Below are 56325 nucleotides of genomic sequence, written 5' to 3' on the forward strand. Positions count from 1 at the left end.
CTGCGATGTTGTCCAGGGGGCTTATCCCGAGGACCACTTCCGGGGCCGGATCGTTCTGGTTGGAATTACAGCCATGGGACTGGTGGACAGCGTCACAACCCCCTATGCCGAAACCCGGATGGGTATGTCGGGTGTAGAGGTTCAGGCCAATATCGTCAACAACCTGCTTCTTGGCAACGAGATCCGTGTGGTTTCCCTGGCGGCAAGCTGGTTGATCGGCGTTCCGGTCGCCCTGTTGCTTTATGGCCTTTTTTTCCGAATGACGGAAGGGAGCTGCCTCCTTCTTCTGATCGCCGCCGTGATGATTTATTCCCTGCTCACCCTCCTCGCTTTTTTCGTCTGGCATGTCTGGAACCCGCCGGCTGCAACCATGCTCAGTTTTCTGGTTCTCCTGACTCTGGCCTATCTCCTCAAACTCCATGCAGCGGCGGAAAGTCTCGGTGCGACCTATGCGGCCATCCGGCCGCACCTGAGAAATGCGGGGGGTAAGGATGAGCCGGGTTACGGCAGAGAGGGGATTGCGGGGCTTCTCACCCCCAGGGGAATTCAGCGGCAGGCCCTTTCCCTTCATGGAATCGCGCATCAACTGATCTTTGAAAAGGAGCTGTCCGATCGGATTCTGTTAAGCGACATCTTCGGCGTGGCGGTTTTCGACCCCGATGGAAGGCTGATGCTGGCCAATGGCGATATCCATCGGCTCTGTGCGGAAAATGAAATCTTTCTGAACGCCAGGGATCGTTTTCTGTCCGATCTGGCCGGCCATGTCCTGGAAAAGGAGGCGAGCGAACCGGCCTTCGAGCAATGGCTTCAGATGGGGGCCATTACGGTCTTTCTCGACAGGCCGGAAAGGCGATATCTCAAGGTGGACGTTTCACTGCTGCCCGTTGCGGAGAAGGCGTACTCCCTGTTCCTTCTCACCGACATCACGCAGGTCAAGGAAGTGGAGCTTCTGAAAGGTCAAATCGTATCAATCGTCTCCCACGAGTTGAGGACTCCCATGGCCAATATCCAGGGCTTCAGCGAACTGCTGGCGGGCAGTCTGGAGGGGGATCTCAAACAGTATGCCGGCATTGTCCTGGAGGAATCGGAGCGGCTGACCAAATTTGTCAACACCTTCCTCGACATCAATCGGCTGGAGGAGGGGCGGGAGCGGATGGAAAAAACCCCCGTTTCCGTTCCGGACCTCGTCCGGAAGGCTCGAGTCAAGATGCAGCCCGCGTCGAAGGGCAAGGGCATCGAGCTCCTTGCCGAGGTTCCTGCCGATATGGCTCCCGTTCTTCTGGACCGGGATGTCACCGAGCAGGTCCTTTTGAATCTGATCGAGAACGCCCTCAAGTACAGTCCGCCGAACCGGCCTGTGATTCTTCGGGTTGCGGAAGGGCCGGACTCCGTCATCATCGAAGTGGCTGATAAGGGGTACGGGATCCGGGACGAGGACCGGGACCGGATCTTCGATAAATTCTACCGGGCGAACGTCGCAGGTGCTGAAACTGTGAAAGGATCGGGACTGGGGCTGGCTTTTGTGAAGCGGGCCGTTGAAGCTCAGGGGGGGCGGGTGATCGTCCGGAGCGTCTTTGGAAAGGGATCCACCTTTTCACTTGTCTTTCCCAGAGCGGTGCGGCCGGAGATGTAGGTCCATCGGAATCTCGAAGCCTGCGCTTCAGACCAGGACTTTGCGGACAGCCCGCGCCAGGTCCCCGAGGGACAGCGGCTTCATGAGGAATTGGCGGATGCCGATCTCCTGCGCCCTGACTTCGGAAATCAGGTCGCTGTACCCGGTGCAGAGAATGATGGGTATATCGCTGCGAATCTTCAACAGCTCCTCGGCCAGTTTGTCTCCCCTCATGTTGGGCATGGTCATGTCCGTGATGACAATATCAAAGGAATCGGGCTGAGCGCGAAAAAGCTCCAGCGCTTCCGCGCTGCTCTGTCTGGCGGTCACATGAAACCCGAGGGCCGTGAGCATGGATTTTGTCACGTCGAGAATGGCCGCTTCGTCATCAACGAACAGGACGCGTTCGCTGCCCTTGGGGATCGGCTCCGAGTCTCCGTTGTCTCCGGGTTCTTCCGGTTCAATCAGGGGCAGATAAACACTGATGGTTGTGCCCTCTCCCGGTACGCTGGCGACATGGATCCTGCCGCCGTGATCCCGGACAATGCCGTAAACAACGGATAACCCCAGGCCGGTTCCTTCTCCGGGGCCCTTGGTGGTGAAAAAGGGATCAAAAATCCGGTCAAGAATCGCCGAATCGATCCCGTGTCCCGTATCCCTGACCCGTAATCTGGCGTACTCGCCTGTAGCGAGATGGATGGACGGATGCCGCTTGCCGGGAGGGATTTTTTCCTGAGCGAGTTCAATGTCCAGGATGCCGCCCCGTTCCCTCATGGCATGAAAGGCATTGGTCGCCAGATTCATCAGGATCTGGTGCACCTGGGTCGCATCGGCGAGAATCATGAGGGACTGGTCGGAAATCCGCTGATTGATCTGAATCGTGGACGGGATCGTGGCCCGAAGCATCTTGAGCCCCTCCTTGATGACCGGTGCCAGGAGGATGGGCTTTTTCTCCTGATCCTGAGGGCGGCTGAAAATGAGGATTTGTTTGATCATGTCCTTGGCGCGATTGCTGACCTGGAGGGCCCGGTCAAGATAAAACTGGCGCTTTTCCGGGCTGGGGGTCAGTTTGGTGAGCTCCATGTACCCGATCATGGCGCTCAGGATATTATTGAAATCGTGGGCAATGCCTCCCGCCAGTGTCCCGATGGCTTCCAGTTTCTGGACCTGCTTGAGCATTTCGTTAGCCCGCTTCAAATCCTCCGTCCGCTCCTGAACCAGTTCCTCCATATGGTGGTGGGAGTCCCGCAGCGTTTTTTCGGCCTGTATCCGCCGCGTGACATCCTCGATCAGGATAAGAATGTTGCTGAACTCTCCGCAGGAGGGCAATCTTTTTACGGACAGGATGCGTTCTTTGCCATCCTCTGTTTCCGGCTGCTCGATCAGGATCTGATCCGGAGAGTGGGAACCGAGGAGCGACTCTATCTGGGTTCTCGCCTCTCCTTCAAAGAGGGTGGGAAGCGGAACAAAGAGGATCTGATCCTGTGTCTGGTCCAGGATCTTCATGGCCGGAGCATTGACATAAACAATCTGGCCGGAGCAGATCTCAATGATCCCTTCCGCAATGCTGTCAAGCATTGTCTGCAGGTATCGGTTCTTGGCAATCAGTTCCTTGGTCAACTGCCTCGCATTGGTGCATTCCAATCCGATCCGGCCGGTTTTCCCCGGGCGGGAACCGCTGGTCTGCACATCTTCAAGGAGGGCTAAAATATGGGATTCCGTCTCCTTGAAAGAACCCTTGGCGATCAGGGCATCGGCGCCTATGCTAGAAGGATCCAGATCCAATTCATGGGCTGCCGCTGACATGATGGCCAGAAAGACGCTTTTCAGGGAATCCATCCGGCGGATTTTCTGGCACAACTCATCACCGTTGATGTTCGGAAGAAAGTAATCACAGAGAATGATGTCGGGGGTATAATGTTCCAGAGCCCTGAAGGCTGACAGAGCGTCCATGGCCGTGACGACCTCATGTCCGGCATCGGTCAACTTTTTTTCCAAAAACATGCTGAGATGGCTATTGTCGTCAATGATGAAAATTTTTTTCCCCATGGTACCATCCTTAAAATGTCAGGCGAGTAATGCGCTCACAGAGCGACATAAAAACTGGTATAAAGGCAAGTCAACGACCCCGGTTTGCACTCGATTCAAGTCCAAAGAAGGAGGCCGTTACCGGCCTGAGCCAGAAAAAATCAACTTTAATGAGGAAACGGAGTATGGCATATGCCTTTTCATCATTCAAGGTTAAAAAAGAGACCAGAAAAAAATGATGCCTCTCCCCTGCAAGGTCCTCAGGCTGCAGAGGAGGGAGGCCGGAGAAAGGACCTCTCCGGTCGGCAGGTTTGGCCGTATCCGGGGCGTCATGTTCCGGCGGCAGGCAGCGGAGAACGAAACATGCGGGTAAGGCCGCAGGTCCCGGCTCGTGAACCAATAAATCATCTATCTATATAAAATAACTTGTGAATTATAAATTTAAGTTTTGTTGAGATGGAAATTCGTCTATAGTGATTATCAGAGATGATTCAAAAAGACAAAACGAACGGAAAGGTTTCCGTCGATTCGGGAGTCATGTTATGCCGTCGGAACAGCAGAGCCGGAAGATCATTTCCGGGATCTCATCGAAGACCGCTGGCGACGAAGGGGGTCGGACTTCATCAGATCTTCCCGGCCTTCATCAATCTTTCGTCCGGGGTTTTCTGCACACACCCATCGGTGCTGTTCCCGTCGTGGAAGCCGATCTTTCCCGCCGGGATCTGCTCGGCAGCCTCAAGGTCCGCTTTGGAATCGGCTGGAGGAACTACTCTCTTGATCCGGGCCTCTACGCCCTGGGCAGACCGGACGAAGCGTCCCCGGTGGTGGTTTCGGCAAACGATAAAGCGAGCTTTGACCGTCTGCGGGAGGCCCTTTCCGGCAGGTCCGCCTGGATTCTCGTTCTCGACACGCAAGGGGTAAATGTCTGGTGTGCCGCCGCGAAAGGGGATTTCGGGACGGAGGAGCTGGTCCTTCGCCTGCAGTCCAGCGGGCTGGGACAGGTGGTGAAGCATCGGCGGCTGATCCTGCCGCAGCTTGCAGCCTCGGGAGTGGCCGCCCACGAGGTTCGAAGCCGGACCGGCTTTACCGTTTCCTATGGCCCGGTGGAGGCCTGCGACCTTCCCGCATACCTGGATGCCGGGATGAAGGCGACGGAGGCCATGCGGAGAAAGACCTTTCCCCTCCGGGATCGGATCGCCCTTATTCCCATGGAATGGATTTCCAGCCTGAAGCTTTTGATTCCGCTCTGTCTTTTTTTCCTGCTTGCCGCCGGGATAGACGCAGAATACGGATGGAAGACGGCTCTTGCCTTCGATTCAGGACTCTTCATGGTCTATGCCCTGCTGGGGGCATTTTTTTCCGGGACGACGGTCACTCCGGCGCTTTTCCCGTGGCTGCCGGGCCGGACGTTTGCCGCCAAGGGGCTGTGCCCCGCCTGGATCATCGTCCTGTTTCTGCTCAACGCCCGGCTGACCTCCCCCCTATCTCTGCCGAGGGTTCTGGAGTCTTTTTCCGTCCTCTTTCTTGTGCCCGCCGTTTCCTCCTTCCTGGCCATGCGATTTACCGGTTCTACGCTCATTACCTCCCTGTCCGGGGTGCGCAGGGAAATGCGCCTGGCTCTTCCCCTGCAGATCGCCGGAGGGCTGGCGGGTCTGGCGCTCTGGATTGCCGCGAAGACGCTCCGGATTCTTTGGTGAGGAATGTCAAGCAGCCGACAGGAGTGTTGAAAAAGCACGATGGAAACGCTGCTCTGCTTGGAACATGTTGTAACTCTGCAGCTGGACGGGGAAAAGTGCATCGGCTGCGGCATGTGTCTGGAGGCCTGTCCCCGCCGGGTCCTGCTCTGGGCGACAGATGAGGAGCACCCCATGCAGATGCTCATCAAAGTGGTCATCAGTGTGTCCGTTATTGTCCTGGCGACTGCCCTTGCCAGGAGGTTTCCTCTGCTGGCGGGCCTGATCGGCGTCATGCCGTTGACCGGTGCCCTTGTTCTGGTCTGGGTCTATCTTGAGAACGGGGGCGATCCACAGATCATGCAGAGCTTTGCCAAGGGGGCATTCTGGGGCATCCTGCCGACCCTGCTGTTCTTTTTTGTGGCCTTTCTGTGTTTGAAAAAAGGGTGTTCACTGCCGGAGGTCCTAGCCGCGGGTTTTGCCGCCTGGACCGCAGCTGCCTTCCTGCACCAGTGGCTGCTGAAATAAGAGCAGCGGCTTCAGGAACATCGTGTAAGGATCGCCCTGGCAGTCCCCTTGGAATCTTTCTGGAAGAAAGGAGATCGCGTGATGAAGAGAAAAACGAAGGATCGAGGCTGGAGCCCTTACCTCGCCGGGGCCCTTCTGGGGCTCCTGGCCGTCGTCTCCGTATGGGCGACGACCGCTCTGCTGGGGAAGAGCACCTATCTGGGAGCCTCAACGACATTCGTCCGTGCCGCCGGCCTTTTGGAGCGGACGGTTGCCGGAGAGCACGTGGCGGCGAACGAGTACTTCAAGAAGGAAAAGGTGCGCGTCGATTGGCAATTCATGCTGGTTTGCGGCATTTTCCTGGGAGCGCTGGTCTCGTCCCTCTCCGACAGGAGCTTTAAACTGGAAGGTGTTCCCCCCGTGTGGAAAAAGCGCTTCGGGCCGTCCGTCGGGAAAAGGGCGGCCGGAGCCTTCCTCGGAGGCATTGTCGCCATGGTAGGCGCCCGGATGGCGGACGGCTGCCCCAGCGGCCATGGCCTCAGCGGCATGATGCAGCTGTCGGGAAGTGCCTTTGTGGCGCTGGCGATGTTTTTCTGCGTGGGTGTCATTGTTGCGGCCATTTTCTATGGAAGGAGGGCGTCATGAGCACGGAACAGATACTGGGCCTGATGACGGGTGTGGCCTTCGGGTTTCTTCTGCAGAAAGGTCGCGTGCTGCGATTCGAGAAGCAGCTCGGCGCCCTGATGCTCAGGGACATGACCATCTTCAAATTCATGCTTTCGTCGATCCTCGTCGGCATGGTGGGGATTAACCTGCTATCCGACGCAGGAATCATCACCTTGAGCCATAAAGCCATGAATGTCGGCGCCGTGGTGGTGGGCGGCGCCCTGTTCGGAGCCGGCTGGGCCATCATGGGCTTCTGCCCTGGCACATCCGTCGGCGCACTGGGGGAAGGACGCTGGCATGCCCTGTTTGCCGCCTTGGGCATGGTGGCCGGGGCGGCTCTCTATGCAGAGCTCTATCCTTTTTTCAAATCCACCGTTCTGGCGTGGAAAAACTTCGGCAAGATCGGCCTGCCGGAAGTGACGGGCCTTTCGCCATGGGTCATCATCGCCCTGTTCTGGGCGGCCACGATTTCCCTGTTCGCCTGGTTCGAAAAGAAAGGGCTGTGAAGGGCAACGGCGAGACAACGCGACGGAGATGTCGTATCGGCCGGGTTTGTTTGTAAGGAAAAGTACGGGGAAGCTCACGGTAATCGTTGGCCGGGAAGAGAGGGCCCTCTGAGAGGAAAACGCGTCTGATCCGGCGGGGAAACCCCTGTCGGTCTTCAAGGAAAGTGCTGACGGGCTGAGGCTCTATGAACATCAAGCTGAGAAGGGCTTATGAAGCCCCGCAGGAAGAAGACGGATTGCGGATTCTTGTGGACCGGCTCTGGCCACGCGGCGTGTCCAGGAGTTCGGCTGGGATCGATCTGTGGCTCAGGGAAATCGCCCCCAGTGACGCTCTCCGGAAATGGTTCGGCCATGATCCGGAAAAATGGGCCGGGTTCCGCGACCGCTATGCCGGGGAACTCGACCATAAGCCCGAAGTCGTTGAAGAACTTCGGAAGAATGCCTGCCATGGCACGATCACGCTCGTGTATGGCGCCAAGGACACGGAGCACAACAATGCCGTTGTCCTGAAAGAATATCTGGAATCGGATCGGAACCAGCCCTGAACGCTGTCAGGCTCCAGGGAAAACAAGGAGGCGGCAATGACACATCGGATCGATGAACTGATCGTCAAGATCAAGGAACTTGAAGAGGAAATGGAGATTGAGTTCCAGAGGAAACGGGAAGATCTCCTGACCAGCATCGACAGGAAGCGCTTCCGCCTCAGTGAAGAGGTGGCCCTCCAGCAGCGCCGTTTCAGACAGGGCGTGGTCCGTTTCCTGATCGAAGCGCGGCTGCTCAACATCCTGACGGCTCCGTTGATCTACTCCGGCTTTCTCGTTTTCGTGCTGCTGGACCTGCTGATTTTTGTGTACCAGGGCATCTGCTTTCCCGTGTACGGCATTCCCAAAGCGAAACGATCCGATTATCTCGTCTTTGACCGTGTGGATCTTCCCTATCTCAACGCCATTGAGAAGTTCAACTGCTTCTACTGCTCCTATGCCAACGGCCTGGCTGCCTATTTCCGGGAGGTTGCCGCCCGCACGGAGCAGTACTGGTGTCCCATCAAACATGCCCGCCGGATTATGGCCGCTCACGACCGCTATCCCCGATTTTTCGAGTACGGCGATGGCGAAAGCTACCGCAAGGGGCTGGAGCGGCTGCGCAAGGAATACGAGAAGCAGGGAATTTAAACGGACTGTGCCGATGCCCGGCAGGGCGGCATCATCCGAAACCCCTGCATCCTCTATCTTTCCCGTTCCTTATCCCCTGGACGGGAACAGGGCGTGGTGCGCGTCCCGAAAGCCGTCCTTGCCGGTGGCCAGCATCAGGGTGAGGGGCATGACCTTCCGGGCAAGAACGAGCATGTCGTTCACAAGCCGGCGGATGTCCCACTGGGCGTGAGCGTCGGCCCGCAGGCGGGCCATGTGGTAGAGCTCCCGGGCATTGACCTTGAGGAGGACCCGGCGGCGGTGTGCATTGGTGAGGATGTAGGCGGCGGCTTCCGGAGCCGTTGAGGCGATCCGCTGATAGACCGCTTCCGTCCGGGCAATGACTTCCCGGAAGGTTGGTTCCATGCCGGTTTCCACAATGGCGTCGGGAATCGTGACCCCGAGATCGGGATGGTAGTCCTGAACGGTAAGGGTGGCCATCCGGTGCCGTTTGAGCTGGGCGAAGCAGCTTGCCGAGAGGGTCAGCTCAAAGGTCAGGTCCGCATATTCAAACTCCCTCAGAACCGCATCATGCTCCGATAGGAAGCGGAGGGCCTCCTCCAGAAGGGCCGTTTTTTCGGTGGGGCTCATCCGGTGCACCAGGGTCCGGCATCGGTGGAGGGACAGGGACAACGAGGAATGAAGCAGCGCCGCCAGGATACGTTCATCGGCGTCCGGCGCGGCCTCGATCAGGCGGACGCCGCCCATTTGCCGGCCTTCTTCCCCGCCTTCACCAACCTGCGGATCTTCCCCGTCGGCATATCGGGCCGACAGGGCTCCGCCTGCCCTGCGCAGAGCCGGCCGGGTGTCCCGGTCAAAGGGGGTGGGGTCGGCGTAGCGGATGAGGGACGGCGCAACTTCAAAGGTCCTCTCGTAAAGCTGCCGGCTGATGGCCCGGCACTCCGTTAAGGGATGGGCGGCCAGCCGCCGCAGCATGAGTTCAAGATTCCGGGTGTTGAGGGTCATCCCCAGCTGAGCCTCCGTTGCCAGGGAAACGATGTAGCGGGCGTCCTCCTTGGCCCATCCCTCCAGGATGGCCCGGTTCGCGGGGAGGGCGGCCATTTCCGGATGCTTTTCCAGGACGTAAGGCAAAAGCTTTTCATACAGGGCGTGATAGAGGGCGTTCTGCTCCCCGATCATTTCCCGGAAGGCCTCTTCCAGCCCCGCCTGCCGGACCTCATCGGGAATCACGAAATCGTCAGCCAGCAGGATGTAGCGCTGGGATTTCTCTGTGTAGGAACAGAGGCGGCATTTTTCGATTTCCTCCGCCGCCAGCCGGGAAATACCCAGGATATCGATGTTGAAAACGGCGTGTTCGGCAATGGAGCTGTGTCCCAGACCGAAGACGATGGTCTGGTTGGACTGCCTGGCCTTTTCGACCGTCTCCCGGGCAACGGCCCGCAGCTCATCAACAGGCCGGGGATCGCGGCTTATGCGGGCATAGGCGGCGGAAAGGGTTTCAGGGGTCAGATTGCGCAGATCAGGCCGGGCAGCCTGCAGCTGCCGGATCGTTTCGTAATCCAGGTTATAGCCGGCCAGAAGAATCTTCATCATGAAAAGGCTCCTAATTAGAAAAAACCCGGGCAGGATATCCATGTGCGCGGATTTAATCAAGGGGGGATTACGATCATTCCTCTCGAAGAATGGTCGGGAGGTTCTGCGCGATTTCCCATGTTCAAACGGCCGGTCTTGACGGCTGAATCCAGGGAAAACGGTTTGCGAATGATTCCGGCGCCGTCCCGCCCGTCGATCAAGCGCGGACCCTTCGGTGGGACCGGGCCGGCGGGATCGCTGCGCCGTCAGAGAATGCCGCGGAGCAGTTCGCTCATCTCAGGACAACGCAGATAGCCATAGATCTTGTGATAATTCTTTTTGCCGTCCGGTCCCTGGTAGTTGTTCAATATCAGGTCGTCTTCAACCCTGACGCCCCGGTCGTTGGCCTCATAATCATTCCGGAGGCGGGCATCAAAGGCGACAGGATCTCTCGGGTCAGACAAATTCACCCACCGCTTCACGACGCTGGGGGTGCGGAGAATGTTCCATTCTTTGGCGATTCTCGCTGCAACCGTGGGAAGCCCGAGAGGGGAGCCGATCGTGACGAAATTATCGACTCGATACGTCATATCGGTGTCTCCAAGCTCTCTGAGGGCATCATACGCAATGATGGATCCCATCGAGTGCGCAATGAGGGTGATTCGCCGGTTCTTGCTGCCGTCGATGGCATCTTTCACCAATCCCCTCAGCTCGGTGCGGTTTTCATGGCTGCTGTAATACAGGCCAAGGTCCGTCAGCTTCCTGTTCAGCACGGCCTCGGTAACCAGGCCGAACCCGAACCACTCCTTGGCCTTCTGGATCATGTCGCCCGGAACATCAGAGACATATCCTCTGAGTTGGTCCATAAAGCCGTCCCGGTATTTCTTGATCGGTTGGTCTGAAGGGGTCGCGACATAGGGTTCGGGATCGGGGCTTACCGGATCGGGGTAATTAAGATGCGCCCAATGGACCGGGATATAGTCGATGGTCTGGATGTCGAGGGAGCAGTTTCTTTTTAATCCTTCCCGGATCGCCGCGATCCAATCCTGGGCGTGTTTCTCCCGGGGCGGCTTGTTTGCGAGTCCATGAACACCGATAATGACATAAGACATGATCAGTCTCCTTTCTCATTTTTTTGGAGGATGACGTGCCCTCGGGGCAAAGCAATGATCCAGGAAAAAATCTTGTCTGAATGGCACGGTGAAGTCAAGAAGAAATGGTTCATTAAGCAATATCATATTCAGAAGTTGACTCATCTTTCGCTGTGAGGATCCCTGACCTGGATGAAGAAGATCAACCGGCTGGAAGATTTTTCTTGACAATAGAACGGTCGTTCTATAATAGTGAGTCATGAAAGAAAAACGAACCGTTCAGAGCGTGAAACAACAGATTGCCGCGTTCTTCCGCGAGAGCAGGCGGATGCCGACCTATGAGGAGATGGTGGCGCTCCTCGGCGTAAAGTCGAAAAGCGTTGTGCATTTCTGGGTGGGCAAACTCATCGAGGCGGAGATCCTGGAGCGGGATTCAAAGGGGCGTCTTGCCTGGAAGCAGCGGCCCTTTTCCATCCCCCTGGTCGGAGAGGTCGCCGCCGGTTTTCCCTCTCCGGAAGAAGAGGAGCTGAGGGATATCCTCTCCCTGGATGAATACCTGGTGTCCAGGCCCGAAGCAAGTTTTCTGCTGCAGGTATCCGGCGATTCCATGATCGGGGAGGGGATTATGCCGGGGGACCTCGTGATTGTGGAAAAGGGCCGGGAGCCGAAAAACGGCGACGTGGTGATTGCCGAAGTGGACGACGAGTGGACCATGAAAACCTTTCGAAAAGAAAAGGGCGAGGTCTATCTTGAGGCGGCCAATCCGAACTACCCGCTCATCCGGCCTCGGCAGGAACTGAAGCTGGCCGGGGTGGTCACGGCCGTCGTCCGGAAATACCATACCTAGGGCGGGACTGAGATAACAGACAGAAAACCTGATTTTTCATGTGACAGGAGGGTAGAGATGAGAACAATGACCGCAGGAAACGCCGGATATTTGAGCGGAAGAAATGCCGTGGCCCGGTGCCCCTTTGACCTTGGAAGGCAGCTCCGCCGCTTTCAGCGCTATGTCGAGACTTCCGATTGGGACGAGCAGCTGATCCGATTTGCAGCCCGCTATGACAGGGCCCTCGTATACGTCGTGGCCGGATTGGCTCTTGCCGCCGCTTTCTCCCTGTCACAATCCCTTTGATGTTTCCAGTTTCAGCGGCCGATGCCGCGATACTGAAAACCGGCACAACGCCGAGGCGGATGCACGGCGTTGCGTCGGATGCGGCACGAAATCCAGTCGCCGCTTCTCTTTCCTTCCCGCCTTCGTGAGGCCCCCGTTCTCCATAAGATATCCGGGAATTTAAATAATGGCCCCGGAAAGCCTTTAATGATAGAATGGCCGATCTTTGCCGCACTCAGGAGCTTTGGTCCGGTTCATGTCTCTCGTTATGATTCGAAAATCCTCGTACCGGTACGAAACGTTGCAGCCTTTGGTATTCGCCATGCTGGATCGTTTCGGAGGACGGAACCTCTCCGCCCGGAGCCGGGTGCTGATCAAGCCCAATCTGATGACCTACGCCGCCCCTGAACAGGCCCTCTTGACGCATCCTCTGGTCATCAAGGCCGTTGCGCAATACGTCCTGGAGCGGGGCGCCCGCCCCCTCATCGCCGACAGTCCGGCGCTGGGTTCCTTCGGCAGGATTCTTCAGGAAAGCGGCATTTCGGAAGCCCTGGCCCCGCTGAACGTGGAATGCCGCCCCTTTCAGGAATCCCTGAAAATCGACATCGGCCCGCCCTTCGGATTCATCGACATCGCCAGGGAAGCGATCGAGTCGGATTTTATCATCAATCTCCCCAAGCTTAAAACCCACCGCCAGATGATCCTCACGCTGGGCGTCAAGAATCTCTTTGGGTGCATCGTAGGATACCGCAAACCGGAATGGCACATGAGGACAGGGGTCAATCATCCCCTCTTCGCCCGGCTGCTGGTCCAGATTTACCAGCGGATTTCTCCTGCCGTTACAATCCTCGACGGGATTCTGGCCCTGGAGGGGGAAGGGCCTGGAAAACGGGGAGTTCCGAAGGAGATCGGCCTGCTGATCGGAAGTGACAATGCCCTGGCCATCGACAGAACGGTTTGCCGAATCCTGGAACTGGAGCCGGAGGCAATCCCCGTCCTGAAAACCGCCGGTGAAAGGGGGCTTCTGGAAGAGCCGCTTTCCATCGACGGCCAGCTGGAGCCTGTCAGGTCTTTTGAGCTACCCCGGTCCGTGCCGTCTCTGCTCTACGGCCCCCGGATCCTGCAGCGCTTTCTCAGGCTCTACTTCCTTCCCAGGCCCGTTGCCGAACTGGATCGCTGCCGGCATTGCGGGGCCTGCTGGGACATCTGCCCGGCGAAAGCCATCAACGGAAGCGTTCGGCCCCTGAAATTCATCTACGACCAATGCATCCGCTGCTTCTGCTGCATCGAAGTCTGTCCCCACGGCGCTCTCCACACGGTGGACCCCATGCCGGCCCGCCTGGTTCGAATGCTTCTGGCCCGCCGGTGACGGCCGGGAGGAGGACAGTTCAGAGATAAGAAATTATGGTGTTATCTTTATGATTTTATATTAGATCTTGACAAGGCTGCATGGCATGATTATATCTGCGGGGTTGAAGGAATGGAGTTGAAATGCTGTCCGGACCTAAAAAATATTGCAGGTCTTTCCTGCAAAAAATCGGGTTGATTCCCGGAGTTCAAGGAGTTTCCGTTATGAGTGAAAACAAGTCGTTACACCGGTTCGAGGGGGCCTCGAAATATATTCTCGACGAGGAGCTTTCCAAAATCGTCAATGTCTCCATTGCCATTGAAATGCCGCTGCTGCTGAAGGGTGAGCCTGGTACGGGAAAGACCATGCTGGCCCATGCGATCGCAGAAAGCCTCAACATGCCGCTCATTGTCCTGAACGTCAAATCCAGCATGAAGCTGCTGGAGGCTCTCTATCAGTATGACACCCTGACGCGTCTCAATGACAGCCGTTTCGGTGATTCTAAACGGGATGTGAGCGATATCGAAGAGTACATCAAGATGGGCAAGATCGGCCAGGCCTTTGTGGCCGATGAGCGCACGGTTCTGCTCATCGATGAAATCGATAAGGCGGATACGGATTTTCAGGACGACATGCTCGACGTGCTGGACCAGATGCAGTTCGACATCATCGAAATCGACAAGACGATCAAGGCGAAGCATCGGCCGGTCATCATCATCACGTCCAACGCCAAGAAGGACCTGTCGGACCCCTTCCTGGGGCGCTGCAACTTCCATCACATCGCTTTCCCCGATCCCGATGTCATGAGGCAGATTGTGGATGTCCATTTCCCCAGCATCAATGACGACATGGCGGAGGCCTGCATCGCCACCTTTTACCGGCTGCGGGAATTCCGAGGCATCGAGAAGAAGCCGGCCACGCGGGAACTGATCAACTGGATTCGCGCCCTCAAAGCGGATCCGGACTTCAAGGTCGGCAAGCTGCGAAGGGGGGATTCGCCCTACCTCGGCATCCTGTTCAAGAAGAGCGCGGATTTGAATCTTGCCGCCCAACAGATGTCACGCCTGAGAATGTAAGGGGGGATTTTCTTGTTTACGCAATTTTTTTACACCCTGCGCGAGAAGGGGATCCCGGTATCCCCGACTTCCTTCCTCCGGCTGCAGAAGGCGTTGGGATTGGGGATGGTGACCTCCCTCGAGGATTTTTACACGGTGGCCCGCTCTATCCTGGTCAAGAGTGAGCGCTATTTTGATCTCTATGATCAGATCTTCGCCTATCATTTCAAAGGGGTGGCCCTGGAGGAGCCCGATATCGAGGAAATATCGGACGTTGTTCGGGCCATGCTGGAGGACTGGCTGAATAAGGATCCCGGGGCGTTGGCCCGGGAGCTGGGCATCGACGAGCAGGAGATGCAGAAAATGACCCCGGAAGAGCTGGTGCAGTATTTCCTCGATCGCCTCAAGGACCAGACAGAGGAGCACCACGGGGGACACAAGTGGATCGGCACCGGGGGGACCTCACCCGTCGGCCATTCAGGTTACCATCCGGGAGGAATGCGCGTTGGCGGCCGTTCCCGGAACAAATCGGCCATCAAGGTGGCCATGGACAGGCGTTATAAGTCCTATTCCCTGGAAGGCCCTCTGACCCAGCGCCAGATGGGCGAGGCCCTGAAGCGTCTGAGGCGCATGGTTCCCGAGGGGCCGAAAGACATCGTCAATGTGGACAAGACCATCTATGAAACGATGCGCAATGCCGGCGAGGTCGAGATTGTCTTTGACCGCCGGATGACGGACCGCCTCAAGGTGATCCTGATGATCGACAACGGCGGCTGGTCCATGGATCCCTATATTCAAGTGGTGCAGACCCTGTTCAGTTACGCCCGCACCCAGTTCAAGGATCTGAAGATCTACTATTTCCACAATACCGTCTACGATCATGTCTGGCAGGATCCGGAGCGCCGCCACAAGGCGGAGGCCATCGAGGATTTTCTCCGCAAGGAGCCGGATACGCGCCTGATCATGGTGGGAGACGCCAGCATGGCACCGTCGGAATTGATGCATCAGAATGGGGGGATTTACTATTTCCATCGGTCCTCTATTGCCAGCATCGAGCGGCTGAAAATGATGGCTCGGACCTTCCGCCATGCCGTCTGGCTGAATCCCCAGCCGGAGTGGGAATGGCGCCATACCTGGACCATCGGGATTGTCCAGGATGTCTTTCCCATGTTCGAGTTGACCCTGGACGGTCTGGAGAAGGCAGTCCGTCACCTGGTGTCACGCAATTAACAGTCCAGGGTTTTCTGTTTCTTATTGCAGCGGCGGCCGGCTTTTCCGCCTCCGCCGCTGAATTCGGCCCTTCCTTGCCTTTCTGTCATGCCTAACAGGGGTTTCCCCCCGCTGTCTACTTGACGATTCTGAAGATGTCTTTAAATTTTTCGGAGGCGGCTGTCCGTAAAAGCTCGAAGAGGACCGCCTCCGTGCAGGTGAGTCTGCCGCCGGCATCCCCCATCATCTTCAAACCGATCTCACGGTTCCGGGCTGTCCGCGAGGAGACGGCGTCGGCGACGATGTACACTTCGTAGCCCGCTGCGAGAAGATCCCGGGCGGTCTGGTAAACGCAGATATGTGTTTCAATTCCCGTCATCAGGACCTGTCGGCGTCCCGTTTTCTCCAGGGTTTCCCGGAAGCCGGGATTCTGGAAGCAGCTGAAGCTTTCCTTGGCGATCGGGGTCATGCCTTGGAACAGGCCGGCGATTTCAGGGATCGTCGGTCCCAGTTTGGCCGGAATCTGTTCGGTGACGATCAGGGGGATGTCAAAGGTCTGTATCCCCTGGATGATTTTCCGAACGTTTTCAAACAGGGATCCCCGGTCGTCCATGGCCTGTGCCAGATTGCCCTGGAAATCAATGACGAGCAGAATGGTCTGATCGATAGTCAGCATGCTGAAAACCCTCCTTTATCCTTAAAAGCGCTGGGCGCTGTTGCGTTATAGTGGGCCATCGGTTCCGTTTAACCGTTCCCGGTCATTGCGGATCGCGGCAAGCTGCCGATGGATTTCGATAAGGGCCTTGTCCTGGGCGGCGAGATGATCGAGAATCGCCCGCAATTCCTCTTCCTCTTTCACATTGAGATCACGGATGTTGCAGAAGGGAGGATGCCGATGCTCATAGGGTTCGGGAAAACGCGGAGAACTCATAAATCGCACCTCTTGATTGATCCGGTGAGGATGTTCTTTCGGGTGCGATTATAGAAAGGGCCGGACAAAGTATCAAGACGGAATATCCCGACGGTTTGTTTGGAGAGGCTCATGGCATTCCTTTTGACAATTCTGCAAAGATGTTATAGCAAGTCGTCCCATGGAAAGATATAAGCAAGAACTCCTGAAGAAAATCGGCCTTACCGAAGAAGATCTGCAGAAGTCCTCCAAGCTTGTCAATCCTTCGGAGGAGCAGATCATCGACGGATTGGAAAGGCTGCTTGAAGAGCTTATCAAAGAGGAAGAACAGGAAAAGGGCGATTGAGCGCCCCCTGCCGTTTCGATGGGCTCCGATTTCATGCGCCGCGGCGTCTTCTCCTACACAGATGCCTGACTGCGGCCTTTCGTGTCGAAGTAGTGAGATCGGGCAGAGACGAACCCTCAGAATAGCCCTCTCTCATCCGGACCGCATCGACCGGGTACAGGAGCTGTAAAAGACCCTCCGGGAAGGTTTCTCGAAATATTCTTCCGCTATTTGTTGATTTAACAGAACATTTCTATTGACTTTTAGCAGAATGGCCTTTAAATGCTGATTTAGCGAGTGCGTGTGCGGTGTAAGTGTTGTGGGCAGTGACGAACGACATTGATGAGGAGGGGTAGAGATGAATAAAGGCGATCTGGTTGAAGCGGTAGCGAAAGTTGTCGGGAAAAAGAAACTGGCGAGGGAAGCCGTGGGATGTGTTCTCGAATCAATGACCGAAGCACTTAAAAAGGGCGAATCTGTAACACTCATCGGTTTCGGCACGTTCAAGGTTGCGAAAAGGGCAGCCCGAACCGGAAGAAATCCGCAGACAGGAAAACCGATCAAAATCAAGGCGAAAAAGGTCCCAAAGTTTACGGCCGGCAAGATGCTCAAGACTGCCGTGGCAAAAAAATAACGACATCCGTTCTTTAAAGAAAGGGCTTCCCGTGTTTCACTGAACATGAGAAGCCCTTTTTTTTGCGCGAGTTTTAAGCGCAGTGAATCAGCGAAGGGCAAAGCAACCATTTCCGCTTGTTTGCCGAACCGGAATGAGGCGCAGGCCGAATGGGGGTACAGAGCGAAGCGGAATATAAAGACATCTAATCACGAAAAATTATCTGTATGATGTCTATTGATAATTTCCTGTAGCCAAGCGAGGGACAGTCTCGGCCGCCGTGCAATCTTGCCATCAGATATCGTCGGGCACATGCCGTGGGTGTCTGCCCGAAGCGCAATCAAAACAGGATTCTTAACGGGCTAATTCTCAAGGAAGTGAGCCGATTCCTCAAGAAGGAACGCCGCCCCTGTTTTTCGATGAAGAATATCCTGTGAAGCGAGCCCGCCCCTCTACTCCGAGCCGTCAGAAGAAATGTCTGACATCAATCGTCGGCATTGGGCATGAGCTTATCCGGCGGACTCTGCAGACCGCGGATATCGCGGGACATCACATGGGTATATATCTCCGTTGTCTTGACATCCGCGTGGCCGAGGAGTTCCTGAATGACGCGGATCGTGACCCCGTTTTCCAGCATGTGCGTGGCAAAACTGTGACGCAGCGTGTGACATCCCACTCTTTTGGTTCATCCGGCTAATGAGTACCTCTGGGTATGCAGGTGATAGAGTCGGAGTTTGAAGTATTCCATATCCCTGAATCCATAGGCCTGCCTCTTTAAGGTTTTAAGCTTGTTGTTTGTGCCCTCAAGGGCGGCATTTGCAATGTGATGCTTGAAATAATTGAGAGATATTGTCAATAGTTGTGGTCCCTCGGTCTTAAATGACGTTCACCCGGTCAGCATCAAAAAGCTTCAGCGGTTATTGAGACACCAAACGCAGACTACAACAGGGATATACCTCAAGAAGATTGATGATCTGGCCGTTGGATTAAGGCTTTTGGAAAAGAGGGACGCACCTCGGGACACCCAAATAAAAAAGCAGTTATCTAATTAGATAACTGCATGTATTTATTGGTAGTCCCACGGGGAGTTGAACCCCGGCTTCCGGCGTGAGAGGCCAGCGTCCTAACCACTAGACGATGGGACCATGAGGGCAGTTTCTATGCAACAACACAGAAAAAGTCAAGGCAAAAGATTTCAGGACAAGCGGTGATTCCGGATGTACGACACCGCTCGCCGGATGCGTGAAGACACACGCTCTTTTCCAAGGGTCAGCATGATGTCATCGAGGCCTGGGCTGGCCGTTTTCCCGGTCAGGGCGATGCGGAGCGGCTGGGCGATTGTCTTGAGCTTGATGGACCTCGCTTCGGCCAGGTTGCGGAGAAAGGCCTCAATCCCTTCCTTGGAATAATCCGAGAGCGTTGTCAGCTCATCCGCAATGGCTCCCAGATGGTCGGCGATTTCCGGGGTGAGGAATTTTGCCGCCGCATCGGCGTCGATGGGCGGCTCATCGGTGAAATAAAAGAGGCTGGATTCCACCATTTCGGGAAGGGTCTTCGCCCGGGCCTTCAGATCACGGACAATGTGCAATCCATAATCGGAATCGGTCACGTCAAGACCTGATTTTTTCCAGAAAGGCTGAAGAACATCCAGGAGTTTCTCTTCCGGATAGGATTTGATGTAGTGCTGATTCAGCCAGAGAAGCTTGTCGGGATTGAAAACGGCGGCGGATTTGCCGATGCTTCCCAGGTCGAACAGTTCGATGAGTTCATCCAGGGCAAAGATTTCCTGATCTCCGTGAGACCACCCGAGACGAACAAGATAATTGACCAGGGCCTCCGGCAGATATCCCAGCTCCTTGTAAGCCATGACGGATGTTGCCCCGTGCCGCTTGCTGAGGCGGGTCTTGTCGGCGCCGAGGATCATCGGCACATGGCCGAACTGGGGGATCTCGTAATCCAGGGCTTCGTAAAGGAGAATCTGCCGCGGGGTATTGTTGACATGGTCGTCGCCCCGGATCACATGGGTGATGTTCATCTGGGCATCGTCGACCACAACGGCGAAATTGTAGGTCGGGTAGCCGTCGCTGCGCTGAATGATCAGATCATCCAGCTCTTCATTGTTAAAGGAAATCTTCCCCTTAATGAGGTCCTCGACGATTGTCGTTCCTGTCTGGGGGCAGCGGAACCGGACAACGGCTCCATCGGAGGGGGGAAGTTTTCTATCCCGGCAGGTTCCGTCATATTTCGGCTTCCTGCCTTCCGCAAGGGCCCGCCTCCGCTTCTCCTCCAGTTCCTCGGGTGTGCAGACGCAGTAGTAGGCCTTGTCCTCGTCAATCAGCTTCCGGATCATTTCCCTGTGGATGGTGACCCGTTCGGCCTGGAAATAGGGTCCTTCATCCCAGTTCAGCCCGAGCCACTCCATGGCATCCAGGATCGCACGGGTTGATTCCTCTGTGGAGCGCTGCTGGTCCGTGTCTTCGATTCGCAGCACGAACTTCCCCTGCGAATGCCTGGCGTAAAGCCAGCTGAACAGGGCCGTGCGCGCCCCTCCGATGTGAAGGTAACCTGTCGGCGAAGGGGCGAACCGGGTCCGAACCTGTTTATTTTTCTGCATTATATTCGTTTCCTCAGGGAATTGTAGTGTGACCTTTATAGGACCAGCGTTCATGGTTTGTCAAGGCGGTTTTCGAGCAAATTGTACTTGACAAGGATGGATATTTATAATCTAATCCTCACCTTTATATAAGAGATTCACAGGGTTACAGGTGGCATCTCCGGTTAAAAGCCTTACGATTTAATGAGTTATGGTGCATCTTGAAAATTAATGTTCTGATGGTGCCGGAAGCGGGCCTCGACCTCCATTTCGATTTTACGGAGGGCTGGTTCCGGAATTTTCTGGCGGATGGCGAGTCAGACATCCTCAGCATCCCCCAGGCAGCCGTCTCCTGTCATGTTTCCCGGGCTGGGGAGGCGGTGTTTGTCGAGGGGAAGATCAATGCCGTTGTAGAGACCCTTTGCTGCCGCTGCCTGGAGACCGTCCGGTTGCCCGTGGACTTTGATTTCCGTTACACGTTGATGCCGGTCAGAGAGAGCATGAAGGATGACGTGGAACTGCAGGCGGAGGATCTGGAATTCGGCTTTTATCAGGGAGAGGTCGTTGATCTGTCGCCTTTGATCTATGAACAGATCATGCTTCAGATTCCCATGAAGGTTCTTTGCCGTGAAACCTGCAGGGGATTGTGTCCCCAGTGCGGCGCGAATCTCAATGCAGGAACCTGCGGCTGCCGGGCGGCTCCGGGGGATGACCGATTCGCCGTTTTAAAAAATCTCAAGATTCCCGGGAAGTAACCTGAAGAAATATACCAACGGAAAGAGCTGTTTCCAAAGAGTTCACCCTTAAACGGGCCTGCGGGGCGGGATGGGTGAAGAGAGCGGTCGTAATCATTAAACACTATCAATTTTCATGACATATAAAAGGAAAGAGGGATTACCATGGCAAATCCGGTAAAGAGACATTCCAGAACAAGAAGAAATATGAGAAGGGCGCATGATTTTCTGAGCCCCGTTCAGGCTTCGGCCTGTCCCCAGTGCGGCAAATTCAAGCTGCCTCACCATGTCTGTCCCTACTGCGGGACCTACAAGGGTCGGGCTGTCATCAAAGTGGAAGACCTTGGCTGATCCGTTTTTCCGGTTGAAGCGGGGCGACTGCCAGGTGCGGTTTTGCTTCTTGAAAAACTTCAGCCGTCATGAAAAAAAACGTCTTTTAACCTGAAGCGGCGGGAACATCATCCCGGGGGATGCCGCGGAAAAGCGACTTGATTTCAGGAGCGAAAGTGCGGGGAGGAACAACAGGTGACGCTGGAAGAAAAAGTTCTAGAAATTATTGTCGAACAGCTGGAAGTGACAAGGGAGGAGTGCGTCCCTGAGGCATTCTTTATTGATGATCTCGGGGCTGATTCTCTTGATTTGGCGGAATTGCTGCTGGAGATGGAAGACACCTTCGATGTGGAGATTTCCACCGAAGAGCTCAAGAAGATCCGTAAGATCCAGGATGTAATCGATTTTCTCAAGGCGAGGAATGTAACCTGGGATTGAAAGCGCCCCGGTCCGGATCTTCGATCACGGGCGATCGGCCTGGCCGTCCCGCCTCCCCACGTTGCAGGGGCTGTGCGAGGATGACAGAGAGGAAGCCTTCAGGGGCGGGATGCTCTGTTTCAGGGCCCGGCAACCGGAACGTGACGAAGCGTCGATTTAATAAAACAACTTGAAGGGAATGCGTTCCTTGAAAAGGAGAGTCGTCATAACCGGTATGGGCGCTGTGACGCCCCTGGGAAACTCCGTTGCGGAGACATGGGCTGGAATCTGCGCGGGACGCTCCGGCATAGGACCGATAACGAAATTTGACGCCTCGGATTTTGAAACCCGCATAGCCGGGGAGCTGCAGAACTTCGATCCGATCGCTTACGTCGGCAAAAAAGAGTTGCGACGTCTCGATCCCTTTATTCTCTATTGCCTGGCTTCAGCGGAGATGGCCGCCGCCGATGCGGAGCTGACCCTTAAGGATTCCCAGGCCCATCGTGCGGGTGTCGTGATCGGTTCGGCCATCGGCGGCCTGACCACCCTGGAAAAGCAGAAGGAGATTCTCCTGCGCAGCGGCCCCCGTAAAATCTCCCCTTTCACCGTTCCTTCGGTGCTATCCAATCTGGGGGCTGGAAATGTCTCCATACGCTTCGGCGCCCGGGGACCCATCGGCTGCCCCGTCACGGCCTGCGCTTCCGGAACGACCGCGCTGGGCGACGCCTTCCGGCTCATCGCATCGGGATATGCCGATGTCGTTTTTGCCGGAGGAGCTGATGCCGCGATCACCCCGATGGCCGTGGCCGGCTTCACCGCCATGGGCGCTCTTTCCCGGAGAAACGATGAACCGCGGAAGGCCAGCCGCCCCTTCGACCTGGACCGCGACGGATTCGTCATCGGCGAGGGATGCGGCATTCTGATTCTTGAAGAGCTTGATGGCGCCAGGGCGAGAGGGGCAAGAATCCATGGAGAAATTCTGGGATACGGAACGACCGGCGACGCGTTTCACCTGGCCGTCCCGCCTCCCGGTCATGAGGGAGCGGTCCGGTGCATGCAGGCCGCCTTGCAGGATGCCGGGATCGGCCCTTCCGATGTCGATTATGTAAACGCCCACGGCACATCGACACCCCTTAACGACCGGTACGAAGTGGAGGCCATCAAAACCGTATTTGGAACCTCGGCCGGTCGACTTCTGGTCAGCTCGACAAAATCCATGACGGGTCACCTTCTGGGCGCAACAGGGGGCGTGGAAGCGATCCTTACCGCGAAGGCGCTTGAATCAGGGATCATTCCCCCGACCATCAATCTTGAGAAGCCTGATTCCGGCTTTGATCTGGATTTTGTTCCCCTATCGGCGCGGAAGAGCGATATCCGGATCGCCATGTCCAACACCTTCGGCTTCGGCGGGGTGAATGCAACCATCATCTTAGCGAAATATTTCGAGTAGACCCCTATGGCTCAAACCATCATTATCGGCGCCGATCACGCCGGCTTTCTTCTCAAGGAAGAGATCAAATCCTTCCTGGAGGAAAACGGCTGGATCGTTCAGGATGTTGGAACGGACAGCGAGACCTCCGTGGATTACCCGGATTACGGGGCGGTGGTGGCAAAATCCGTCGCTTCAGGTCTTTTTGCCCGCGGAATCCTGGTCTGCGGTTCAGGGGTCGGCATGGCCATCGTGGCCAACAAATTCGCCGGAATCCGGGCGGCGGTCTGCCTGGATACGGAGACGGCGCGGCTGAGCCGCCTGCACAACGATACCAACATCCTGATCCTCGCCGGCAGGCGGACCCGGCCCGAAACAGCCAGAGAGATCGTTGCGGTCTGGCTGGAAACACCCTTCGAAGGGGGGCGCCATCGGGGCCGCCTGGACAAGATCCGGGCGCTTGAAGACGCGCGAAGCGGCTTTGATCCGTAAGGGGGCGGGACAGATTCCTTCAGGTGTGGGTCCCACGGTATTCGATCCGGGACAAAGCGTCAACATCCGCAGAACATGCAAGATTGAACACAGAGAAAAGGGGATACAGCATTCATGTCAGTGTTAAGAGAGACCGATCCCGAAATCGCCGAGGCCATCCTGCTGGAAACTCGGAGGCAGGCTGAAAAACTGGAGCTCATCGCGTCGGAAAACTTTGTCAGCGAGGCGGTTCTTGAGGCCCAGGGATGCACGATGACCAACAAGTATGCGGAAGGGTATCCTGGAAAAAGGTACTACGGAGGCTGTGAGTACGTCGATATGGCTGAAAACCTGGCCATTGAGCGCTGCAGGAAACTGTTCGGCGCAGATTATGTCAATGTTCAGCCCCACTCGGGGACTCAGGCCAACATGGCGGTTTACTTTGCCGCCCTTTCGGTGGGAGACACCATCCTGGGAATGAACCTCGCTCATGGCGGCCACCTGTCTCACGGGAGCCCGGCCAACTTTTCCGGAAAATTGTACAACATCGTTCCTTACGGCGTGGACAGGGAGACGGAACGCATCGATTTCAACCAGGTGGAGGATCTTGCCAGGCAGCATAACCCCAAGCTGATCGTCGTCGGCGCCAGTGCCTACTCCCGGACCATCGAATTCGAAAAATTCCGGGCCATTGCTGATGCGGTCGGCGCCTTGGTGATGGCCGATATCGCTCATATTGCGGGCCTGGTCGCGGCAGGGCTTCATCCCTCGCCCGTCCCCGTCTGCGAATATGTCACGTCGACAACCCACAAGACCCTGCGGGGTCCCCGGGGGGGCCTGGTCATGTGCCAGGCGCCCTATGAGAAAACCCTTGGAAGCCGCGTGTTTCCCGGTATCCAGGGGGGGCCGCTGATGCACACCATCGCCGCCAAGGCGGTGGCCTTCAAAGAGGCCCTGACGGAGGAATTCAAGGAATATCAGAGGCAGATCGTCAAGAATGCCCAGGCGATGGCTGAGGAGCTGATTCGTCAGGGCTACCGCCTTGTTTCCGGCGGAACGGACAACCATCTGCTCCTTGTGGACCTGACGGACAAGGGACTGACCGGGAAGGACGCCCAGGAGCTGCTCGATTCGTCGGGGATCACCGTCAACAAGAACGGAATTCCCTTCGATACCCGCGGCCCCATGGTCACCAGCGGGATCCGGATCGGCACCCCCGCCCTGACAAGCCGGGGTATGAAAGAGGAGGAAATGCGGCAGATTGCCCGCCTGATTGTCGACGTTCTGGGCAACCGGGACAGCGAAAGGCATCGGCAGGAGGTAAGGGAAGAAGTGCGCCGCCTTTGCGGGAAATTTCCCCTTTATGCCAAACGGATCGAAGGCGCATGACAGAGGACCATTCCAGGCCGGACTGGGACGAATACTTCATGGATATCGCATCGCTCGTTGCCCGGCGTTCCACGTGCACAAGGCGCAGGGTCGGAGCCCTGCTCGTGAGGGAGCGCCGGATTTTATCCACGGGGTACAACGGCGCCCCTACGGGATTGCGCCATTGTCTGGAGGTCGGATGCCTGCGCGATCAGCTCAACATCCCCTCAGGGGAGCGGCATGAGCTTTGCCGGGGGCTTCATGCCGAGCAGAATGCCATTATCCAGGCGGCCCTGCACGGAGTCGGCACCGCAGGCGCGACCCTTTACTGCACGAATCATCCCTGCGGGATCTGTGCAAAGATGATCATTAATGCCGGAATCGTTTCCATCGTGATTCGGGATGGATACAGCGACAAGCTGGCCGATGAAATTTTCGCTGAGGCGGGAATCCAGGTGAAAACCCTATGAAATGCCCCTTCTGTGGCTACACGGAGAGCAAGGTGATGGATTCCCGGGTGAGCCGGGACGGCAGCGCCATCCGGCGAAGGCGGGAGTGTCTGGACTGCGGCCGACGCTTTACGACGTATGAGTACATTGAAGAAATTCTCCCGACCGTGGTCAAAACGGACGGCCGCCGGGAAGCCTTTGACCGCAACAAAATCCGGAGCGGAATCCGGAAAGCCTGCCAGAAACGGCCCATCAGTACGGAAAGCATCGAATCTCTCGTGGCGGAGGTGGAGCGCTTCTGCCAGGAGTATTCCGGCGAAGAAATTTCATCTTCAAGCATCGGTGAAAAAGTGATGCAGGTTCTCAAGGATCTGGATGCGGTCGCCTATGTGCGGTTTGCCTCCGTTTATCGGCAGTTCCGCGATGTCAAAGATTTCCTTGAGGAGCTCAAGGAATTTCAGGACGGTAAAAAAGAGGACGGGTCATAGGAAGATCGAGGATGTTTACGGGCATTATTCAAGCGATGGGGACCGTCCTGCGCCTGTCCCGGCGGGGTGAGGATGCTGTGCTGGAAATTGGGACGGACATGGATCTTTCGGATGTCCGCATCGGCGACAGCGTGGCCGTGAATGGAGCCTGCCTGACCGTTACCGCCGTGGGCCGCCGGAGTTTCAACGCCGACGTTTCCGCAGAAACGCTCTCCCGGACGGATCTCGCCTTTTTTTCACCGGGAGAGTCGGCCAATCTGGAAAAAGCCCTGCGCCCCACCGATTTTCTAGGGGGGCATATTGTCCTGGGTCATGTCGACGGCCTGGGACGGATTCAGGAGCGGACCGTCAAATCCGGTTCCGTTATTTTCCGGATTGATGTGGAGCACGGCTTGAGCCGCTATCTGGTTCCCAAGGGATCCGTGGCCGTCGATGGGGTCAGCCTGACGGTGAATCGCTGTGAAGAGCATGCGTTTTATGTTAACATGATCCCCCACACGGCGGGAAAGACGACCCTGGGATTCAAGAAAAAAGGGGACCGGGTCAATATCGAAACCGACATCCTGGGCAAATATGTGGAGCGCCTGTTACATCCCGAAGAGAAAAAGGAAGGCGGCATAACCAGGGAACTGTTGATGAAGCAGGGATTTTTCAAGTAAACTCCGGAAAGCGCGGGAGCGGGATTCGCACTGAAAGAGCGGACGCGCCGGCCGGTGCTTTTCAAATGAGGAGAGAGAGTTATGAGTTTGTGTAAGATAGAGGAGGCCATCGAGGACATCCGGAACGGCAGGATGATTATTCTGGTGGACGATGAAGACCGGGAAAATGAGGGAGATCTCTGTATGGCGGCGCAGTTTGTAACGCCTGAGGCGATCAATTTCATGGCGAAATATGGCAGAGGACTGATCTGCTTGACCTTGAACGAGGAGATGGCCGATAAGCTGAATCTCCCAATGATGGTGCAGGACAACCGCTCCCGCTTCGGAACGGCCTTTACGGTTTCCATCGAAGCGCGGTGCGGTGTGACCACGGGCATTTCCGCCGCGGATCGGGCAACGACCATCCAGGCGGCTGTGGCGGATAACGTTCAGCCCGGTGATCTTGTCAGCCCCGGCCATGTTTTTCCCATTGTGGCGAAAAAGGGAGGTGTCCTGGTCAGAACAGGTCAGACGGAGGGCTCGGTTGACCTGGCGAGACTGGCGAAGCTGAAGCCCGCGGGGGTGATCTGTGAAATCATGAAGGATGACGGGACGATGGCCCGAATGCCCGATCTGGAGGTCTTTGCCGAGGAGCACGGCCTGAAGATAGCGACCATTGCCGATCTCATTGAATTCCGCATGAAGCACGAATCGCTGATCCGCCGGGCGGCGACGGCAACCATACCCACCCGCTATGGCGGAGAATTCAAACTGGTGGTCTACGAAAACGATGTGGATAAGTTCCAGCACCTGGCCATGGTCAAAGGGGATATCCAGCCGGACGATGAGGTGCTGGTACGGGTCCACTCCGAATGCCTGACGGGAGACGTGTTCGGTTCCGAACGCTGCGACTGCGGCGATCAGCTCCATACGGCCATGGAGATGATCGACAAGGAGGGGAAGGGCGTCATTGTCTACATGCATCAGGAAGGCCGTGGAATCGGGCTGGTCAATAAGATCAAGGCCTACGAGCTTCAGGAGCATGGGCAGGATACCGTGGAGGCGAATATCGCCCTGGGCTTCAAGCCGGATCTGCGGGATTACGGAATCGGGGCTCAGATCCTGGTCGATCTCGGGGTGAGGAAGATGCGCCTTATGACCAACAACCCGAAGAAAATCGTAGGCCTGGAAGGATATGGGATCAAGGTTACGGAGCGGGTGCCCATTGAAATCACTCCGACGGACAAGAATATCCGTTATCTGACCACGAAGAAGAAAAAAATGGGACACATTCTGGAGATCTAGCGTCCCGGAGCGGGGATCGCAGGGACTGTCCCTGAAGGGGTAGCAGGATAAAGCGCTGAAGTTTGCTGAAGCCTGTGCCGAAAATCCGGTCAGGCCGACTGCGAAGCGAGAGCCGGGACAGGAATTGCAGGAACAGACGACAGAAAAAGGAGGATGACATGCCGATAGCGACAGAGGGGCGTTTAATTGCAACGGGAATGAGAATTGGCATCGCTGTCAGCCGTTTCAATGATTTTATCGGCAGCCGGCTTCTGGATGGTGCTCTGGATGCCCTGATGCGTTCCGGGGCGGAAGAAAAGGATATTCAGATTTACCGGGTTCCCGGGGCATTCGAACTGCCGCTGGTGGCTAAAAAGCTCGCCGCCAGCAAACGCTTTGATGCCATCATCTGTCTGGGGGCGGTAATCCGTGGTTCGACCCCGCATTTTGATTACATCAGCGCGGAAGTTTCCAAAGGGATTGCCAACGTCGGCCTGGAACTGGGGGTTCCAATCTCCTTTGGCGTTTTGACGACGGATACCATCGAACAGGCTATTGAACGGGCGGGCACCAAGGCAGGAAACAAGGGGTGGGACGCCGCCATGACGGCCATTGAGATGGTTGATCTGTTAAGGCAGATATAAGGCCTTTTATCCGGGACGCATCCTGGAGAATATCGGGCCGACGGATGCTCTGCCGCCGGTGGCCCATGTCTGCCATGAGGTTCTTCCAGTTCCGGACGGGAGATGATATCGGGGTGGCGCGGCAGCAGCGACACCGCTGAGCGGCGGCTTTTCCCGGGAGCTGGGCGAGCCGCTGCGGCCGGGGTCGCTATGATGTTACATTGGAATCAGAGGAGTTCATGCGTCAGAGAAGAATAGCACGGGAAATAGCCCTGCAGGTTCTTTACAGTCTGGAAGTTATGGGGATGGAGGCCGGGGAGGCCATTGAGCTGTACTGGGCGCATCACGATGCGTCCGTGGACGCCAGGCCGTTTTCGTCCCTTCTCATCGAGGGGACCTGGGAACATCGGGATCAGATTGATTCCCTGATCGGCAGCTGTTCCGAAAACTGGTCCATAGCGAGGATGTCGAAAGTCGACAAAAGCATCCTGCGCATGGCGGTTTTTGAACTCTGCTTCTGCGCGGACATCCCGCCCAAAGTGACGATGAACGAGGCCATTGACCTGGGAAAGGTTTACGGCTCCGAAAACTCCGGTTCTTTTATCAATGGGATTCTTGACGCGCTTTATGTAAAACTTGGAAAAAAGGAAGCGGATCAGGAAATCACAAGCGGCGTCCTCGAGGAACCAAAACAGTAAACGCGCCCTTTTTCGGACGTGCAACCCCATTTTTTTTGAAACGGCCTTCCAATCCTTCCTCCTTCGGCAACACTCCATTGATAAACGGCCGGGTACGCTAAGTACCCTTCATCAGAATCATGCACCATCGCGGGCTTCCTGTGCGTGGTTTGACCGTGCCCTCCCGGATGCCCAAATCCGGGAAGTCAAAAGTGACGACAGTTTCCGTGTTGAATGCGCTATCGTAATATGTTAGAGAACATACCGACTTTAATCGGGGAGTGCCTTATGAGCAGAAAATACATGCCTCTGGAAATTGAGGAAAAGTGGCAGCGATACTGGGAAGAAACCGGTACGTTCAAGGTGACGGAAGACCCAGCAAAAAAGAAATACTATCTCCTGGAGATGTTTCCCTACCCTTCCGGCAAGATCCATATCGGTCATGTGAGAAACTATACCATCGGCGATGTCGTGGCCCGGTACAAGCGAATGGAGGGGTACAACGTTCTGCACCCCATGGGTTGGGACTCCTTCGGCATGCCGGCGGAAAATGCCGCCATTGAAAGGGGGATCCATCCCTCCATCTGGACGAATGAAAACATAGCCCACATGAGGATGCAGCTCAAGAGGATGGGGTTCAGCTATGACTGGGACCGTGAGGTTTCGACCTGTGAACCGGAATATTATCGCTGGGAACAGCTTTTCTTTCTCTGGATGTTTGAAAAGGGCCTCGTCTATAAAAAAACATCCAGCGTGAACTGGTGTCCGCGGTGTGAAACCGTTCTGGCCAACGAGCAGGTGGAAGCCGGGCTCTGCTGGCGCTGCAGCAGCGAAGTGAAGGAAAAGGTCCTGGACCAGTGGTTCTTTCGCATAACCGCCTATATCGACGAACTCCTGGAGGGATGCGATCGGCTGACGGGATGGCCGGAGCGGGTGCTGACCATGCAGCGGAACTGGATCGGAAAGAGCTTCGGCTGCGAGGTGTCCTTTCCCATGGCGGATGGACCGGGCGAGATCAAGGTCTTCACCACCCGGCAGGATACGCTGTTCGGCGCCACCTTCATGCTGATTGCCGCCGAACATCCCCTGGTCATGGAACTGGTCAAGGGGAAGGCCCTTGAAAAAGAGGCGCTGGCCTTCGCCGAGGAGGTCAAAAAACAGGACAAACTGATGCGGACCTCGGATTACTATGAAAAGCAGGGGCTCTTCCTCGACTGTTACTGCCTCAATCCGCTGACCGGCTGGAAGATGCCGATTTTTGCGACCAATTTTGTCCTGGCGGATTATGGCACGGGATGTGTGATGGCTGTGCCGACCCATGACCAGCGGGACTTTGAATTTGCGGAAAAATTCAATCTCCGCAAGGTGGTGGTCATCTCTCCGCCGGGGAAAACGCTGGATCCGGAGACCATGACGGAAGCCTATGTGGAGGAGGGGATTCTGATCAATTCCGGTCCTTTTGACGGGATGGAAAATCTCAAGGCCCTGGATGCGATTGCCGATTATCTGATTTCCCTGGGGAAGGGGAAAAGGACCGTCCAATACCGGTTGCGGGACTGGGGCATCTCCCGCCAGCGGTACTGGGGAGCGCCGATCCCCATGGTCAACTGTCCGAAGTGCGGAACGGTGCCGGTGCCGGAATCCGACCTTCCCATCGTCCTGCCCCGGGATGTTGATTTCTCCGGTGAAGGGGGATCGCCCCTGGCAAGGCACCCCGATTTTCTGAACACGGCCTGCCCCGCCTGCGGCGGTCCGGCGAGGAGGGAAAGCGACACGATGGACACCTTTGTGGAATCCTCCTGGTATTTTGAACGCTACTGCTGTCCCCATTTTGATCAAAAGCCCGGCATCAAGCGGGAGCAGGTGGATTACTGGATGCCCGTCGATCAGTACATCGGCGGAATTGAACACGCTATCCTCCATCTCCTCTATGCCCGCTTTTACACCAAGATGCTCCGGGATTTCGGGCTGGTGGGGGTGGACGAACCCTTCACGAATCTTCTGACCCAGGGAATGGTCTGCAAGGAAACCACCCGCTGTCCGGAGCACGGCTATCTGTTCCCGGAGGAGGTCACGGAAGGCCGCTGCACCCATTGCGGTGCCGGGGTGATTGTCGGCAAGACCGAGAAAATGTCGAAATCCCTGAAAAACGTCGTCGATCCGGATTATCTCATCCGGCAGTACGGGGCGGATACGGCCCGAATGTTCTGCCTCTTTGCGGCGCCTCCTGAAAAAGACCTGGAATGGAGCGACCAGGGGGTGGAGGGATCCTTCCGCTTCATCGGCCGCACCTGGCGTATCGTGATGGACTATCTGGACGATCTCCAGGGGATTGCACCCTTTAGCGGCGGCGAAGAACTGGAGGGCGATCTGAGGAGTCTCCGCCGAAAGACCCATCAGACGATTCAAAAAGTCCGGGAGGATATGGGCGAGCGTTTCCATTTCAACACGGCCATCAGCGCCATTATGGAGCTGGTCAACACCCTTTACAGCACACCCAGGCCGTCCCGGGAGGACCGGAAGGCGCTCGCCGTGGTTCGGGAGACGATCGAAGCCATTGTTGTCCTGCTGGCCCCGATCGTGCCCCATCTTACAGAAGAGCTCTGGCAGATGCTGGGCCATCAAGGTGTCTGCCTCGCGGATACCCCGCTGCCGGTTTATGATCCGGCTGTTGCAGCAAGGGATGAGATGACCATTGTCATCCAGGTGAATGGCAAAGTGCGGGGCCGGATTGCCGTGGCACCGGATGAGCGGGAGGATCGAATTCAAGCCTTGGCGATGGCTGATGAGAAAGTATCCCGTTTTATCGAAGGAAAAACGGTGATCAAGCAGGTCTATGTGCCGAAAAAACTGTTGAATATTGTCGTTAAGGGATGAGGATAGTCGAGAGGCGTTCGGCTTGGAATGACCCATAGCGTTGGAATTCGGGAAAAATTCAGGCCGGCCGGTCAGAGGTGGATGGAGAGGCCATGAAGGGGATGGATTGCCAGAGGGTGTCTGGACGGTGGACCGGGCTTGTGTGCGCTTTGATTATGCTGTGGATGAGTTCCGGTTGCGGATATCATCTGGCTGACGGTGAGGATAGCATCGATCCCGCCATCCAAAAGGTTTTTGTCGACACCTTTACCAACAGGACCAGCGAAGCCGGGATTGAAAACCTCTTCCGCAGCGCCTTCATGGATCAGGTCCTGCGGGGGGGGCGTTTTCAGCTTGCCGGCAGCCGTGAGGAAGCGGATGCCCTGATCCGGGGGGATATCCGAAGCCTGAGCACTTCTCACCTCTCCTATGGGAAGACGGATCTTTCTGTGGAAGAGCGGCTCACCGTTGTGATGGATGTTACGTTTGAGGAGCGGACGTCGAAAAGGATTCTCTGGCAGGTCCGGAACTTCAACTATTACAACGACTACACGGTGGCGGGCGAACAAACGAATGTGATGGAAATCAAACGGAAAAACGCCTTGGTGAAGTTGTCCGGCGATGCAGCGGAAAGGGCGTACAGCCTGATCCTCTCAGGATTCTGACGGCTGCCGTACGCCCTGTCTCATGAATTGTGGGGCCAGATGTCGAAAAAACCGGGCTTCGAAATGAAGTCTATGCCTCGGCGGCAAACTGGACATTGACCTTGCGGGTGAGCCTGGATATATAGCGGGAAGCGGTCTTGTGATGATAAACGCCCTTTGCGCCAGCTTTGGCAATGACAGGAACCGCCTTTTGCAGGGCGTTTAACGCCCCCTCTTTATCCCTTGCCTCGACAGCCGTAAGCACCGATTTGATGTAGGTTTTAACTCTTGATTTTATAGAGATATTTCCCACCCGGCGTTTCTCATTCTGCTTGCTTCTCTTTTCTGCGGATTTATGTGTAGCCAAGAATTTTCCTCCTTCTTAAGAGTTCAATAAGTAAATTTGACTTTCTATATGAAACCCATTTTCATGTCAAGGTGAAATTGGCCGTCAGGGACTTCGCAAGATTTATGTCCGATAGGGATTGCCATGAGGAGAAGGTGTGATTACATTATATTCGTCAAGGGAAGCCGCAGGCGTGATTGTATGAGCAGGGAAAGAATTTGAATTTTGGGTGAATTTGAATTATATAACTGGTACAATGCTCCATTAGATGGTTGAGAAGATTGGCTTTTATTGAGGAATTCCTTCTTCGGTGGCAAAGAAAGATTCTCCCGGCATGAAACATGCCAGCAGAAGGACTCGAACTCCTGCAGTCCTGAAGAGGAGGCCGTACCTGATTGGGAAGCGGAAAGAGAATGCACCAGGAACCGAATCACAGCGATGAGTTGGACATCGGGCTGGAAAACGAGATTTTAAAGCCCAGGATGTACCGTGTTTTGCTTCACAACGATGACTATACCACGATGGATTTTGTCGTTTATATTTTGATGACCATCTTTCACAAATCAGCCGCAGAGGCGACGAGGATCATGCTGGATGTGCACAGGAAGGGTCTGGGCGTCTGCGGAATTTACACCTATGACATTGCATCTACGAAAATTGCCCGGGTTCATTGCATGTCCAGGCAGAGGGAGTTTCCTTTAAGGTGCAGCATGGACGAAGCCTGAAAAGGAGGCCCCGGAGAAATCCGGCCGGGCGGTTTGGCCGGATGAAAGGCCGGGACCGGCCCGGCCACAGGAAGTTTTAAAACGAGAGGTAAGAATAATGAGGCTTAGTGAAAGCTTGAATCAAATTATCATGGCGGCCTATGCGGAAGCAAAATCACGGCGCCATGAATTTATTACCCCGGAACACCTGCTCTATGCCGCACTTTTCTTTGATGAAGGGCGGGATATCATCGCGAGATGCGGGGGAAATCTGGGCCATTTAAAGAGCGCCCTGGAACATCATCTTCATGATTCCCATGCAAAGCTGAATGATTCGGATGCCGTTCAGTCTCTGGGTTTTCAGAGTGTTCTCGAGAGGGCTGTATGGCATAATTCGTCGTCGCAGAAAGAAGTCCTGGATCTGGGGGATGTCCTGGTCTCCATTCTGGAGGAAAAGGAGTCTTTCGCCTCCTACTTTCTGGCCCAGGAGGGGATAACCAGGCTCGTGCTTCTGAATTATATTTCTCATGGCATACCGGCCATACCGGAAAAGGAATTTGAGCACGGCCCGAAGCATGAAGATCCCAAGGCCGACGGCGAGACGGGCCGCCGCGAACAGGAAACGGTGAAGAGCGAAGTGCTCAAGGCCTTCACGACGGACCTGACCGCCAAGGCCATGGCCGGTGAACTGGATCCGTTGATCGGCAGGGAGGACATCCTGGATCGGACCATCCAGGTTCTCTGCAGGCGGTTGAAGAATAACCCGGTTCATGTGGGTGAACCGGGAGTAGGGAAGACGGCCCTGACGGAAGGGTTGGCCCAGATGATCATCCATGGAAAAGTGCCCCGGCGGTTGAAGCATGCCAGGATCTATGCCCTGGATATGGGTGCCCTGCTGGCAGGGACGCGATTCCGCGGTGACTTCGAAGAGCGGATGAAGCGTGTTCTTTCAGAACTGAATAAACTTGATAATGTGATCCTGTTTATCGATGAGATCCATAACATCGTGGGGGCAGGTGCGGTGTCCGGCGGCTCCATGGATGCCTCCAACATTCTCAAACCGGCGCTGGTCAACGGAAATCTTCGGTGCATCGGCTCTACGACGTATGACGAGTACCGAAAATATTTCGAGAAGGACGGCGCTTTGTCGCGGCGTTTTCAGAAGATTGAGGTTCCCGAGCCGACCGTTGAGGAGACGTTCCAGATCCTCAAAGGGCTGAAGGACAAGTACGAGGAATACCATCACGTCTATTACACGGAGGCGGCCCTGCGGTCCGCCGCGGAGCTGTCCGGAAAATTCATCAATGACCGGAAGCTCCCGGACAAGGCGATTGATGTCATCGACGAAGCAGGGGCCGTCGCCAATATGCGGCCGTCAGCTGATTATATCCGCCATGTGATTGATCAGCATGATGTGGAGCGGATCGTCGCCAAGATAGCCCGGATTCCCGAGAAGAACGTTTCCTCCTCCGAAATTGAAAAATTGAGGGATCTTGAACTCGAGCTGAAAAGCTCCATCTTCGGGCAGGATTCCGCCATCGAACAGCTGGTGGAAGCGATCAAGCGGTCACGGGCGGGTTTCCGCGAGCCGGACAAGCCCGTGGGCTCCTTCCTGCTGGTAGGCCCGACGGGTGTCGGCAAGACGGAGCTGGCCCGCCAGTTGGCTTCCTCTCTGGGCATTCCGCTCCATCGGTATGACATGAGTGAATACCAGGAGAAGCACACGGTCGCCAAGTTGATCGGCGCACCTCCGGGGTATGTGGGTTACGAAGAAGGCGGCCTTTTGACCGAGGACATCCGGAAATCTCCGCATTCCGTGCTGCTCTTCGATGAAATTGAAAAGGCGCACAGCGATATATTCAGTACCCTGCTCCAGATCATGGATTACGCGACCCTGACGGACAACACGGGTAAAAAGGCCGATTTCCGCAATGTCATTATTCTCATGACCTCCAATGCCGGTGCGCGGGAAATCGGAAAGCCGGCCATCGGTTTCGGCGGAAAGGAAATCAACCGGGATGCCGTGTTTGTGGAAATCGAGCGCATCTTCTCGCCGGAGTTCCGAAACCGCCTCGATGCCGTCATCAATTTCAATGCCCTGACCGATGAGGTGGTGTTGAAGATCGTGGAGAAGGCAATCCGGGATTTCAACAGACAGTTGCAGGACAAGAAGGTCGAACTGGAGGTTTCAGAGGCCTGCCTTGCCTGGCTGGCCCGTAAGGGCTATTCCCCGGAATACGGAGCCCGGGAGATTGCCCGACTGATTCAGGACAAGGTCAAACGGTTCTTTGTCGACGAGGTCCTTTTCGGCAGCCTGCAGCAGGGCGGCAAGGCCTATGCGGATATCGACGAAGATGATGTCGTCGTCAAGGTGATGGAGGAACAGCTCGAACGGAAGGACCATGCCGATCTTCCGGCTCGGTAAAGAGATTCTCTTTCCCCCCGTATCCCTGGCGATGGAAAACGGCCTCTTGGCGGTGGGCGGTGATTTGTCGCCCTACCGTCTTCTGGAGGCGTATCGGCAGGGCATCTTTCCCTGGTATTCCAATGGGGATCCCATCCTCTGGTGGGCTCCCCATCCCCGTTTTATTCTCTTCCCCCGGGAAATCGTCATATCCCGAAGCATGAAGCAGGTCCTGAAGCAGAAGCGGTTTTCCATGACCCTGGACCAGCATTTTGACGACGTGATTTCCGCCTGCGGAACAGTCGGCCGGCCGGCTCAGGATGGGACATGGATTACAGCCGGGATGGAGGAGGCCTATTGCATCCTTCATGAACTTGGCTATGCGCACTCCGTGGAGGTTTGGTGCGGCGAAAAGCTGGCCGGGGGACTGTACGGCGTTTCCCTGGGAGGCTGCTTTTTCGGCGAATCCATGTTTTCCAAGGAAAAAAACGCCTCCAAGGCGGCGTTGATATTTCTGGCGCAACTGCTTGGAAACCTTCATTTTACCCTGATTGACTGCCAGGTTTACACCTCACATCTCGCCTCCCTCGGTGCCCGTTTTGTTCCCAGGAAGACCTTCTCTTCTCTGATCAGGAAATCTCTCTCCGTGGCGACTTTGAGAGGAGACTGGTCCGCTCATCGTGAAATAGCGGATAAATGGCCCCTGGAGGACTGCTTTTAGGGAAGAAAAATATTGGAGAGGACGGGCGGAAAGAGCAGGGAATTGCGGGCAAGGTTGACAGGCCAATCCAGGCCAAAAGGCTGGCTTTTATAAATTGACAGTTGTGATATTTTGTGGTAGCAAAACCGCTGTTGAGCATTACTCCGGCAATGAAAATTGTGTGACGGGATGAACTAAACAAAAAGATCAGGAGGAAATTTATGAGTCGAGTTGCAGTTATTGGCGTAGGACAAAGCACCTTTGTTCGAAGCTATCCCGGTTCCATCAGGGAATTGGCGTTTGAAGCTTATAGTGAAGCAATGAAGGATGCAAATATACAGAACTCGGATGTTGACGCGACGGTCATGTGTTCCGCCCCCGAGTATGACAAGCAGAGATCCCCGGCTGGTGTTGTAGCCGAATATCTGGGTTTGAATCCCCAGCCGACCTTCTATGTTGAAACCCTCTGTTCATCCAGCAGTACGGGATTGAAGCTGGCTTACTCCCTGGTTGCATCCGGCCTCCATGACTGCGTTATGGTTCTGGGCTTCCAGATCATGTCCCAGTTGACCTCCAATGAGTCCCAGGAAAGAATGGGCCGGGGCGCCGACATTCAGTGGGAATCGACCTTCGGCACAATGATGCCTGCCTACTATGCCCTTCATGCCCAGGCTCACTTCGCAAGATACGGAACAAAACCGGAAGATCTCGCAAATATCCGCGTGAAATCAGCAACTTACGGTGTTCTGAATGACCGCGCCGTTTATCGGAAACCAGTGGCCCATGAAGATTTCCTCGATCCCCAGAAGATGGGCGGACCGGTCGCCAGTCCTCTGCGCGTGGGAGACTGCTGCGCAAACGCCGACGGCAGTTCCTGCATCATCGTCGCCAACGAAGAGAAGGCGAAGAGATTCTGCAAGAAGCCTGTCTGGATTCTCGGCGTCGGCGCCGCTTCGGCCTCGGTCAACATGGTCGGGCGTGAATCTTTGAGCGGGTTGGCGGTTGGCATTGAAGCGGGTAAGCAGGCTTACAAAATGGCCGGCATTACGCCGAAGCATATCGATGTTGCTGAAGTCCATGACTGCTTTACCATTGCCGAAATGATGGCCATTGAAAACCTCGGTTTTGCAGAGGCGGGCGGCGGTCCTGAATTGGTCCGTGCCAAAGAGACCTATAAAGAGGGAAGCATCCCCGTCAACATCGACGGCGGTCTTCTTTCCAAGGGGCATCCCATCGGAGCAACGGGTGGTTCGCAGGTTCGGACCATCGTTCGTCAGCTGAGGGATGAGGCTGATAATATTCAGGTGAAGGATCCGATGTTCGGTCTGGTTCATAACATCGGTGGTGTCGGCTTGTACGGTAGTGTGACTATTTTTGGGAGAGAATAATCATGGCTAAAGATAAAGATGTTCGCTTCAGTAAATTTGGGACGGTAAGCTTCACAGGTGTAACGCAGGTCAACGATTTTATTGATTACCTGGAACAGGGAAAGATCATGGGAACAGTCTGCAAGGATTGCGGCCAGAAATTTTTCCCACCACGCGCTCAGTGTTACAAGTCTCTGTCCAGCAATATGGATTGGTTTGAAGTCACCGGCAAGGGAAAGCTGGTTTCTTTCAGCACGCTTCGCTACGGGCCGACGGGCTTCACGGATGAACTGCCCTACACCATCGCCCTCGTAGATTACGGCGATTACAAGGTGTTCGGGCGCATCGACCCGGCGGTCTCCAATCCTGATGACTCCCTGAAGGTCGGTATGGAGATGGCGGCCAAGCCAGCCAAGACAAGCAACGGGCAGCTGACCTATGTCTTTCAGCCTGCGTAACGATTGCGCGGTGTAGAAGAGAAGAGTCAAGATTCGCATAGAGGAAAGCAGCACCAATTGAGAAGTGTGAAAGCCTTGCCTGGCTTCCGTGTCAGGCGAGGCTTTTTACATCGGAGACAGGACATTGCCCGGCTTTGACGAGGGAAGTATGGCGAGGCCCCTTCAGATGAATTTATGATCGCGATCATTGATTACCAGGCAGGAAATTTGACCAGTGTGTTCCGCGCCCTCAAGTGGTTAAAGCAGGAGTGCGTCGTTACAAAGGATTATGAAACGCTGTGCAGCGCCTCCCACGTTATTTTTCCGGGAGTCGGTGCGGCGGGGGATGCCATGTTCCATTTAAAGCGGACAGGGCTGGACCGGGTCATTATCCAACTCGCCCGGGAGGGGAAACCCCTGCTGGGGATTTGTCTCGGAACTCAGATTATCTTCGACTTCAGCGAAGAAAACACGACCCCCTGTTTGGGGATTCTCCCCGGCACGGTTAAACGTTTTCCCGAGGATCTGATGAGCAGCGGCGCCCTGCTGAAAATACCCCACATGGGGTGGAATTCCGTGTCCTTTCGAACAAACCATCCCGTTTTCCGCGGAATATCGGACCATGCGGAATTTTACTTTGTGCATTCGTTCTTTCCCCGTCCGGATTCAGAAGAATATGTCCTGGGAACAACTTCTTACGGAATCGAATTTCCCTCCGCGGTCGGGGCGGCAAATGTCGTTGCGGTGCAGTTTCACCCGGAGAAGAGCGGAAGGCCCGGGTTGGCGATCCTCGAGAATTTTTGTGGATGGAGAGGAACGGATGCTGAGTAAACGGATCATCCCCTGTCTTGACGTCCGCGCCGGCCAATTGACCAAGGGGATAAAATTCAAGGATAATATTGATATCGGAGACCCTGTTGAGGCGGCCCGCCGGTACTATGAAGAGGGGGCGGATGAACTTGTCTTTTATGACATCACCGCATCGGCAGACAGTCGGGACATCATGATCGATCTTGTCCGCCAGGTGGCGGAGGTCATCATGATCCCCTTCTCCGTAGGCGGAGGAATCCGGACGGTCGAAGACATGAGGCGCGTGATCCTGGCGGGAGCTGAGAAGATCAGCGTCAATTCGGAAGCCATCAAAAATCCTCTTCTCATCAGTGAGGGGGCCAAAGCCTTCGGCTCACAATGCATCGTTCTGGGTATGGACGTTAAAAAAGTCGATGCATCGTCATCCATTCCATCGGGTTACGAGATGGTCATTCACGGGGGCCGCATTTTTACAGGGATTGACGCCCTGGCGTGGGCCAGAAGGGCCGAGAGCCTCGGTGCCGGAGAAATATGCCTTAATTCCATTGATGCAGACGGCACCCGGGAAGGTTACGAGATCTATCTGACGTCCCTGATTTCATCAAATGTGCGCATTCCGGTTATCGCTTCCGGCGGGGCGGGCAACCCCGAGCATCTTTGCGACGTTTTGACCCGTGGCAGAGCCGATGCGGCACTGATTGCGTCCATGGTTCATTATCACAGTTATACAATACGGGACATAAAGACATACCTGGATTCTCAGGGCGTTAAAATGCGGATGTTTTGGTGAAGCCCATCCCGGAATGGGGAAGATGCCGGCAGCCGCCGCTCCCCGGGCCGGAATGGGAATGTCGGATTCTTTCCGGTTCGAAATTCTTTCATTTTGCTTTTACTCTTGACGTATTCCCAAAATCATCATAAAAATCAAATCACTTTATATCCTGGAATTCCCGGGAACTGGAGAGGTAACCTATCGTGGACACAAAAAGATATGAACTCAATGTTCAACTGGCACAAATGCTTAAAGGCGGCGTCATCATGGACGTTACCAATGTTGAACAGGCTAAGATCGCAGAAGAGGCGGGGGCTGTGGCGGTCATGGCCCTGGAGCGCGTACCGGCGGACATTCGCGCGCAGGGCGGGGTGGCAAGAATGTCCGATCCAGCCATGATCTCCGAAATCAAGAAGTCCGTTTCAATTCCGGTCATGGCAAAGGCCCGGATCGGTCACTTTGTGGAGGCGCAGATCCTGGAAGCTCTCAAGATTGATTATATTGATGAAAGCGAGGTTCTTACACCCGCTGACGAGGAGTGCCACATCGACAAAACCAGGTTTTCCATCCCCTTTGTCTGCGGTGCTCGAAATCTCGGCGAGGCGCTCCGGCGGATCGCCGAAGGCGCGGCCATGATTCGAACGAAGGGTGAAGCCGGTACGGGAAACGTTGTGGAAGCGGTTCGCCACATGAGGACCATGAATCGAGAAACGAGGCAACTGGCCAGCATGCCGGTTGAAGAGGTTACGGCTTTTGCAAAGAACAACGGGATTCCCCATGAGCTTGCCCTTCAGGTCCGGACACTCAAACGCCTCCCCGTCGTGAATTTTGCCGCGGGAGGGATTGCAACGCCGGCTGATGCCGCTTTGATGATGCAGCTAGGCTGCGACGGCATCTTTGTGGGGTCGGGCATCTTCAAATCTTCGGATCCTGCCAGGCGCGCCCGTGCCATTGTCAAGGCGACGGCCTACTTCAACGATCCGGCAAAGGTCCTGGAGGCCTCCATGGACCTGGGCGATGCCATGCCCGGGCTTGAAATCGCTCAAATACCCGAGGATCAGATCCTGGCGACGCGGGGCTGGTAAATCAAAAGTTTTTTTTCACGATGATCTGCAGCGAAGCATTGTTACAAAACAGAATCGGTGTTCTTGATCTTCAGGGAGGGGTTTGCGAGCATCTGGACCATCTGGAGCGTCTGGGAATAACCGGAAAAAGAGTCAAAGAATCCGGTGATTTTGAAGATATTGCGGGGTTGATCCTCCCAGGTGGGGAGAGCACCTGCCTTTCCCGGCTGATGCGGATCTTCGGAATGGAAGAGGCTTTGCTGGCTGCCTTTCATCGGGGCATGAACATCTGGGGGACCTGTGCCGGTGCGATTCTCCTGGCAACCCGCGTTCTGGGAGAAAAGCCTCATCTCGGGCTGATTGACATGGCCATTGAACGGAACGGTTTCGGTTCGCAGCTGGACAGTTTTTATCGCGAAGCTTCAATTCCCGAGGTCTCTCCGGACGCCATCCCCCTCACCTTCATCCGGGCTCCGAAGATCGTCGGCGTTGGACGCGATGTCAAGGTCCTCCTGCAATTTGAGGACTATATCGCTGCCGCGGAAAACGACCGGGTACTCGTCACCGTGTTCCATCCGGAATTAACGCCCTGCCTGGCCTTTCATCGCTATTTTGCCCTGAAATGCGGTGCCTTGACTCCAGAAAGCCTTGTCGAAGCCACCGGGCATTTCTGGAATGCAACAAGCTGGACCCGGCTTGCTCCACATGCCTGACCGGCTTGAGAGCAATTCAATCTTCCGGCGGATTTTCTCTTCTTTTTCCATGTCCGACCGGCTCCGGTAAAACGATTTCAGGCGGTCAAGATAAATCAGCAGGGGCCTCCTCCAGCCATGAACGGAAGCGAGGTCCACTGCACCGGTCAGCAGGGCTTCGTCCTCCCCTCGATAGCGGACCGCCAGCCCCGTGGCGATCAGCCGGGAGAGGTCATCGCGGATTCTGTGAACCGACCCGGAGATCTCCTCCCTGTCTCCCCTCTCCAGGGCTGCGGCAAGGTCCTGATAGGAGGGCGGAAGGTGCTCTCTCTGGAGCGAGTCGAAGCTCCCCGCCAATAAGAGATAATAGTTTTTTTGACGATCGGCACCGGCCGGATCGGCTTTTGCGATTTCGAGATATTCCCGGTGGTCGGGCGTTTCAAGGACAGCGATCCGGAGCGCAGACCGGGTCAGGTAAGCCGTCATAAGCAGCGATAAATCGCCGCTTCTTTTAATTTCCTCAATGGCCTTTTGAAAGTGAAATTCAGCCGTTGTGTCCTTTCCCGACAGAAAATCGCTCTTGTATCGTTCCAGATGGGAAAAGCTGGCCGTTCTCCATTCCGGGACGGATTTCCCGGCGCATCCGCATAACAGAAGCAGACAGCCACACATGAAAGCCAGGTATCGTTTCACGGCAGTTTTATCCTGGGCTCCTTCCTGAAGGGGATTTTCCTGTCCAACTCCTTGACAAGACTGTTGATCGTGCTGATCGTTTCATCGATGTCCCTGCGCAGCACTCCGAGATCCTTTGTCGATGCGTCCACGTTGGCGCCCACGTTGTTTACATGGATAACGAACTGATCCAGTTTGGCCAGCTTGCCCACAAGATCCACCAGGAGCGTTCGCATGGATGGGAAAATTCCGTCCTTGCCGTAAAGGGCTTCATCCGATTTTACAGCCATGGCATCCACCGTCTTTAAAATGCGGGTCATCTCCGTGGTTATTTCCTCTGTATTTTTGAGTGCTTCCTGTACGGCGGACACCGTATCCGGGTTGCCCAAGGCAAGATCAAGAAGGGAATCCGTGCGGGCCAGCCGCTCGGCCAGTGTTTCCGTGTGACGCAGAATCTGATTCACGTTTCCCTTCGGGTCGACCAGGTTCGCCGTCAGGGTTTCGATATTGATGGTGATCCGGTTCAGCCGCTCCACGACCGGTTCCAGTTTCTTGATGGTTGTGTTGATGTCATTGGCCACCACAACTTCCTTGATCGCTTCCGTGGACAGGGGGGGACTGCTCATTTTCCCCGTGGAAAGTACGATGCGCGGATCGCCGATCAGCGGCTTGTTGATGATAAACACGCTGTCCCGCCGAAGCCATTTCGCATGCCGGTGGAGAATTTTGATCCGGATCAGGATGCGCCCGTCATCGCCGAGTTCCAGGGCATGCACTCTGCCGATCTTGTAGCCTGACAGGAGGACCGGCATACCCTCCGTCAGATCTTCACCGGAAAAGGAGGCCAGTGTGTACGTGTCCACCCGGGAAAAAACATCCTTCTTGTAGGCCACATAACCGATGGCGGAAACAATCAGCACCGAGGTGATCAGGATGAACAGCCCGACCTTGTATTCAAGACTCCGAAACATCTTTTATCCTATAGCGGTCGCGATTCCATGAATAATCCAAAATCCTGCAGGAGAAATAAAGGTCATCGATCCGGGTCAGACTGTTCTCGATCAGTTCCGCATCGGGCAGATCAGGCACGAGACGAAAGGGCCGGTCAATGACGATCAGGGCATCCTGGACCATCGCCGCCCGCAGCAGTTTGACCAGGTAGCGTTCCCAGTGATCCAGCGCCGCAATTCGCAAACCGGCGATCTCCCGCTTCTGAAAACGGTTCAGAAGACCCACGACGACCCTCTTCGCCTGCAGCCTGCTTTCGCTGAGATGGTAAAGCCGTATTAGAGCAATATTCAGCCACACATTCAAGTTGGAAATCAGGGGAATGTCCGTTGAAACAAGCCCGAGGTTCTCCGGATGCCTCTCCTTCAAATCCGAAAGGGCCTCGTCAAGGCGATTCTCATCTTCAAATAATATTAAATGGAGCTTAGGATTAATGACAGGACCTCAATGACGACGATGGCTATAAATACGTTATTCATACCGGTCAAAACGGCTATGGGAATGCTGGACAATTCATTCGATGCCGTCAAACCGTATCGAATCGGAAGCAGGGTGATAAAAAATCCGAAGGTTGCGCATTTCAGGATCAGGATCACCAGGTCCGAAAAGTCGGCGGATACAACCAGAATCCGGATGTAGGCATCGAATGCCAGACCGAAAATCATCCGCGAAAACAGGGCCCCGCTCGCCAGAAGCACGAGGGTGAAAATGCCGTTGAGAAGAACGACGGAAATGATTCCGCTCAAAATTCTGGGGACAACGATATAATCGAAGGCGTCGATTCTAAAGACATTCAGCGCATCCAATTCCTTGCTGACCTTCATGACCGCCACCTCCGTGTTGAGCGCCGCCCCGGAGCGCAACGCCAGCAGGAGCACGGTCATAAAGGGGCACACCTCCGTGAAGATGAAGCCCATCAGAATATTACCCAGATTCCCCGCCATCCCCATCTGTTTGATGGAGTCAAGGACGATCCCCATCAGAAACAGGCCCATCAGGGCGGAAATATAGATGAACAGGGGCAGTATCTGTACGGCCGTAAAATACAGCTGCGTGATGATGACCAGTTGAGTGGCCTTATTGTACGTCTTGAGGTCAAGGAGATGAAGGATGACCTGCCAGGTAAAAAAAAGCGTTTCGAATGCGGAACGGCAAAGCTTTAACGTCCTTGTGCCTATGCCTTCAATAAAAGTAACCATTGAATTTCCGCAATCCAGGGTGCCGTGGTGATGATTCCTCGTCTTTACATGCCCTCAGGCAAAACATGCATTTCCGGAAAAACTACCATAGGAAGGCAAGGAGTGCAAATCCCAAAACGAAGGCCTTTCGAATCAGGGAACGGAAGGTTGCAGGAGGCAGGCATGGGCCAGAAACAACCCGTCATGACTCAGGCTGATGTCAACATCAAGGAGCCGGCCCCGGCAGAAGACCCGGGGCGGTGCCGCTGAAGATCCCTTCTGCTGCCGGACAATCTCCAGGTCCTCGAAATGCTCGGAAAGCAGTCCCGCAAGATAGAACCTTGCCGCCAGCCGGCCGGCCTCGGTATCGGGAGCGCGCCCCCCCTGAAGGGATGAAGAAAGGTAGTGAACATGACGGAAAACGCTCAGGGTATCCGGAGCGTGAGTAAAGGCAAGGCAGTGGAGGTAGGTATGGCGGTATTCAATCCGGATCCAGCACCTCCCAGCGGGCGTCAAGACGGAACCTGCAGACAGACGTGGAAAGAAAAGGCCCTGGATGTCCGGAGATTCCGTTCCGGAATCTTCATGGCCTTCAGGGTCTATGGAGACCGGAAAGAGCTTCGGGATGGCTGGTATGTCAGGACAGGCCTTGCTGATGGCTTTGTAAGCCGCTTCCTTGGCCGCCCAGCAGCACCAGAGCCTCAGTTCCGGGAAGGCGGATGAGGACAGGATGAAGTCCTGTTCATCAGGCGTGAAGACGCGGTTGAGGAAACGAATATTTCTGCTCTTCTTTTTTGCAGTGGATTGGGTCAGATCCACGATGTCGTTGCCGACATGAGGCAAAATGCTGTTCCTCCATATGGGCGAGTTTCTGTATGCATTGAGCCGCGTAGTGACGGTGCGCCCTGCGGCCGCTCAATTCCGTTGGTGCCGGTTCAATGACATCGACCAGCACGGAAAACTTTTCTCCCCACCGGGGCAGATTGCTGTATTGATCCTGATGATCTCCCCGGAGGTATAGGCAAAGCACTTTGCACTCCCTGCAGCAGTCGATCAACTGACCAATCCCGTAGGAAAAATTCTCCGTGTCCACATGGCCGATCCGGGAACGGCCCCCTTCCGGGAAAATCATGACATTCTGCTTGCTGTTCAATACGGCAAGACATTGGTCGAGTGTGGACTGGACCTCCTGGCGACCGGCTCCGCGGCTGATCGGAATGCACTTTGTAAGATAACAGACAACCGTGAGAAAGAGATTCCGTTGGAAATTCGCCCGCTCCGGGACGTTCCAGGGGAGCGTCTGATAGCTCAGAAGAAAACGGTACAACGGCGCGATGGCATAGGTCAGAATGGCGGAATCGATCATCGTCAGATGATTCGCACAAATGATCCACGGCCCTTCATGGATTTTGAAGAGCTCGTGGCATTTATGGCGGATCCTGCGGATGTCCCGGATTCGGTAACCCGCAAGGCGTATGGCAAGATATATCAATGGACCGACAATAAAAACGGCGATTCTGCCGAGAGCATATTGCAGTCTGAGAGAATTATTTCCCGCTTTCTTCATGAAGAACCCTTAAGCCAGTTTGCTTTGAACCACTTCGATTGCATTTCCGATGGTCCGGATTTTGTCGGCATCGTCGTCATCGATCTCTATTCCAAAGACATCCTCACATTTGATGATGACGTCCACAAGACGCGCGGAATTGACTTTGAGGTCGTTGAGAATGTGGGTATCTTTTGTCGCCGTTTCCAGAAGGGCGGGGTCCTTGGCGTAAAGCCTCAGGATGTTGATCAACTCTTCAAAAATCTTTTTTTCGTCCATTTTAATGCTCCTTTTCAATGCTCTTATTTGTTTTTATTCTTCCCATTTCTTAAAAATCAGGCAACTGTTCACATCGCCAAATCCGAAGCCGGCTTTGGCGATAATTTTCAAATCCGGGCACTCCACCGTCTGATGCGGAATGCTTTTGGAAAAAGCGGTAATCTCCGGATGGACATCCTCGCAGTTGATGGAGGGATGGAGAAACCCCTTGTAGAGCTCCAGCACAACGGCAACGCACTCAATGGCCCCGGCTGCACCAAGGCAATGACCGACCATGGACTTTGTTGACTGGATGTAGGGGAAATTTTCCGGACCGCGTTCTAACGCTCCGGTCCAGTTCTGTACCTCGTAGGGGTCAGCGAAGGTGGCCGTCAGGTGGCCGTTGATGGCCTCGATGTCCTGAGCCGAAATCCCCGCGTCGGCGATGGCTGCAAGGATGCACCTCTTGACCCCTGTCGGATTGGGGGCGGTCATGGAGCCCCCCATGCGGTGTCCGCCGCAATTGACGTGCCCTCCGAGCAGCTCCGCGTAAATGCGGGCGCCGCGGGCCTGAGCCGTTTCCAGGTCCTCGAGAAGAAGAAGGGCCCCCCCGGATCCGGGAATAAATCCGCCGGCTGATGCGCTCATCGGCCGCGATGCCTCTTCGGGGCGGTCATTCGATTTTTTGGAGAGCACCCGCATGGCATCGAAGCCCGCCCAGATATGGGGTGAGGCGCCTTCCGTGCCGCCGGCCAGCATGCGCTTGGCCAATCCGGCCCGAATCCGCGTCATGGCATCAAAAATGGCTTCATTGCCGGTGCTGCACGCCGAGGAGTTGGAGGTCACCTGGTTTCCCAGGGCCAGCAGTCCGCCGACACGCGCACTGGTCCCGCTGTTCATGACCTGTTCGACAATGCTGCTGCCCATCCGCTTCACTTTTCCCGCATTGACCATGGGAACCACGATATTGGCGATGGTGTCCATCCCCCCGATGCCGGAACCGACGATAATGCCCGAATCCCAGTCCACCTCATCGGAATCGAATGAAGGGACGGTCAGCCCGGCATCCCTCCAGGCATCAACCGCTGAGATTGCTGCGTAGCTGATATTCTCATTCATCGAAATCAGCTGTTCCGGGACGAAATATCGCTCCCGTATCGCCTCGACACCCTGCGGGATTCCACCGACCTGACAGGCAAAATTGAGCTCCTTCAACTCCGGAATATAGCGAATCCCGGACCGTCCTTCACGAAGGGCCGCTTCATATTCCTCCAGACCATGACCGTTGGGTGCAAGGACACCCATTCCTGTAATAACGACTCTACGTTTCATGCAACATAACCCCCGCCCCGGCTAGTACACCAAAACAGATATTTTCACCGTTTTCCCGTTCCATACTGATCTTTGTTTTAAGGCTTCCTCTCCGGAAATATATTTTTTCACCACGGATGACCACCCGTTCGCCGGGCGATACAATATTATTGAATTCGACACTTTCTACAAACGTAAAAAGGGTTGTCAATTGTCTGGTCTCTTCAAGAGAATTGTGCTTCTGCTGCATTGTCAGATAAAGCCCGAAAGCCACGACGCCGGTCTGGGCCATCGTTTCAATCAGAATCACTCCCGGGGTAATCGGACGGTCAGGAAAGTGTCCCGTATAGAAATACTCGTCCTCGCGATAACGGTATGCGCCGACGATGTGATTCTCGTCGAGCTCGATGATCTCATCGATGAACCGGAAGGGGTATTGCTGGGGAACCGCCTTCAGCACGAGATCCATGGTTTTTCGATCAGCCCCCATAAAGGCCTCCGTTGACATGAATCACCGTCCCTGAAATATAGGAGGCCCGGCAGGCGAGGAAGGAAACCACATCGGCGATCTCCTCCGGAGAGCCGAGACGCCCCAGGGGGATGCTGTCCAGGATGCGCTTTTTGACTTCCTCGGGCAGATTCTGGGTCATCGGGGTGTCAATGAATCCCGGCGCAATGGAATTCACCAGGATGTTTCTTCCCGTCAGTTCCTTGCAGAGCGACTTCGTAAAGGCGTCCAGGGCGGCTTTTTCCATCGTGTAGGGAATTTGCCCGCTGTTCCCGGTATGGCCGACGACGCTGGAGATGTTGATGATGCGACCGCTGTTTTTCCGGAGCATGAAAAGCCGCAGAATCCGTTTGGTCAGATACCAGCTTCCCCGGACGATGGCCCGCTGCAGATCGAAATCCTCCAGCGTCATACTGTTGATGTCCTTGTTGATGGAAATGCCTGCGGCATTGAGAAGCACATCGACACGGCCGGCCTGCTCCTTGATTTCGGCAAGCATGGACTCGACCTGGCCGGCATCCGTGAGGTCGGCCTTGAGAAGAAATCCGTCTTCAATCTCCGCAAGAACGGCCTTGGCCTGCTCTTCAACGATATCGATATAATTGATTCCCACCCGGAAACCTTCCCGGGAAAGAACCCTGGAACAGGCGGCGCCGATGCCCGTACCGCCCCCCGTCACTATCGCCACTGGTTTATTCGAACTCATGATTAGCTCCTGATGATTCCTCCCGTCGAATTGCGGGAGTGCTTGGGATAATCCGGGTAAACGATGCCGCTGAAAACACCGGACTGGGCCTTGTTGATCTCCGTGATCAATTCGTTGTCGACAAAGACTTTCGCATCGCCGATAACCACGCTGGAACCGGAATCTTTCAACTGGGAAAAGCGGCGGATATCCACTTCGTAGCGGACGCAGCGGTTATACGGACGAATCTGGCCGTTGAAGGAAACGTTTTGGCAGCCGAGCGCCCTACCCGCCCCGAGGGCCCCGCGCCAGACACAGTAAAACCCGAGCAACTGCCAGACGGCATCGACACAAAGACAACCCGGCTGGATAGGATCCCCGGAGAAATGACACTGAAAATACCACGCGTCAAGGCGAATATCCTGTTCCGCCACAATGCGGCCTTGACGACCGTCGTGGGTGATCGTCAGAATCCGATCCATCATGAGAAAGGGGGGCGCAGGAAGGCGGGCGTCAAAGCCTTCGGGGCGATTTTCCACGAGATTACCGTAAGCAAAGGCCAGCAGATCTTCAAGGCTGAAGCTGCCGCGTTCGCGAAACTCCTCATAGGTCATAATTGATCCTCAATTTTCAATAGGGTATGCACCCATGTCAGACCGCCCCCCACAACGCAGACCGCCACGTGGTCGCCGGGGGAAAAGTCGTTCCAGTGCTGGCTCAGAACAGCAGGAGCGCCGGAGCAGCCTGTGTTGCCAAAATATTCAACATTGTGCCAGTGCTGCTCCTCCAAAATGCCAGTGCGCTCGCAGGCGGTGCGGAGCATCCCGAGATTGGCCTGATGGCCGACAAAGCGGTTGACCGGGTAAACGGACTGCAACGCCCGGATGGAGTCCGTCGTCTTGCGGATGGCGAACCCCTGAACCGCATGCCCATCCTGGCGAAAATAACCCATCCGGGGAATAACTACCTTTTCCCAGGCTGTGGGCTTCGAATCACAGAAACTGGAGAGAAAGACGGCCCCGGAGGACTCCCGCGTTGAAACCACCGCCGCTGCGGCTCCATCGCCGAAGAGAACGGCGACGGCGCGATCCGAGTAATCCACGCTCCGGGTCATGGTTTCCGGATTGACGATCAGTACGAAAGGGGGAAGAGTCTCCGGTTTCATCATGTCCAGGACGTGAATATCCATCCCGAAGCTGCTGCAGGCCGAATTCACGTCGAAGCAGGGGACGTCGATGTTCAGTTCCGCGGCGACGGTCGATGCCTCCGCCGGTGTCAGATGATCCGAAGCGGAACTTCCCGAAATCACCATCCCGATATCGCCGGGAGAAAGCCCGGCGCGTTCGAGGGCCATCTGCGCCGCGAAGGCGGCGATCTGTGCGTTATTGTAGTCAGAGGCCTCTATCGCCGCCCGTGGATCCACATTTTTTGTGGAGCGGATATAATCGAGGGACATGACCGTCCGGCGGGCCGCAATGCCGACCCGCTCCATGATCCATTCTTCGTTCGTACCGATGTCCAGTTCTTCCAGAAAAGCATTGCTGATGACATTTTCAGGATGAAAATGACCTAAGCCGTGAAGATATAGCATAATTATCTCATACCAGTTCCCGCCCGATGATCATATCCTGAACCTCGCGGGTGCCCTCATAAATATCAATGATGTGCACATCACGAACGAGTTTGGAAATCTCATACTCATTGGTGAACCCGTAGCCGCCGTGCAGGTGCAGCCCCTCGTTGCAGCAGAAAAGAGCGGTTTCCGCGGCCATGTTTTTCGCGAGGGACGAATAAATCCCTTTATCGGGCGCGTCTTCCATGATTTTGATGGCGGATTTTAACAGAGCCAATTCGGAAAGTTCAACCTTTTTCCACATCGAGACCAGGGTCTGCCTGGCGACCGGGATGTCACAGAGCCTCTGGCCGAAGAGTTTGCGCTCCTTCGCATACGACAGGGTCAGATCAAAGGCCCTTTTTGCCACTCCGACTCCGATGGCTGCAATCATGGGACGGGCGAAATCCAGGACGTCGATCACGTACTTGAAGCCCAGCCGGCGATCTCCGATAATTTGGCCGGGTTCGAGCAGAACATCCTCGAAGGTCACGCCGGCTGTGTTGGACAGGCGCTGCCCAAGTTTGTCTTCCGGTTTGCCGACTATGATCTTTCCGCCTGTGGGCAGCTGAATTTCCCGAACCCCGTCAATGGGGGACGCCGCGTCGAGGGGAAGGGGAGGAACGGGGATGATCGCACAGGCCATCAATTGGCTGGAAGGTTTTCCCACCTTGCAGAAAACGGTGAATTGAGAGGCATAGGTGGCATTGGTGATGAAACACTTCGACCCGTTGAGGACATACCTGCCGTCTTCCCGCTTTGAAATATAGGAGGTCATGGAAAGGTTGTCCGAACCTGCGGCCGGTTCCGTCAGGCAGAAGGCCGAGAGCAGCGGGGCATCGACAAAGGGCTTCAGATAGGCCTGCTGCTGAGCTTCCGATCCGTGCTGGGCAATAACGACGTTCGCCAGGTCATTGCACATGGCGGACGTTGCAAGGCCGGAATCGCCATAGGAAAGTTCCCGGATGATCAAGGCGGCTGATACCACATCGACATGGTACCCCTTGATGGATTCCGGGACGGAGATATTCATGATGCCCATATCCCAGACCTGTTTAAGCAAATCCACTGGGAACACGTGCTTCCGGTCCATCTCAAGGGCGTGGGGAAGAATCTCGTTCTTGACAAATCGCGAGACCGTGTTCACGTACATCTGCTGAGTTTCGTTCAGGCTTAGATCCATAGCTTATCCTTTCTTGAGAAATAAACGGGTTTAAAGGTTCGATGCTTTGTCGGCGTTACGAAAGAGGCGTTGGGCCGCGGAAAGGGCCGTGATGGAAGAGCAGGAGACGCCGATGGTCTTGAAAAAGTCCCTCAGCGGTCTGCCGGGTCCGATTTCATAGACGGTTTTGGTTGTGGAAGACAACGCTCTCATGTTATCGATCCAACGAACGGCGGAACTCAGTTGTAAAACGAGGGCGTTTAAAATAGCATCCGCCTCTGGACGGTGGTAGGTTCCGGTGTAGTTGGAAGTCACTGCTGCCGCCTTTTCGGGCTGCCAGGAAGATGCGGTGGCGATCAGGACCTGCTGGAAAGGTTCGCCGATGGCTTTCATGAACCGGCTGTGAAAAGGGGCGCTGACACGCAGCGCGACGACGCGGAACGACGGATCGGTAAACCGCTCGGATAAACGCTTTTCTGCGGCAGGCAATGCCTCGACGGCCCCGCTGATGACCACCTGGGAAAGGGAGTTTTCATTTGCAACATCGACAGGCAGATCCGACAGCAGGCTGCGTATCTCCTGGACATCGAGATCGTTCAAAATAACGGCGGCCATTCCTCCGACGCCTACGGGAACCGCATTCTGCATCAGGCGTCCTCTTTCGTGCACGATGCGCAGCGTGTCCGGAAAAGAAAAAACGCCGGCAGCGACGAGGGCGGAAAATTCACCAAGGCTGTGCCCGCCGTAAACAGATGGAGAAAAAGGGTAAAGCGCCTGGATCCCGCGAAACATGGCGATTTCGGTGGCCAGGATACAAGGCTGCGTATATTCTGTTAGATTGAGACGTTCATCCTCGGAAAAACACAGGGCTGCAACGTCCCAGCCCAGGGTATCGGAGGCCTCTTCAAAGGTCTGCCGGGCGACGGGGATGCTGTCAAAAAAATCTTTTCCCATTCCAGGCCGCTGGGAACCCTGACCGGGAAACACGGCGGCGATAGAGTTTTCGGAAATCATAGGACTCTCCACAGTTTTGTCGAAATTCAAGTTCCTATAGCATGGGACGTGCCGAAGGGGCTCATTGGGAATAAAATAATAAATGAGTTTTAGAAACAAGTAGTTGCAAAGAGAGAAAAAAAGGGCGGGAGACGCAGAGATCAAAAAAGTGTATAAAGCAATTCGCGGTGCGAAGAGGATTACGCACCGGGGAGGCGCGGACATCTGGAACGAAAAAATCAGGCTCCAGGGGTGGGATGCTTAAAAAATGGAAACGTTTATTCTGGCAACGGTCAGTCTGATCATCGCGACATCGCTGATCATCAACAAGAACAAGGATGAAAAAAAGATCACCTTCGCCTTTTTGTGTGCGAATATTTTTGTCGAGAGAGCCGCTTCATTCATGGTTCTGGTTTCAAACGCGGGTTATTGGAAAACCCTTGAGGAGCCGGCCTTGATCCTGCTGCCGGCAATGAGTTTGAATTTTTCGCGGACCCTCATAAAAAAAGGGAACATCATCAACAGAAATGCCCTGATCATGGCCTTTGCACTTCCCCTGTCGGGGTATCTGCTTCAACTGCTGGGAATCCTGAGGGGGCATGCGTATGTTCTTGTCATGAGCGCCTATGGCGCCGGTGTGGCCCTCTTTATTTATTCATCGCTTCTGCTGTATATCAGGAAGAAGGCCGCCGGCGTGGAGAAGAGAAGGTTGATTTATCTGGCGATAGCCTGTGCCATTGCTGCGGGATTATGCCTGCTGAATCTTGCGGCAGCGCAAACTCTCGAGCTGCCGCCCTTCGCGAATATTCTTCTCGCGGCGCTTCTGTATTTCATCCTACTGATTATCGCCTATCCCCACCTGACCCGCCTTCACGAACTGATGGCAAAGGCGCTGGTGATCACGATATCGACTCTCCTGGCGACGGGATGTTTCTATCTTGTCATTTCCCTCTTCACAAAAACGTCGACGATCCCCCTGACGCACATCCTGGTTGCGTCCTTTGTCATTGTGATTTCCGTAACGCCCCTGAAGGTGATCATGAAGAAGATTTTCAGCTTCTTCTACCCGGGCAGCCAGGATGTCTTTACCTCGCTGTACGCTTTCGACGAACGGCTTGAGAGGGAAAAGTCCATGATGCTCGAGGAGATGGCCCCTGTTTTGGCCCACGAGATCAAAAACCCCCTCGGCTCCATCAAGGGGGCGGCGCAATACCTGGCAACGGAGATCGACAGCGAGGAGAACCGGAGGATCCTCAACGTCATCATCGAGGAAACGGATCGGCTCAACGGCGTGATGTCCCAGTTTTTGACCTACGCGAAGCCCTATAAATATGAGAAAAAGGAGCAGAGGATCGAACCGGTTCTGGATAAAATCATTTCCCTTGTAGAAGCCAGGAAAATTGCCGATAGTGTGACGATCAAAAAGGAAATGCAGGAAGATCTTCCGGCCATCAAGATGGATTCGGAAAAGATCATGCAGGTGATCCTGAATCTCGTTTTCAACGCAATCGAAGCGATGCCGGAAGGCGGAACCCTGACCCTGGGCGCAAAAAGGTTTGAAAGGGAAAACAGCGAAGGGATCGAAATTCTGGTGAGGGATACGGGAAAGGGGATTGCGAAAGAGGAGCTGAAACATATCTTCAAGCCCTTCTACACCAGCAAGGAGCGGGGCGTTGGACTGGGGCTGGCGATCTGCAACCGCATCGTGAGAAATCATGGCGGGGTCATCAAGGTGAAATCCATCCTGGGGAAGGGGAGTTCTTTCAGAATACAGCTGGAAAACTGACCCCGGTCGATCGAGACGGAAAAACGTCAGAAGAGAATAAGGATTGCGGGAATAAGCAGAAAAAAGGCAGAAAATGGAAAAGGTGCTCATCGTGGACGACGAGCTGAACATGCGCGTCGTGCTTCATGCCATGCTGAAGAAAAAGGGATATTCGGTCACCGAAGCCGTGGACGGTGTGGACGCACAGACCCGGCTTGAAAAGGAAAACTTTGATGTCCTGGTCACGGATTTGAAAATGCCGAGGCTCAACGGCCTGGGGCTTTTGGAGGACGTTACCGCGAAATACCCGGAAATGCCGGTCATTATCATTACGGCTCATGGAACCATCGAAACGGCTGTGGATGCCCTGAAAAAAGGGGCTTTTGATTACATTACCAAGCCGTTCGACCAGGGGGAATTGATTAACGTCATCGATAAAGCCCTGCGGACACGGAGAAAAAACTGCGACAAGGTTATCCTGGGAGAGGATGAGATCGACCACTACGGCATTGTCGGGCGCAGTGAAAAAATCCGGGAGATCTACGCGACGATCGAGCAGGTTGCCGCGACCAGGACGACCATCCTGATTACCGGTGAAACCGGGACAGGGAAGGAACTGATCGCCCGTGCCATTCACAGGGGAAGTTCCAGAAGGAACAACGCCTTCATCAAGATAAACTGCGGCGCCATTGCTGAAAGCCTCATCGAATCGGAATTGTTCGGCTATGAGAAGGGGGCCTTTACGGGGGCGGCAGCGGCTAAACCCGGCAAGTTCGAACTGGCGCATGAGGGGACGATCTTTCTCGATGAAATCGGGGAACTTCCCCGGGACATGCAGGTCAAACTCCTCCAGGTCCTGCAGGACCAGACCTTTGAGCGGGTCGGCGGGGTCAAAACCCTTCATGTGGATGTGAGAATCATCGCGGCCACGAACCGGGATCTACAGAAGGAAATCAAGGAAGGGAATTTCCGCGAGGATCTTTATTATCGGCTGAACGTAGTGCCCATCAAGATGCCTCCGCTGCGGGAGAGGAAAGAGGACATCCCGTCCCTGACCCGATATTTTCTGGATCGCTTCAATGCCAAACTGAACAGGAGCATTCGGGAGATAGTCCCCCAGGTCCTGGATTGTTTTCAAAAATACAGCTGGCCAGGCAACATCCGGGAACTGGAAAACCTGGTCGAACGAATCGTCCTGCTGGCCAAGGATGAAAAAATATCCCTGGAGGATGTTCCCGATGAAATCAAAAACTCGCCGGGTGAGGAAATCCTTGATTCCGAAGAGAAAGATAAAGACCAGTTTGAAACATACCTCTTGCGGGAAATGGAGAATTTTACGGAACGCCTTGTCCTGATGGCCCGCAGTGAAAAGAAGGGGGCATTGGAAGACCATCATGATGAGGCCTTCACGGAGGATCAAAAAAAACCCGGCCCCTATCGCAATTTCATCGAAAATCAAAAGGCGGAAGTGGAAAAACGGATGATCGAGAAGATCCTGGGAGAATGCAGCGGAAACATCACCCACGCCGCCAGGCGTCTCGGTTTCAGCCGAAAAGGTCTGCAGCTCAAGATGTTGAAATATAACCTGAGAAAGAAATAGCCCCCCAGAGATCGATTCAGAATGACATTTCCACCTCCACGGAGGACTTGAATCGCCGATGCGCAAAAGAGAAACACCGGCACCTCTGGAGATCATTTCCAATATTATTCTACGTCATCAGGATCTCAAAACGACTCAGGTCTATCTTGGAAAAGTCAGTGAATCAGAGGCCATCAGATGGATGGACATCCTTCACGGCATATAAGAGTTGATTAATTCACATTCGAAATCTGGAGTCTTTGGGCTGTTCTATGAAATGTAAAGACTGCCGCAGCAGGAATCAAAAGACTCCGGATTGACGGATTGCTTCCTGTACTCATTAAAATCAGATTCAGAGTTCATCCGAAGACTAC

General features: G+C 55.1%; 59 protein-coding genes, 1 tRNA gene and 2 pseudogenes (1 of these 62 cut by a window edge). 39 read left to right on the plus strand and 23 right to left on the minus strand.

Annotated elements, in window-relative coordinates; translation table 11 throughout:
- On the plus strand, positions 1-1633 hold the 3' portion of the coding sequence (locus AB3175_RS08515) for a CHASE2 domain-containing protein (protein WP_367360518.1). The gene continues 647 nt to the left of window position 1, outside the view; 1633 of the gene's 2280 nt are visible here — the last part of the coding sequence; its start codon lies beyond the left edge, outside the window; its stop codon occupies positions 1631-1633.
- A 27-nt stretch (positions 1634-1660) separates the two neighbouring features.
- On the opposite strand, the gene AB3175_RS08520 is transcribed toward AB3175_RS08515, so the two are convergent.
- Entirely contained in the window at positions 1661-3661 is a 2001-nt protein-coding gene (locus tag AB3175_RS08520; RefSeq protein ID WP_367360519.1) for a response regulator, read from the minus strand.
- Between the two features lie 521 nt (positions 3662-4182).
- On the opposite strand from AB3175_RS08520, the gene hgcA reads away from it, so the two are divergent.
- The 6 genes from hgcA to AB3175_RS08550 all read left to right on the plus strand — a co-directional run bounded on the left by hgcA (position 4183) and on the right by AB3175_RS08550 (position 8164).
- Positions 4183-5337 carry a mercury methylation corrinoid protein HgcA gene (hgcA, locus tag AB3175_RS08525; RefSeq protein ID WP_367360520.1) on the plus strand — a complete coding sequence of 385 codons (1155 nt, stop codon included), beginning with the start codon at positions 4183-4185 and terminating at the stop codon, positions 5335-5337.
- A gap of 57 nt (positions 5338-5394) precedes the next feature.
- Positions 5395-5841, plus strand: coding sequence for a 4Fe-4S binding protein (locus AB3175_RS08530; RefSeq protein ID WP_367360521.1), 447 nt, complete (start codon positions 5395-5397; stop codon positions 5839-5841).
- A gap of 81 nt (positions 5842-5922) precedes the next feature.
- Positions 5923-6465, plus strand: coding sequence for a YeeE/YedE thiosulfate transporter family protein (locus AB3175_RS08535; protein WP_367360522.1), 543 nt, complete (start codon positions 5923-5925; stop codon positions 6463-6465).
- Positions 6462-6992: a YeeE/YedE thiosulfate transporter family protein gene (locus AB3175_RS08540; RefSeq protein WP_367360523.1), complete on the plus strand. Its 531-nt coding sequence runs from the start codon at positions 6462-6464 to the stop codon at positions 6990-6992. The genes AB3175_RS08535 and AB3175_RS08540 overlap by 4 nt, the downstream gene beginning before the upstream one ends.
- A gap of 185 nt (positions 6993-7177) precedes the next feature.
- Entirely contained in the window at positions 7178-7537 is a 360-nt protein-coding gene (locus AB3175_RS08545) for a DUF488 domain-containing protein (RefSeq protein WP_367360524.1), read from the plus strand.
- Positions 7538-7573: 36 nt separating this feature from the next.
- Complete coding sequence (locus AB3175_RS08550; RefSeq protein ID WP_367360525.1) at positions 7574-8164, plus strand: hypothetical protein; 591 nt, start codon at positions 7574-7576, stop codon at positions 8162-8164.
- A gap of 69 nt (positions 8165-8233) precedes the next feature.
- On the opposite strand, the gene AB3175_RS08555 is transcribed toward AB3175_RS08550, so the two are convergent.
- Together AB3175_RS08555 and AB3175_RS08560 are read right to left on the minus strand one after the other, a co-directional pair.
- Complete coding sequence (locus AB3175_RS08555; RefSeq protein ID WP_367360526.1) at positions 8234-9736, minus strand: FAD-dependent thymidylate synthase; 1503 nt, start codon at positions 9734-9736, stop codon at positions 8234-8236.
- Positions 9737-9981: 245 nt separating this feature from the next.
- On the minus strand, positions 9982-10827 hold the full coding sequence (locus AB3175_RS08560) for an esterase/lipase family protein (RefSeq protein WP_367360527.1): 846 nt from the start codon (positions 10825-10827) through the stop codon (positions 9982-9984).
- A 238-nt stretch (positions 10828-11065) separates the two neighbouring features.
- Between AB3175_RS08560 and lexA the strand changes: the two genes are divergently transcribed.
- The 5 genes from lexA (at position 11066) to AB3175_RS08585 (ending at position 15550) form a co-directional block, all read left to right on the plus strand.
- The gene (gene lexA / locus AB3175_RS08565; protein ID WP_367360528.1) at positions 11066-11653 is read left to right on the plus strand and encodes a transcriptional repressor LexA; all 588 of its coding nucleotides are present in this window, start codon (positions 11066-11068) and stop codon (positions 11651-11653) included.
- 57 nt (positions 11654-11710) lie between these two features.
- Positions 11711-11938 (plus strand): hypothetical protein, encoded by a 228-nt coding sequence (locus AB3175_RS08570; RefSeq protein WP_367360529.1) that lies wholly within the window; start codon positions 11711-11713, stop codon positions 11936-11938.
- A gap of 235 nt (positions 11939-12173) precedes the next feature.
- Positions 12174-13286, plus strand: coding sequence for a DUF362 domain-containing protein (locus tag AB3175_RS08575; RefSeq protein WP_367360530.1), 1113 nt, complete (start codon positions 12174-12176; stop codon positions 13284-13286).
- Between the two features lie 203 nt (positions 13287-13489).
- Positions 13490-14341 (plus strand): AAA family ATPase, encoded by an 852-nt coding sequence (locus AB3175_RS08580; RefSeq protein ID WP_367360531.1) that lies wholly within the window; start codon positions 13490-13492, stop codon positions 14339-14341.
- Between the two features lie 12 nt (positions 14342-14353).
- Complete coding sequence (locus tag AB3175_RS08585) at positions 14354-15550, plus strand: VWA domain-containing protein (protein ID WP_367360532.1); 1197 nt, start codon at positions 14354-14356, stop codon at positions 15548-15550.
- Positions 15551-15665: 115 nt separating this feature from the next.
- On the opposite strand, the gene AB3175_RS08590 is transcribed toward AB3175_RS08585, so the two are convergent.
- Positions 15666-16205 (minus strand): hydrolase, encoded by a 540-nt coding sequence (locus AB3175_RS08590; protein WP_367360533.1) that lies wholly within the window; start codon positions 16203-16205, stop codon positions 15666-15668.
- Positions 16206-16250: 45 nt separating this feature from the next.
- The gene (locus AB3175_RS08595) at positions 16251-16460 is read right to left on the minus strand and encodes a hypothetical protein (RefSeq protein ID WP_367360534.1); all 210 of its coding nucleotides are present in this window, start codon (positions 16458-16460) and stop codon (positions 16251-16253) included.
- A 160-nt stretch (positions 16461-16620) separates the two neighbouring features.
- Between AB3175_RS08595 and AB3175_RS08600 the strand changes: the two genes are divergently transcribed.
- Complete coding sequence (locus AB3175_RS08600; RefSeq protein WP_367360535.1) at positions 16621-16785, plus strand: hypothetical protein; 165 nt, start codon at positions 16621-16623, stop codon at positions 16783-16785.
- 337 nt (positions 16786-17122) lie between these two features.
- The gene (locus tag AB3175_RS08605) at positions 17123-17398 is read left to right on the plus strand and encodes an HU family DNA-binding protein (protein WP_367360536.1); all 276 of its coding nucleotides are present in this window, start codon (positions 17123-17125) and stop codon (positions 17396-17398) included.
- A gap of 463 nt (positions 17399-17861) precedes the next feature.
- On the opposite strand, the pseudogene AB3175_RS08610 reads toward AB3175_RS08605, so the two are convergent.
- The 4 genes and pseudogenes from AB3175_RS08610 to gltX all read right to left on the minus strand — a co-directional run.
- Positions 17862-18059 (minus strand): annotated as a pseudogene (locus tag AB3175_RS08610) (tyrosine-type recombinase/integrase); the annotation flags it as partial.
- 3 nt (positions 18060-18062) lie between these two features.
- Positions 18063-18218: pseudogene (locus AB3175_RS08615) on the minus strand (transposase); the annotation flags it as partial.
- A gap of 229 nt (positions 18219-18447) precedes the next feature.
- Positions 18448-18522: transfer RNA gene (locus AB3175_RS08620), tRNA-Glu, on the minus strand.
- A 50-nt stretch (positions 18523-18572) separates the two neighbouring features.
- Positions 18573-19991 (minus strand): glutamate--tRNA ligase, encoded by a 1419-nt coding sequence (gene gltX / locus AB3175_RS08625; protein WP_367360537.1) that lies wholly within the window; start codon positions 19989-19991, stop codon positions 18573-18575.
- A 200-nt stretch (positions 19992-20191) separates the two neighbouring features.
- On the opposite strand from gltX, the gene AB3175_RS08630 reads away from it, so the two are divergent.
- The 14 genes from AB3175_RS08630 (at position 20192) to lptE (ending at position 32399) form a co-directional block, all read left to right on the plus strand.
- Positions 20192-20725 carry a DUF177 domain-containing protein gene (locus tag AB3175_RS08630; protein ID WP_367360538.1) on the plus strand — a complete coding sequence of 178 codons (534 nt, stop codon included), beginning with the start codon at positions 20192-20194 and terminating at the stop codon, positions 20723-20725.
- A 144-nt stretch (positions 20726-20869) separates the two neighbouring features.
- Entirely contained in the window at positions 20870-21055 is a 186-nt protein-coding gene (gene rpmF / locus AB3175_RS08635) for a 50S ribosomal protein L32 (RefSeq protein ID WP_367360539.1), read from the plus strand.
- 174 nt (positions 21056-21229) lie between these two features.
- A complete protein-coding gene (gene acpP / locus AB3175_RS08640; RefSeq protein ID WP_367360540.1) occupies positions 21230-21472 on the plus strand; it encodes an acyl carrier protein in 243 nt (80 codons plus the stop codon).
- A gap of 187 nt (positions 21473-21659) precedes the next feature.
- The gene (fabF, locus tag AB3175_RS08645; protein ID WP_367360541.1) at positions 21660-22901 is read left to right on the plus strand and encodes a beta-ketoacyl-ACP synthase II; all 1242 of its coding nucleotides are present in this window, start codon (positions 21660-21662) and stop codon (positions 22899-22901) included.
- 6 nt (positions 22902-22907) lie between these two features.
- Positions 22908-23372: a ribose 5-phosphate isomerase B gene (gene rpiB / locus AB3175_RS08650; RefSeq protein WP_367360542.1), complete on the plus strand. Its 465-nt coding sequence runs from the start codon at positions 22908-22910 to the stop codon at positions 23370-23372.
- A gap of 114 nt (positions 23373-23486) precedes the next feature.
- Positions 23487-24740, plus strand: coding sequence for a serine hydroxymethyltransferase (glyA, locus tag AB3175_RS08655; protein WP_367360543.1), 1254 nt, complete (start codon positions 23487-23489; stop codon positions 24738-24740).
- Positions 24737-25189, plus strand: coding sequence for a cytidine/deoxycytidylate deaminase family protein (locus tag AB3175_RS08660; RefSeq protein ID WP_367360544.1), 453 nt, complete (start codon positions 24737-24739; stop codon positions 25187-25189). Before glyA ends, AB3175_RS08660 begins: the two co-directional genes overlap by 4 nt.
- Complete coding sequence (nrdR, locus tag AB3175_RS08665) at positions 25186-25656, plus strand: transcriptional regulator NrdR (RefSeq protein ID WP_367360545.1); 471 nt, start codon at positions 25186-25188, stop codon at positions 25654-25656. Before AB3175_RS08660 ends, nrdR begins: the two co-directional genes overlap by 4 nt.
- Before the next feature lie 11 nt (positions 25657-25667).
- Positions 25668-26315: a riboflavin synthase gene (locus AB3175_RS08670; RefSeq protein WP_367360546.1), complete on the plus strand. Its 648-nt coding sequence runs from the start codon at positions 25668-25670 to the stop codon at positions 26313-26315.
- 81 nt (positions 26316-26396) lie between these two features.
- A complete protein-coding gene (locus AB3175_RS08675) occupies positions 26397-27599 on the plus strand; it encodes a bifunctional 3,4-dihydroxy-2-butanone-4-phosphate synthase/GTP cyclohydrolase II (protein WP_367360547.1) in 1203 nt (400 codons plus the stop codon).
- Between the two features lie 158 nt (positions 27600-27757).
- On the plus strand, positions 27758-28222 hold the full coding sequence (gene ribE / locus AB3175_RS08680) for a 6,7-dimethyl-8-ribityllumazine synthase (RefSeq protein ID WP_367360548.1): 465 nt from the start codon (positions 27758-27760) through the stop codon (positions 28220-28222).
- Positions 28223-28440: 218 nt separating this feature from the next.
- Positions 28441-28899, plus strand: a complete 459-nt coding sequence (nusB, locus tag AB3175_RS08685) for a transcription antitermination factor NusB (protein WP_367360549.1) — start codon at positions 28441-28443, stop codon at positions 28897-28899.
- A 267-nt stretch (positions 28900-29166) separates the two neighbouring features.
- Entirely contained in the window at positions 29167-31755 is a 2589-nt protein-coding gene (gene leuS / locus AB3175_RS08690) for a leucine--tRNA ligase (RefSeq protein WP_367360550.1), read from the plus strand.
- A 140-nt stretch (positions 31756-31895) separates the two neighbouring features.
- Positions 31896-32399, plus strand: a complete 504-nt coding sequence (lptE, locus tag AB3175_RS08695; protein ID WP_367360551.1) for an LPS assembly lipoprotein LptE — start codon at positions 31896-31898, stop codon at positions 32397-32399.
- Positions 32400-32469: 70 nt separating this feature from the next.
- On the opposite strand, the gene rpsT is transcribed toward lptE, so the two are convergent.
- Positions 32470-32745, minus strand: coding sequence for a 30S ribosomal protein S20 (rpsT, locus tag AB3175_RS08700; protein WP_367360552.1), 276 nt, complete (start codon positions 32743-32745; stop codon positions 32470-32472).
- A 392-nt stretch (positions 32746-33137) separates the two neighbouring features.
- Here rpsT and clpS point away from each other — a divergent pair, with 392 nt between their 5' ends.
- From clpS to pdxT, 9 genes are all read left to right on the plus strand, one after another.
- Positions 33138-33449 carry an ATP-dependent Clp protease adapter ClpS gene (gene clpS, locus AB3175_RS08705; RefSeq protein WP_367360614.1) on the plus strand — a complete coding sequence of 104 codons (312 nt, stop codon included), beginning with the start codon at positions 33138-33140 and terminating at the stop codon, positions 33447-33449.
- A 97-nt stretch (positions 33450-33546) separates the two neighbouring features.
- Positions 33547-35853 carry an ATP-dependent Clp protease ATP-binding subunit ClpA gene (gene clpA, locus AB3175_RS08710; RefSeq protein ID WP_367360553.1) on the plus strand — a complete coding sequence of 769 codons (2307 nt, stop codon included), beginning with the start codon at positions 33547-33549 and terminating at the stop codon, positions 35851-35853.
- Positions 35831-36553, plus strand: coding sequence for a leucyl/phenylalanyl-tRNA--protein transferase (aat, locus tag AB3175_RS08715; RefSeq protein WP_367360554.1), 723 nt, complete (start codon positions 35831-35833; stop codon positions 36551-36553). Before clpA ends, aat begins: the two co-directional genes overlap by 23 nt.
- Positions 36554-36753: 200 nt before the next feature.
- Positions 36754-37920 (plus strand): acetyl-CoA acetyltransferase, encoded by a 1167-nt coding sequence (locus AB3175_RS08720; protein ID WP_367360555.1) that lies wholly within the window; start codon positions 36754-36756, stop codon positions 37918-37920.
- A 2-nt stretch (positions 37921-37922) separates the two neighbouring features.
- Entirely contained in the window at positions 37923-38357 is a 435-nt protein-coding gene (locus AB3175_RS08725; RefSeq protein WP_367360556.1) for a Zn-ribbon domain-containing OB-fold protein, read from the plus strand.
- 174 nt (positions 38358-38531) lie between these two features.
- On the plus strand, positions 38532-39167 hold the full coding sequence (hisH, locus tag AB3175_RS08730) for an imidazole glycerol phosphate synthase subunit HisH (RefSeq protein WP_367360557.1): 636 nt from the start codon (positions 38532-38534) through the stop codon (positions 39165-39167).
- Entirely contained in the window at positions 39157-39936 is a 780-nt protein-coding gene (gene hisF / locus AB3175_RS08735) for an imidazole glycerol phosphate synthase subunit HisF (RefSeq protein WP_367360558.1), read from the plus strand. Before hisH ends, hisF begins: the two co-directional genes overlap by 11 nt.
- 185 nt (positions 39937-40121) lie before the next feature.
- Positions 40122-41003 (plus strand): pyridoxal 5'-phosphate synthase lyase subunit PdxS, encoded by an 882-nt coding sequence (gene pdxS, locus AB3175_RS08740; RefSeq protein ID WP_367360559.1) that lies wholly within the window; start codon positions 40122-40124, stop codon positions 41001-41003.
- Positions 41004-41041: 38 nt separating this feature from the next.
- Positions 41042-41695, plus strand: coding sequence for a pyridoxal 5'-phosphate synthase glutaminase subunit PdxT (gene pdxT / locus AB3175_RS08745; RefSeq protein WP_367360560.1), 654 nt, complete (start codon positions 41042-41044; stop codon positions 41693-41695).
- A gap of 668 nt (positions 41696-42363) precedes the next feature.
- Here pdxT and AB3175_RS08750 read toward each other — a convergent pair.
- The 13 genes from AB3175_RS08750 to AB3175_RS08810 form a co-directional block, all read right to left on the minus strand.
- Entirely contained in the window at positions 42364-43317 is a 954-nt protein-coding gene (locus tag AB3175_RS08750; protein WP_367360561.1) for an MlaD family protein, read from the minus strand.
- Positions 43301-43723: a hypothetical protein gene (locus AB3175_RS08755; RefSeq protein ID WP_367360562.1), complete on the minus strand. Its 423-nt coding sequence runs from the start codon at positions 43721-43723 to the stop codon at positions 43301-43303. Before AB3175_RS08755 ends, AB3175_RS08750 begins: the two co-directional genes overlap by 17 nt.
- 44 nt (positions 43724-43767) lie before the next feature.
- The gene (locus AB3175_RS08760) at positions 43768-44553 is read right to left on the minus strand and encodes an MlaE family ABC transporter permease (protein ID WP_367360563.1); all 786 of its coding nucleotides are present in this window, start codon (positions 44551-44553) and stop codon (positions 43768-43770) included.
- A 132-nt stretch (positions 44554-44685) separates the two neighbouring features.
- Entirely contained in the window at positions 44686-45351 is a 666-nt protein-coding gene (locus AB3175_RS08765; protein WP_367360564.1) for a 4'-phosphopantetheinyl transferase superfamily protein, read from the minus strand.
- Positions 45278-46099, minus strand: coding sequence for a lysophospholipid acyltransferase family protein (locus tag AB3175_RS08770; protein ID WP_367360565.1), 822 nt, complete (start codon positions 46097-46099; stop codon positions 45278-45280). Before AB3175_RS08770 ends, AB3175_RS08765 begins: the two co-directional genes overlap by 74 nt.
- A gap of 9 nt (positions 46100-46108) precedes the next feature.
- Positions 46109-46357, minus strand: a complete 249-nt coding sequence (locus AB3175_RS08775; protein WP_367360566.1) for a phosphopantetheine-binding protein — start codon at positions 46355-46357, stop codon at positions 46109-46111.
- 33 nt (positions 46358-46390) lie between these two features.
- On the minus strand, positions 46391-47668 hold the full coding sequence (locus tag AB3175_RS08780) for a beta-ketoacyl synthase (RefSeq protein WP_367360567.1): 1278 nt from the start codon (positions 47666-47668) through the stop codon (positions 46391-46393).
- Positions 47658-48137, minus strand: a complete 480-nt coding sequence (locus AB3175_RS08785) for a 3-hydroxyacyl-ACP dehydratase FabZ family protein (RefSeq protein WP_367360568.1) — start codon at positions 48135-48137, stop codon at positions 47658-47660. The genes AB3175_RS08780 and AB3175_RS08785 overlap by 11 nt, the downstream gene beginning before the upstream one ends.
- On the minus strand, positions 48127-48861 hold the full coding sequence (locus AB3175_RS08790) for a 3-oxoacyl-ACP reductase family protein (protein ID WP_367360569.1): 735 nt from the start codon (positions 48859-48861) through the stop codon (positions 48127-48129). The genes AB3175_RS08785 and AB3175_RS08790 overlap by 11 nt, the downstream gene beginning before the upstream one ends.
- Before the next feature lie 2 nt (positions 48862-48863).
- Complete coding sequence (gene fabA, locus AB3175_RS08795; RefSeq protein WP_367360570.1) at positions 48864-49454, minus strand: bifunctional 3-hydroxydecanoyl-ACP dehydratase/trans-2-decenoyl-ACP isomerase; 591 nt, start codon at positions 49452-49454, stop codon at positions 48864-48866.
- Positions 49451-50431: a 3-oxoacyl-ACP synthase III family protein gene (locus tag AB3175_RS08800; protein ID WP_367360571.1), complete on the minus strand. Its 981-nt coding sequence runs from the start codon at positions 50429-50431 to the stop codon at positions 49451-49453. The genes fabA and AB3175_RS08800 overlap by 4 nt, the downstream gene beginning before the upstream one ends.
- Before the next feature lie 7 nt (positions 50432-50438).
- Positions 50439-51635 (minus strand): acyl-CoA dehydrogenase family protein, encoded by a 1197-nt coding sequence (locus tag AB3175_RS08805; protein WP_367360572.1) that lies wholly within the window; start codon positions 51633-51635, stop codon positions 50439-50441.
- Positions 51636-51665: 30 nt separating this feature from the next.
- Complete coding sequence (locus AB3175_RS08810) at positions 51666-52628, minus strand: ACP S-malonyltransferase (protein ID WP_367360573.1); 963 nt, start codon at positions 52626-52628, stop codon at positions 51666-51668.
- A 247-nt stretch (positions 52629-52875) separates the two neighbouring features.
- Between AB3175_RS08810 and AB3175_RS08815 the strand changes: the two genes are divergently transcribed.
- Together AB3175_RS08815 and AB3175_RS08820 are read left to right on the plus strand one after the other, a co-directional pair.
- Positions 52876-54393, plus strand: coding sequence for a nitrogen regulation protein NR(II) (locus tag AB3175_RS08815; RefSeq protein ID WP_367360574.1), 1518 nt, complete (start codon positions 52876-52878; stop codon positions 54391-54393).
- Between the two features lie 73 nt (positions 54394-54466).
- On the plus strand, positions 54467-55972 hold the full coding sequence (locus AB3175_RS08820) for a sigma-54-dependent transcriptional regulator (RefSeq protein ID WP_367360575.1): 1506 nt from the start codon (positions 54467-54469) through the stop codon (positions 55970-55972).
- Positions 55973-56325: the final 353 nt, after the last annotated feature.

The sequence above is a fragment of the Syntrophus sp. (in: bacteria) genome, from assembly GCF_040768185.1.
GTDB lineage: Bacteria > Desulfobacterota > Syntrophia > Syntrophales > Syntrophaceae > Syntrophus > Syntrophus buswellii.

Bases quoted from the DNA above. Each gene is read 5' to 3' on its own strand.
- AB3175_RS08520 (WP_367360519.1), bottom strand. From the start codon at position 3,661: ATGGGGAAAAAAATTTTCATCATTGACGACAATAGCCATCTCAGCATG.
- hgcA (WP_367360520.1), top strand. From the start codon at position 4,183: ATGCCGTCGGAACAGCAGAGCCGGAAGATCATTTCCGGGATCTCATCG.
- AB3175_RS08535 (WP_367360522.1), top strand. From the start codon at position 5,923: ATGAAGAGAAAAACGAAGGATCGAGGCTGGAGCCCTTACCTCGCCGGG.
- AB3175_RS08540 (WP_367360523.1), top strand. From the start codon at position 6,462: ATGAGCACGGAACAGATACTGGGCCTGATGACGGGTGTGGCCTTCGGG.
- AB3175_RS08545 (WP_367360524.1), top strand. From the start codon at position 7,178: ATGAACATCAAGCTGAGAAGGGCTTATGAAGCCCCGCAGGAAGAAGAC.
- AB3175_RS08550 (WP_367360525.1), top strand. From the start codon at position 7,574: ATGACACATCGGATCGATGAACTGATCGTCAAGATCAAGGAACTTGAA.
- AB3175_RS08555 (WP_367360526.1), bottom strand. From the start codon at position 9,736: ATGATGAAGATTCTTCTGGCCGGCTATAACCTGGATTACGAAACGATC.
- AB3175_RS08560 (WP_367360527.1), bottom strand. From the start codon at position 10,827: ATGTCTTATGTCATTATCGGTGTTCATGGACTCGCAAACAAGCCGCCC.
- lexA (WP_367360528.1), top strand. From the start codon at position 11,066: ATGAAAGAAAAACGAACCGTTCAGAGCGTGAAACAACAGATTGCCGCG.
- AB3175_RS08570 (WP_367360529.1), top strand. From the start codon at position 11,711: ATGAGAACAATGACCGCAGGAAACGCCGGATATTTGAGCGGAAGAAAT.
- AB3175_RS08575 (WP_367360530.1), top strand. From the start codon at position 12,174: ATGTCTCTCGTTATGATTCGAAAATCCTCGTACCGGTACGAAACGTTG.
- AB3175_RS08580 (WP_367360531.1), top strand. From the start codon at position 13,490: ATGAGTGAAAACAAGTCGTTACACCGGTTCGAGGGGGCCTCGAAATAT.
- AB3175_RS08590 (WP_367360533.1), bottom strand. From the start codon at position 16,205: ATGCTGACTATCGATCAGACCATTCTGCTCGTCATTGATTTCCAGGGC.
- AB3175_RS08595 (WP_367360534.1), bottom strand. From the start codon at position 16,460: ATGAGTTCTCCGCGTTTTCCCGAACCCTATGAGCATCGGCATCCTCCC.
- AB3175_RS08600 (WP_367360535.1), top strand. From the start codon at position 16,621: ATGGAAAGATATAAGCAAGAACTCCTGAAGAAAATCGGCCTTACCGAA.
- AB3175_RS08605 (WP_367360536.1), top strand. From the start codon at position 17,123: ATGAATAAAGGCGATCTGGTTGAAGCGGTAGCGAAAGTTGTCGGGAAA.
- gltX (WP_367360537.1), bottom strand. From the start codon at position 19,991: ATGCAGAAAAATAAACAGGTTCGGACCCGGTTCGCCCCTTCGCCGACA.
- rpmF (WP_367360539.1), top strand. From the start codon at position 20,870: ATGGCAAATCCGGTAAAGAGACATTCCAGAACAAGAAGAAATATGAGA.
- rpiB (WP_367360542.1), top strand. From the start codon at position 22,908: ATGGCTCAAACCATCATTATCGGCGCCGATCACGCCGGCTTTCTTCTC.
- glyA (WP_367360543.1), top strand. From the start codon at position 23,487: ATGTCAGTGTTAAGAGAGACCGATCCCGAAATCGCCGAGGCCATCCTG.
- AB3175_RS08660 (WP_367360544.1), top strand. From the start codon at position 24,737: ATGACAGAGGACCATTCCAGGCCGGACTGGGACGAATACTTCATGGAT.
- nrdR (WP_367360545.1), top strand. From the start codon at position 25,186: ATGAAATGCCCCTTCTGTGGCTACACGGAGAGCAAGGTGATGGATTCC.
- AB3175_RS08670 (WP_367360546.1), top strand. From the start codon at position 25,668: ATGTTTACGGGCATTATTCAAGCGATGGGGACCGTCCTGCGCCTGTCC.
- AB3175_RS08675 (WP_367360547.1), top strand. From the start codon at position 26,397: ATGAGTTTGTGTAAGATAGAGGAGGCCATCGAGGACATCCGGAACGGC.
- ribE (WP_367360548.1), top strand. From the start codon at position 27,758: ATGCCGATAGCGACAGAGGGGCGTTTAATTGCAACGGGAATGAGAATT.
- nusB (WP_367360549.1), top strand. From the start codon at position 28,441: ATGCGTCAGAGAAGAATAGCACGGGAAATAGCCCTGCAGGTTCTTTAC.
- leuS (WP_367360550.1), top strand. From the start codon at position 29,167: ATGAGCAGAAAATACATGCCTCTGGAAATTGAGGAAAAGTGGCAGCGA.
- clpS (WP_367360614.1), top strand. From the start codon at position 33,138: ATGCACCAGGAACCGAATCACAGCGATGAGTTGGACATCGGGCTGGAA.
- clpA (WP_367360553.1), top strand. From the start codon at position 33,547: ATGAGGCTTAGTGAAAGCTTGAATCAAATTATCATGGCGGCCTATGCG.
- aat (WP_367360554.1), top strand. From the start codon at position 35,831: ATGCCGATCTTCCGGCTCGGTAAAGAGATTCTCTTTCCCCCCGTATCC.
- AB3175_RS08720 (WP_367360555.1), top strand. From the start codon at position 36,754: ATGAGTCGAGTTGCAGTTATTGGCGTAGGACAAAGCACCTTTGTTCGA.
- AB3175_RS08725 (WP_367360556.1), top strand. From the start codon at position 37,923: ATGGCTAAAGATAAAGATGTTCGCTTCAGTAAATTTGGGACGGTAAGC.
- hisH (WP_367360557.1), top strand. From the start codon at position 38,532: ATGATCGCGATCATTGATTACCAGGCAGGAAATTTGACCAGTGTGTTC.
- hisF (WP_367360558.1), top strand. From the start codon at position 39,157: ATGCTGAGTAAACGGATCATCCCCTGTCTTGACGTCCGCGCCGGCCAA.
- AB3175_RS08750 (WP_367360561.1), bottom strand. From the start codon at position 43,317: ATGTTTCGGAGTCTTGAATACAAGGTCGGGCTGTTCATCCTGATCACC.
- AB3175_RS08760 (WP_367360563.1), bottom strand. From the start codon at position 44,553: ATGGTTACTTTTATTGAAGGCATAGGCACAAGGACGTTAAAGCTTTGC.
- AB3175_RS08770 (WP_367360565.1), bottom strand. From the start codon at position 46,099: ATGAAGAAAGCGGGAAATAATTCTCTCAGACTGCAATATGCTCTCGGC.
- AB3175_RS08775 (WP_367360566.1), bottom strand. From the start codon at position 46,357: ATGGACGAAAAAAAGATTTTTGAAGAGTTGATCAACATCCTGAGGCTT.
- AB3175_RS08780 (WP_367360567.1), bottom strand. From the start codon at position 47,668: ATGAAACGTAGAGTCGTTATTACAGGAATGGGTGTCCTTGCACCCAAC.
- AB3175_RS08785 (WP_367360568.1), bottom strand. From the start codon at position 48,137: ATGGGGGCTGATCGAAAAACCATGGATCTCGTGCTGAAGGCGGTTCCC.
- AB3175_RS08790 (WP_367360569.1), bottom strand. From the start codon at position 48,861: ATGAGTTCGAATAAACCAGTGGCGATAGTGACGGGGGGCGGTACGGGC.
- fabA (WP_367360570.1), bottom strand. From the start codon at position 49,454: ATGACCTATGAGGAGTTTCGCGAACGCGGCAGCTTCAGCCTTGAAGAT.
- AB3175_RS08800 (WP_367360571.1), bottom strand. From the start codon at position 50,431: ATGCTATATCTTCACGGCTTAGGTCATTTTCATCCTGAAAATGTCATC.
- AB3175_RS08805 (WP_367360572.1), bottom strand. From the start codon at position 51,635: ATGGATCTAAGCCTGAACGAAACTCAGCAGATGTACGTGAACACGGTC.
- AB3175_RS08810 (WP_367360573.1), bottom strand. From the start codon at position 52,628: ATGATTTCCGAAAACTCTATCGCCGCCGTGTTTCCCGGTCAGGGTTCC.
- AB3175_RS08815 (WP_367360574.1), top strand. From the start codon at position 52,876: ATGGAAACGTTTATTCTGGCAACGGTCAGTCTGATCATCGCGACATCG.
- AB3175_RS08820 (WP_367360575.1), top strand. From the start codon at position 54,467: ATGGAAAAGGTGCTCATCGTGGACGACGAGCTGAACATGCGCGTCGTG.